Source organism: Neobacillus cucumis (assembly GCF_002860255.1).
GTDB lineage: Bacteria > Bacillota > Bacilli > Bacillales > Cytobacillaceae > Neobacillus > Neobacillus cucumis_A.
This window is the reverse complement of the sequence record NZ_PGVE01000041.1, coordinates 115,344-173,014: the sequence shown is the minus strand read 5'-3', so window position 1 is coordinate 173,014 and position 57,671 is coordinate 115,344. Positions and strand designations below refer to the sequence as shown.

Annotated in this window: 51 protein-coding genes and 2 riboswitches (1 of these 53 only partly in view); of the genes, 15 read left to right on the top strand and 36 right to left on the bottom strand. The window is 37.8% G+C overall.

Features of this window, described 5'->3' with window-relative positions; genetic code table 11:
• The first annotated feature begins 45 nt into the window (after positions 1-45).
• From CVD27_RS10645 to atzF, 5 genes are all read left to right on the top strand, one after another.
• Complete coding sequence (locus tag CVD27_RS10645; protein ID WP_101647887.1) at positions 46-1,416, top strand: APC family permease; 1,371 nt, start codon at positions 46-48, stop codon at positions 1,414-1,416.
• Between the two features lie 73 nt (positions 1,417-1,489).
• A riboswitch (guanidine-I (ykkC/yxkD leader) is annotated at positions 1,490-1,591 on the top strand.
• A 53-nt stretch (positions 1,592-1,644) separates the two neighbouring features.
• A complete protein-coding gene (locus CVD27_RS10640; RefSeq protein ID WP_101647886.1) occupies positions 1,645-2,382 on the top strand; it encodes an urea amidolyase associated protein UAAP1 in 738 nt (245 codons plus the stop codon).
• Entirely contained in the window at positions 2,382-3,032 is a 651-nt protein-coding gene (locus tag CVD27_RS10635) for an urea amidolyase associated protein UAAP2 (RefSeq protein WP_101647885.1), read from the top strand. The genes CVD27_RS10640 and CVD27_RS10635 overlap by 1 nt, the downstream gene beginning before the upstream one ends.
• A gap of 21 nt (positions 3,033-3,053) precedes the next feature.
• On the top strand, positions 3,054-6,713 hold the full coding sequence (gene uca, locus CVD27_RS10630; RefSeq protein ID WP_101647884.1) for an urea carboxylase: 3,660 nt from the start codon (positions 3,054-3,056) through the stop codon (positions 6,711-6,713).
• Positions 6,673-8,412 (top strand): allophanate hydrolase, encoded by a 1,740-nt coding sequence (gene atzF, locus CVD27_RS10625; RefSeq protein WP_101647883.1) that lies wholly within the window; start codon positions 6,673-6,675, stop codon positions 8,410-8,412. Before uca ends, atzF begins: the two co-directional genes overlap by 41 nt.
• A 46-nt stretch (positions 8,413-8,458) precedes the next feature.
• On the opposite strand, the gene pabB is transcribed toward atzF, so the two are convergent.
• Positions 8,459-10,216, bottom strand: a complete 1,758-nt coding sequence (pabB, locus tag CVD27_RS10620) for an aminodeoxychorismate synthase component I (RefSeq protein ID WP_101647882.1) — start codon at positions 10,214-10,216, stop codon at positions 8,459-8,461.
• A 243-nt stretch (positions 10,217-10,459) separates the two neighbouring features.
• Between pabB and CVD27_RS10615 the strand changes: the two genes are divergently transcribed.
• Positions 10,460-11,629, top strand: a complete 1,170-nt coding sequence (locus CVD27_RS10615) for an MFS transporter (protein ID WP_219621298.1) — start codon at positions 10,460-10,462, stop codon at positions 11,627-11,629.
• Between the two features lie 93 nt (positions 11,630-11,722).
• On the opposite strand, the gene CVD27_RS10610 is transcribed toward CVD27_RS10615, so the two are convergent.
• The 6 genes from CVD27_RS10610 to CVD27_RS10585 all read right to left on the bottom strand — a co-directional run bounded on the left by CVD27_RS10610 (position 11,723) and on the right by CVD27_RS10585 (position 21,110).
• Positions 11,723-13,045 carry a CitMHS family transporter gene (locus tag CVD27_RS10610; protein ID WP_374703065.1) on the bottom strand — a complete coding sequence of 441 codons (1,323 nt, stop codon included), beginning with the start codon at positions 13,043-13,045 and terminating at the stop codon, positions 11,723-11,725.
• Between the two features lie 131 nt (positions 13,046-13,176).
• Positions 13,177-13,863, bottom strand: coding sequence for a response regulator (locus CVD27_RS10605; RefSeq protein WP_101647880.1), 687 nt, complete (start codon positions 13,861-13,863; stop codon positions 13,177-13,179).
• Complete coding sequence (locus CVD27_RS10600) at positions 13,856-15,364, bottom strand: ATP-binding protein (protein WP_257984324.1); 1,509 nt, start codon at positions 15,362-15,364, stop codon at positions 13,856-13,858. The genes CVD27_RS10605 and CVD27_RS10600 overlap by 8 nt, the downstream gene beginning before the upstream one ends.
• Before the next feature lie 231 nt (positions 15,365-15,595).
• Positions 15,596-17,968, bottom strand: coding sequence for a polyprenyl synthetase family protein (locus tag CVD27_RS10595; protein WP_180960223.1), 2,373 nt, complete (start codon positions 17,966-17,968; stop codon positions 15,596-15,598).
• A 260-nt stretch (positions 17,969-18,228) separates the two neighbouring features.
• Positions 18,229-20,271 carry an immune inhibitor A domain-containing protein gene (locus tag CVD27_RS10590; protein WP_180960222.1) on the bottom strand — a complete coding sequence of 681 codons (2,043 nt, stop codon included), beginning with the start codon at positions 20,269-20,271 and terminating at the stop codon, positions 18,229-18,231.
• Positions 20,272-20,747: 476 nt separating this feature from the next.
• Positions 20,748-21,110: a hypothetical protein gene (locus CVD27_RS10585; RefSeq protein WP_101647876.1), complete on the bottom strand. Its 363-nt coding sequence runs from the start codon at positions 21,108-21,110 to the stop codon at positions 20,748-20,750.
• Between the two features lie 179 nt (positions 21,111-21,289).
• Between CVD27_RS10585 and CVD27_RS10580 the strand changes: the two genes are divergently transcribed.
• From CVD27_RS10580 to CVD27_RS10570, 3 genes are read left to right on the top strand one after another with little or no spacing between them, the layout of a single operon-like run.
• Entirely contained in the window at positions 21,290-21,730 is a 441-nt protein-coding gene (locus CVD27_RS10580) for a MarR family winged helix-turn-helix transcriptional regulator (protein WP_101647875.1), read from the top strand.
• A 5-nt stretch (positions 21,731-21,735) separates the two neighbouring features.
• A complete protein-coding gene (locus CVD27_RS10575) occupies positions 21,736-22,389 on the top strand; it encodes an HlyD family efflux transporter periplasmic adaptor subunit (RefSeq protein ID WP_101647874.1) in 654 nt (217 codons plus the stop codon).
• An 8-nt stretch (positions 22,390-22,397) separates the two neighbouring features.
• On the top strand, positions 22,398-24,221 hold the full coding sequence (locus CVD27_RS10570) for a DHA2 family efflux MFS transporter permease subunit (RefSeq protein ID WP_101647873.1): 1,824 nt from the start codon (positions 22,398-22,400) through the stop codon (positions 24,219-24,221).
• A 101-nt stretch (positions 24,222-24,322) separates the two neighbouring features.
• On the opposite strand, the gene CVD27_RS10565 is transcribed toward CVD27_RS10570, so the two are convergent.
• Together CVD27_RS10565 and CVD27_RS10560 are read right to left on the bottom strand one after the other, a co-directional pair.
• Entirely contained in the window at positions 24,323-25,087 is a 765-nt protein-coding gene (locus CVD27_RS10565) for a L,D-transpeptidase family protein (RefSeq protein ID WP_257984323.1), read from the bottom strand.
• A gap of 166 nt (positions 25,088-25,253) precedes the next feature.
• The gene (locus tag CVD27_RS10560; protein WP_101647871.1) at positions 25,254-26,618 is read right to left on the bottom strand and encodes an amino acid permease; all 1,365 of its coding nucleotides are present in this window, start codon (positions 26,616-26,618) and stop codon (positions 25,254-25,256) included.
• Positions 26,619-26,784: 166 nt separating this feature from the next.
• A riboswitch (glycine riboswitch) is annotated at positions 26,785-26,862 on the bottom strand.
• Positions 26,863-27,112: 250 nt separating this feature from the next.
• On the opposite strand from CVD27_RS10560, the gene CVD27_RS10555 reads away from it, so the two are divergent.
• The gene (locus CVD27_RS10555; RefSeq protein WP_101647870.1) at positions 27,113-28,474 is read left to right on the top strand and encodes a metallophosphoesterase; all 1,362 of its coding nucleotides are present in this window, start codon (positions 27,113-27,115) and stop codon (positions 28,472-28,474) included.
• Between the two features lie 63 nt (positions 28,475-28,537).
• On the opposite strand, the gene CVD27_RS10550 is transcribed toward CVD27_RS10555, so the two are convergent.
• The 6 genes from CVD27_RS10550 to CVD27_RS10525 all read right to left on the bottom strand — a co-directional run bounded on the left by CVD27_RS10550 (position 28,538) and on the right by CVD27_RS10525 (position 33,802).
• Entirely contained in the window at positions 28,538-30,247 is a 1,710-nt protein-coding gene (locus CVD27_RS10550; RefSeq protein WP_101647869.1) for an AAA family ATPase, read from the bottom strand.
• 242 nt (positions 30,248-30,489) lie between these two features.
• The gene (locus CVD27_RS10545; RefSeq protein WP_101647868.1) at positions 30,490-30,780 is read right to left on the bottom strand and encodes a hypothetical protein; all 291 of its coding nucleotides are present in this window, start codon (positions 30,778-30,780) and stop codon (positions 30,490-30,492) included.
• Positions 30,781-30,954: 174 nt separating this feature from the next.
• Positions 30,955-31,626 (bottom strand): GNAT family acetyltransferase, encoded by a 672-nt coding sequence (locus CVD27_RS10540; RefSeq protein WP_101647867.1) that lies wholly within the window; start codon positions 31,624-31,626, stop codon positions 30,955-30,957.
• A gap of 18 nt (positions 31,627-31,644) precedes the next feature.
• Positions 31,645-32,313: a GNAT family N-acetyltransferase gene (locus tag CVD27_RS10535; protein ID WP_101647866.1), complete on the bottom strand. Its 669-nt coding sequence runs from the start codon at positions 32,311-32,313 to the stop codon at positions 31,645-31,647.
• A gap of 16 nt (positions 32,314-32,329) precedes the next feature.
• Positions 32,330-33,208, bottom strand: coding sequence for a carbon-nitrogen hydrolase family protein (locus CVD27_RS10530; protein WP_101647865.1), 879 nt, complete (start codon positions 33,206-33,208; stop codon positions 32,330-32,332).
• 228 nt (positions 33,209-33,436) lie between these two features.
• Positions 33,437-33,802 (bottom strand): winged helix-turn-helix transcriptional regulator, encoded by a 366-nt coding sequence (locus CVD27_RS10525; RefSeq protein WP_101647864.1) that lies wholly within the window; start codon positions 33,800-33,802, stop codon positions 33,437-33,439.
• A gap of 229 nt (positions 33,803-34,031) precedes the next feature.
• On the opposite strand from CVD27_RS10525, the gene hxlA reads away from it, so the two are divergent.
• Both hxlA and hxlB read left to right on the top strand, forming a co-directional pair.
• The gene (gene hxlA / locus CVD27_RS10520) at positions 34,032-34,673 is read left to right on the top strand and encodes a 3-hexulose-6-phosphate synthase (protein ID WP_101647863.1); all 642 of its coding nucleotides are present in this window, start codon (positions 34,032-34,034) and stop codon (positions 34,671-34,673) included.
• Between the two features lie 12 nt (positions 34,674-34,685).
• Positions 34,686-35,243, top strand: coding sequence for a 6-phospho-3-hexuloisomerase (hxlB, locus tag CVD27_RS10515; protein ID WP_101647862.1), 558 nt, complete (start codon positions 34,686-34,688; stop codon positions 35,241-35,243).
• A 59-nt stretch (positions 35,244-35,302) separates the two neighbouring features.
• On the opposite strand, the gene CVD27_RS10510 is transcribed toward hxlB, so the two are convergent.
• Positions 35,303-35,566 (bottom strand): hypothetical protein, encoded by a 264-nt coding sequence (locus CVD27_RS10510; protein WP_101647861.1) that lies wholly within the window; start codon positions 35,564-35,566, stop codon positions 35,303-35,305.
• 227 nt (positions 35,567-35,793) lie between these two features.
• On the opposite strand from CVD27_RS10510, the gene CVD27_RS10505 reads away from it, so the two are divergent.
• Together CVD27_RS10505 and CVD27_RS10500 are read left to right on the top strand one after the other, a co-directional pair.
• The gene (locus tag CVD27_RS10505; protein ID WP_101647860.1) at positions 35,794-36,816 is read left to right on the top strand and encodes a sugar phosphate isomerase/epimerase family protein; all 1,023 of its coding nucleotides are present in this window, start codon (positions 35,794-35,796) and stop codon (positions 36,814-36,816) included.
• Between the two features lies 1 nt (position 36,817).
• On the top strand, positions 36,818-37,210 hold the full coding sequence (locus CVD27_RS10500) for a C-glycoside deglycosidase beta subunit domain-containing protein (protein ID WP_101647859.1): 393 nt from the start codon (positions 36,818-36,820) through the stop codon (positions 37,208-37,210).
• 368 nt (positions 37,211-37,578) lie between these two features.
• On the opposite strand, the gene CVD27_RS10495 is transcribed toward CVD27_RS10500, so the two are convergent.
• From CVD27_RS10495 to CVD27_RS10475, 8 genes are all read right to left on the bottom strand, one after another.
• Positions 37,579-38,811, bottom strand: a complete 1,233-nt coding sequence (locus CVD27_RS10495; RefSeq protein ID WP_257984322.1) for an MFS transporter — start codon at positions 38,809-38,811, stop codon at positions 37,579-37,581.
• A gap of 204 nt (positions 38,812-39,015) precedes the next feature.
• Positions 39,016-40,683, bottom strand: a complete 1,668-nt coding sequence (locus CVD27_RS10490; RefSeq protein WP_101647858.1) for a glycoside hydrolase family 43 protein — start codon at positions 40,681-40,683, stop codon at positions 39,016-39,018.
• A 102-nt stretch (positions 40,684-40,785) separates the two neighbouring features.
• Positions 40,786-41,124 carry a C-glycoside deglycosidase beta subunit domain-containing protein gene (locus tag CVD27_RS10485; protein ID WP_219621297.1) on the bottom strand — a complete coding sequence of 113 codons (339 nt, stop codon included), beginning with the start codon at positions 41,122-41,124 and terminating at the stop codon, positions 40,786-40,788.
• A gap of 18 nt (positions 41,125-41,142) precedes the next feature.
• Positions 41,143-41,730, bottom strand: coding sequence for a sugar phosphate isomerase/epimerase family protein (locus CVD27_RS10480; RefSeq protein WP_219621296.1), 588 nt, complete (start codon positions 41,728-41,730; stop codon positions 41,143-41,145).
• A gap of 95 nt (positions 41,731-41,825) precedes the next feature.
• The gene (locus CVD27_RS28485; protein ID WP_219621295.1) at positions 41,826-42,032 is read right to left on the bottom strand and encodes a hypothetical protein; all 207 of its coding nucleotides are present in this window, start codon (positions 42,030-42,032) and stop codon (positions 41,826-41,828) included.
• 46 nt (positions 42,033-42,078) lie between these two features.
• Positions 42,079-42,249 carry a hypothetical protein gene (locus tag CVD27_RS28015; protein ID WP_180960221.1) on the bottom strand — a complete coding sequence of 57 codons (171 nt, stop codon included), beginning with the start codon at positions 42,247-42,249 and terminating at the stop codon, positions 42,079-42,081.
• Between the two features lie 196 nt (positions 42,250-42,445).
• Positions 42,446-42,544 carry a helix-turn-helix domain-containing protein gene (locus CVD27_RS29065; RefSeq protein WP_142384085.1) on the bottom strand — a complete coding sequence of 33 codons (99 nt, stop codon included), beginning with the start codon at positions 42,542-42,544 and terminating at the stop codon, positions 42,446-42,448.
• Positions 42,540-42,899, bottom strand: coding sequence for an AraC family transcriptional regulator (locus CVD27_RS10475; RefSeq protein WP_101647857.1), 360 nt, complete (start codon positions 42,897-42,899; stop codon positions 42,540-42,542). The genes CVD27_RS29065 and CVD27_RS10475 overlap by 5 nt, the downstream gene beginning before the upstream one ends.
• A 40-nt stretch (positions 42,900-42,939) precedes the next feature.
• Here CVD27_RS10475 and CVD27_RS10470 point away from each other — a divergent pair, with 40 nt between their 5' ends.
• Positions 42,940-43,452, top strand: a complete 513-nt coding sequence (locus CVD27_RS10470) for a DUF5597 domain-containing protein (protein ID WP_101647856.1) — start codon at positions 42,940-42,942, stop codon at positions 43,450-43,452.
• Between the two features lie 65 nt (positions 43,453-43,517).
• Here CVD27_RS10470 and CVD27_RS10465 read toward each other — a convergent pair whose 3' ends face one another.
• From CVD27_RS10465 to CVD27_RS10410, 12 genes are all read right to left on the bottom strand, one after another.
• The gene (locus CVD27_RS10465; RefSeq protein WP_101647855.1) at positions 43,518-44,480 is read right to left on the bottom strand and encodes an ROK family glucokinase; all 963 of its coding nucleotides are present in this window, start codon (positions 44,478-44,480) and stop codon (positions 43,518-43,520) included.
• Between the two features lie 56 nt (positions 44,481-44,536).
• Positions 44,537-45,508, bottom strand: a complete 972-nt coding sequence (locus CVD27_RS10460; RefSeq protein ID WP_101647854.1) for a sugar phosphate isomerase/epimerase family protein — start codon at positions 45,506-45,508, stop codon at positions 44,537-44,539.
• Between the two features lie 20 nt (positions 45,509-45,528).
• Positions 45,529-45,969: a C-glycoside deglycosidase beta subunit domain-containing protein gene (locus CVD27_RS10455; protein WP_101647853.1), complete on the bottom strand. Its 441-nt coding sequence runs from the start codon at positions 45,967-45,969 to the stop codon at positions 45,529-45,531.
• A gap of 12 nt (positions 45,970-45,981) precedes the next feature.
• Positions 45,982-47,109, bottom strand: coding sequence for a Gfo/Idh/MocA family protein (locus tag CVD27_RS10450; RefSeq protein ID WP_180960220.1), 1,128 nt, complete (start codon positions 47,107-47,109; stop codon positions 45,982-45,984).
• A gap of 56 nt (positions 47,110-47,165) precedes the next feature.
• The gene (locus CVD27_RS10445; protein WP_101647851.1) at positions 47,166-48,071 is read right to left on the bottom strand and encodes a sugar phosphate isomerase/epimerase family protein; all 906 of its coding nucleotides are present in this window, start codon (positions 48,069-48,071) and stop codon (positions 47,166-47,168) included.
• Positions 48,072-48,338: 267 nt separating this feature from the next.
• Positions 48,339-48,767, bottom strand: coding sequence for a DUF3502 domain-containing protein (locus tag CVD27_RS10440; RefSeq protein ID WP_101647850.1), 429 nt, complete (start codon positions 48,765-48,767; stop codon positions 48,339-48,341).
• A gap of 180 nt (positions 48,768-48,947) precedes the next feature.
• Positions 48,948-49,880: an AraC family transcriptional regulator gene (locus CVD27_RS10435; RefSeq protein WP_101647849.1), complete on the bottom strand. Its 933-nt coding sequence runs from the start codon at positions 49,878-49,880 to the stop codon at positions 48,948-48,950.
• Between the two features lie 78 nt (positions 49,881-49,958).
• Positions 49,959-52,640 carry a glycosyl hydrolase gene (locus tag CVD27_RS10430; RefSeq protein ID WP_101647848.1) on the bottom strand — a complete coding sequence of 894 codons (2,682 nt, stop codon included), beginning with the start codon at positions 52,638-52,640 and terminating at the stop codon, positions 49,959-49,961.
• 73 nt (positions 52,641-52,713) lie between these two features.
• Positions 52,714-54,114: an MFS transporter gene (locus CVD27_RS10425; protein WP_101647847.1), complete on the bottom strand. Its 1,401-nt coding sequence runs from the start codon at positions 54,112-54,114 to the stop codon at positions 52,714-52,716.
• Between the two features lie 517 nt (positions 54,115-54,631).
• Positions 54,632-55,579, bottom strand: a complete 948-nt coding sequence (locus CVD27_RS10420; RefSeq protein ID WP_101647846.1) for an ABC transporter permease — start codon at positions 55,577-55,579, stop codon at positions 54,632-54,634.
• Entirely contained in the window at positions 55,576-57,084 is a 1,509-nt protein-coding gene (locus CVD27_RS10415; protein WP_101647845.1) for a sugar ABC transporter ATP-binding protein, read from the bottom strand. Before CVD27_RS10415 ends, CVD27_RS10420 begins: the two co-directional genes overlap by 4 nt.
• A 64-nt stretch (positions 57,085-57,148) precedes the next feature.
• Positions 57,149-57,671 carry the 3' portion of a substrate-binding domain-containing protein gene (locus CVD27_RS10410; protein ID WP_101647844.1) on the bottom strand. 458 nt of this gene lie beyond the right edge of the window, so the window shows 523 of its 981 coding nt (coding positions 459-981); the start codon falls outside the window, past its right edge; it ends in the stop codon at positions 57,149-57,151.

Genomic DNA, 57,671 nt, shown 5'->3' with positions numbered 1-57,671 from the left:
GGCTTTTTCTTTGCCAGAAAAAACACGGAAAAGGATGGATGAAGAATGAATGAAAAACCAACACTTGTAAAATCACTGAAACTACAACAAGTTGTTTTTATGGGCCTCGCTTGGATGACACCAATGATCTATTTCACGGTTTATGGTGTCGCTTTTGAGGCGGCCGGAGGAATGCTTGCAGCTGCCTATGTAACTGCTTTTATTGCTATCTTCTTTACTGCCTATAGCTATAGTCAAATGGTAAAGGCCTATCCGATTTCAGGTTCTGCTTATATTTATACAAAAAAAGCGGTCCACCCTATTGCTGGTTATCTTGTTGGCTGGGCCCTTTTATTAGATTATATTTTCTCACCCATTATTGCGATCCTCACTTTTGGGATATTCATGAATACTGAGTTTCCTTCTATTCCAGTTTTTGTTTGGATTATTCTGATGAACGTCGTTCTAGCAATCGTCAACATCATCGGTATTAAATCAGCAGCACGAGTTAGCGGTCTCTCTGTCCTATTTCAAATTGCCTTCATCATAATCTTTTGTATTTTAGTTGCTAAGGATATACTAACTGGCCAAGCAGACTCTAACTCTATTTTCTCGTTGACACCATTTTTCAACGATCATCTTTCTGTAAGTGGAGTTTTATCAGGAGCTGCTCTTATCTGCTTCTGTTTCCTAGGTTTTGATGCAGTAACAACAATGGCTGAAGAGACCATTAAAGCAAAAAAAACAATACCAAAAGCAATCTACCTTATAGTTATCATTGCAGTAGTAATGTATGTTTCTATTTCCTATTTATCGCAAATCGCTTTTCCAAATTTTACTTTTACCAATCCGGATAATGCTGCATATAGCCTTGTACAGCTTGTCGGCGGTAACTTACTAAGTTCTCTTTTTATCATGGTACTTATCTTGGCGACTTTTACACAGGGTGTCTCATCTGTCACAAGTGTAAGCCGTTTCCTTTTTGCCCTAGGACGTGAATCCATATTGCCAAAAAAATTATTTACTACGATTCATCCAAAATATAAAACACCTGTTTCAAACATATTATTCGTTTCGCTTATTTCCTTATCAGCGGTTTTTATAAACCTTGATTCTGCCGTCCTATTCGTAAGTTTTGGTGCATTAACCGCATTTACCTTTGTTAATCTTTCTGTCATCTTCCATTACTATATTAAGCAAAAAAAACGGTCACCGAAAGAAACGTTCATGTATCTGATCTTCCCTCTTATCGGTGCTGGATTCATTGGCTGGCTCCTAACCTTGCTTGATAAAACTACACTAATGATTGGAATGATTTGGGTTGTTATTGGCTTTGCTTACTTATTGATTAAATCAAAATGGGAAGGAGCACGAAACAGAAAATTTGCACTACCAGAAGTAAAACAAGAAAAAACCATGTCAGATAACCTAACATGATTGTAGTTCATTTTAACATTAAAACGATATACTAAAACCATCTTAAATAAAGGTTTCCACACCTGTTGGAAACAACAAAGCTGTCTAGGGTTCCGTTTAAATATTTTTTAAAGTCTGGTCCAAGAGAGAGCGTACAGTTAACCTGTATACACGGAAGGATAAAAGCCTGGGAGATTTACTCTCCCTACGGTTTTTATCCTTTTTTATTTATTTAAAGGAGGAAATGATATGAACACCGTATTACCTTTTATTTCAAAAATGATCCCAGCAGGCGGAAAGTGGTCAGGGCAATTAAGTCAGGGAAAGCAAATAACCTTTACTGCACTAGAAGAGGGTGCGAATGTATCCTTGCTTTTATACAATGCAAATGATTCAGCTGAACGTTACAATATGCCCGATACACTAAAAGCCCAGCATACGGCTCATCTCACGAAAGGGAATGTCCTTATGAGTGACAACGGCAGAGTACTTGCAAGCATCGTTGAAGATTCACTTGGCTGGCATGATACCATTTCTGGATATACCTCCAGAGCGCTTACCAATCAAAAATATGGAATCAGTACCTATCAAAACCAACGAAATGATTATTACAAAAGCGGGGAAGAAAACTTTTCGGTTGAGCTTTTCCGTAACGGCTTAACCACTAGAGACCTCTCACCTGTCGTAAATTTATTTTCTAAAGTTTTCTGTGACCTTGAAGGAAATTTACATTATGTCTCTAAACACAGCAAAAAGGGGGACACTGTCACATTGCGTACGGAAATGGATGTTATTTTGGTATTATCCAATACACCGAATCCTTTGAATCCTGACAAAGCTTGCCCATCTGTACCAGTGGAACTGACGATTACCGAAGCCGATCCAATCCAAGGAAATGATATCTGTCTAAATCATCGGCCAGAAAACCGACGTGCATTTGAAAATACATGGGAATACGTTTTACTTTCCAAAGGAGGAATTCGCTAATGGCTGTATTAAATCATGCAATCAGTAAGAGGGAAATTGAAAATAGCTTTTACAACAAAACCATTCCAGCCGGAGAAGGATGGATCTACACGCTCGAACAAGGCCAAGTCCTTCGTATTGTTGATTTAGAGGGAAACCAGGCTGCGGATACCCTATTTTACGATGCTGACCAGCCATCTGATCATTACAGTGCGGTTAATACTATTCAGCGTCAAGGGAATGTTTACTTATCAACTGGCTCCATTCTTGTATCTGAATCCGGAAAAGAGCTTGTGAAAATTGTAGCTGATACCTGCGGCCATCACGATACACTTGGTGGTGCCTGTTCTGCCCAAAGCAATACGGTCCGATATTCACACGAAACCCTGCCAATGCATAATTGCCGGGATACCTTTATGCTCCAGTTAGCTAAATACGACAGCCGCTTTACTAAGCGGGACTTGGCTCCAAATGTCAATTTCTTCATGAATGTCCCTCTAACACCAGAAGGCGGATTGACCTTTGAAGATGGAGTGTCAGCCCCAGGTTATTATGTGGAAATGCAGGCAATTAACAGAACGCTCGTCCTCATCAGTAACTGTCCGCAGCTTAATAATCCTTGCAACGCATATAACCCTACACCAATTCAAGTGTTGATCTGGGATAAATAACAACTAAAGGAGTGCTCATCCATGTTTAAAAAAATATTAATTGCCAACCGCGGTGCAATCGCCGTTCGAATCGAAAGAACATTGCGAAAGATGGGCATCCAATCTGTCGCATTATATACAAAGGCTGATCAAGACAGCCTGCATGTTGACTTTGCCGACCAAGCCATATTAATCGGGGAAGGTCCTGCTAAAGAAAGTTATTTAAACGCAGATCTTATTTTGCAGGCAGCGATTGACCATCAAGTAGATGCCATACACCCTGGCTATGGATTCCTTAGTGAAAATGCTGATTTCGCTCGGGCATGTCGTGAAAAAGGGATAACCTTTATTGGACCCACTCCAGAACAAATGGAATTATTTGGATTAAAACACTCAGCTCGTGAAATAGCGGTAAAAGCAAACGTTCCTCTTCTTCCAGGAACATCGCTGATCACTGAGATAAATACTGCCTTATTAGAAGCAGAACGAATTGGATACCCGGTTATGTTAAAAAGTACCGCAGGCGGCGGAGGAATTGGAATGCGAGTTTGTCAGGATTCTCTAACCCTCCGTGAGGCATTCGATTCTGTCTGCAGATTAGCCGAGACCAATTTTAATAACGGCGGTGTATTTTTAGAGAAATTCATCCAAAAAGCACGCCATGTTGAGGTTCAGATATTTGGAAATGCCTATGGTGAAGTTGCCGCTTTAGGTGAACGCGATTGCTCCATTCAACGCCGCAATCAAAAAGTGGTGGAGGAAAGTCCAGCGCCTTGCCTCCCTTCTTCTGTAAGAGAAGAAATTCTCGCTTCTGCAAAACGCTTAGCCGCGGAAGTTGGTTACCGCAGTGCAGGCACCGTCGAGTTTTTATATGACCCGGATGAGGAACGGTTTTACTTTCTTGAGGTGAATACACGCCTCCAAGTTGAGCACGGTGTTACCGAAGAAGTATTGAACATTGATTTGGTTGAATGGATGGTTCGTGAAGCAGCTGGTGAATTACGTTCAATAGATTCACTGTATTCAACACCTGAAGGACACAGTATCCAAGCTCGTATTTATGCTGAAGATTGCTTAAATGATTTCCGGCCAAGCGGAGGACAGCTTGACAAAGTTTCTTTTTCCGACAATGCCCGAATTGAAACCTGGGTCCGGGATGGATTGGTGGTAACCCCCCTCTATGATCCAATGCTTGCTAAGATCATTGTTCATGCTGAATCACGAGAAGAAGCACTTAAACAATTAAGTGAAGCACTTGAGCAAACCCGCCTTTATGGTGTTACTACGAATCTACAATATATACAGTCACTTTTAGAAGAGGATGATTGCCGAACAGGAAATGTTTATACACAAATGTTAAAGGAATTTTCCCCAGATGAATGTGCCATTGAAGTCCTTGATGGAGGGATTCAATCAACTGTTCAGGATTGGCCTGGCCGAGTGGGCCACTGGGACGTAGGTGTACCGCCATGCGGACCAATGGATCCATTCTCTTTTAGAATAGGAAATAAAATGCTTGGAAATGAGGATGATGCTGCTGGACTTGAATTGACACTTCGTGGCGGCTCCTACCGTTTTCGTAGTGAAATGACCATTGTTCTAACCGGTGCTGATATGAATCCTAAGCTCGATGAAATAAATGTCCCAATGTATAAGGTTATCAATGTCGAGCGTGGCCAGGTTCTCTCATTTGGTGAAGCTGTTTCAGGCATGAGAACCTATTTATTAATAGCAGGTGGATTGGATATGCCGCTTCATCTTGGAAGTGCCTCTACTTTTACACTTGGAGGATTTGGCGGTCATGGCGGCCGGGCGCTTCGGACCGGTGATGTATTACGGGTAAATAAAAATACAACTTCAATCACAAGAGAGCTTCCAGTCTTACAGCAGCCTTCTATTGAACGAAACTGGACAATTGGTGTCATTCCTGGCCCTCATTGTACCGAAGAATTTTTATTACCAGACTATTTAGAGCAATTAACAAACACAAGCTGGGAAGTACATTTTAATAGTTCAAGGACAGGAGTCCGATTGATTGGACCTGCGCCGCTATGGGCACGACAGGACGGTGGGGAAGCTGGTCTTCATCCATCAAATATACATGATAATGCCTATGCGATTGGAACGTTGGATTTAACTGGTGATATGCCAATCTTACTTGGACCTGATGGCCCTAGTTTAGGTGGTTTTGTTTGTCCTGTTACTACGGCTTCAGCTGAATTTTGGAAAATTGGCCAGCTTCATGCCGGCGACAAAATCCTGTTCCGGCTGCTTACTCTTGAAGAAGCAGATGACCTGCGAAAACAACAGGAAGAGTTCCTTGAAATGGTCGGAGGCAATGAATATTTAGTTCCTGAAATCCCCTCTTTGCCTGAGGGGAATAGACAGTTTTCACCTGACTACCCTGTGTTAAAAAGAAATACAAAAGGAAACTTCCCAATGACCATTCGTGCAGCAGGTGATGCGAACGTTCTTATTGAATACGGTGATTTAGAGCTTGATCTTCTCCTCCGTTTCCAAGTACATGCCTTAATGGAATCGATCAAATTAGAAAAAGAAATACCAGTTCTTGATTTGACACCAGGCATACGTTCCCTGCAAGTTCATTTTGATTCAAACAAAATGCCTATACTTACAGTCTGCCAAATGATCGAAACCATTAATGAGAAACTGCCTCTTTTAGAGGAAATGGAAGTTCCATCACGCATTGTTCGTCTGCCCCTTTCATGGGACGATCCTGCAACACGACTTGCCATTGATCGATATCAACAGAATGTACGGCCGGATGCCCCCTGGTGTCCTAGCAATTTAGAATTTATCCGTCGTGTAAACGGACTAAAGGACATCGAAGAAGTAAAGCGAATTGTTTTTGAGGCAAACTATCTTGTGCTTGGTCTCGGGGATGTCTATTTAGGAGCGCCAGTTGCTACACCAGTTGATCCTCGTCACCGTTTAGTGACAACGAAGTACAATCCTGCACGAACGTGGACTCCAGAAAATGCGGTGGGAATTGGCGGAGCCTATATGTGCGTATATGGAATGGAAGGCCCTGGAGGATATCAATTTGTCGGCCGAACGGTCCAAGTATGGAATCGTCTTCGTGAAACAAAAAATTTCCAGGCAGACAAACCATGGCTCCTCCGTTTCTTTGACCAAATTCAGTTTTATCCTGTCAGTGCCGAAGAACTGTTGGAGATGCGTGAGGACTTTTTACGAGGACGCTTCGAAGTGAATATTACTGAAACAACTTTCAAACTTGGCGATTATTTAACCTTCCTCGATTCCATCAAAGAGAGTACCGAACGTTTCCAAGAAACCCAGCAAACCGCCTTCAGAGCGGAGCGTGAAAGCTGGCGCAAGAACGGCCTAGCTGAGTTTATTTCGGAGCATGAAGTGGCTGAAATGGTGGAAGAAGTTCTGCCAGAGGGTGCAGAAGGTGTACGCACCGCCCTTCCGGGAAGCATTTGGAAGGTCCTAGTGACATCAGGCGATGAAGTGAAAAAAGGCGATACATTAATAATTGAAGAAAGTATGAAAATGGAGTTTCCGCAATTAGCACCGTGCGACGGTTTTATTCATTCAGTCCATGTATCTCCTGGGGATGAAGTTCATGCTGGTCAGTTAATTGTTTCTATTACAAAGGAAATGCGAGGTGCATTAGATGAAAACCATCAACATACCCCAAACGCTGTCCATTCGTAAGCTGAAGTCAAACTATCAATCTAAGAGTTTGACACCAGAAGCTCTATGCATGGAAATAATAAAACGGTCAGAAGGAGATAAAGAGTTTAATATTTGGATAACCCCTCCTTCTATGGAGTTCATCCAACCCTATCTTGATCGATTGAATGATATGGACCCAGAGCAAACACCGCTCTGGGGAATCCCTTTTGCAATAAAAGACAATATTGATTTAGCAGATGTTCCTACCACTGCCGGCTGCGCGGAATTTTCATACACCCCTACTGAGCATGCAACAGCGGTGAAACGCTTGATTGAAGCGGGAGCCATTCCTATCGGTAAAACAAATCTCGATCAATTTGCAACCGGTCTTGTAGGTACACGCAGCCCTTATGGTGAAACGCAAAACGCCCTCTTCCCTGACCTTATCAGCGGCGGCTCCAGTTCAGGGTCTTCTGTTTCTGTAGCCCGTGGTCTCGCTGCTTTTTCTCTGGGCACAGATACTGCTGGATCCGGACGTGTACCAGCAGCATTAAATAGACTTGTAGGCTTTAAGCCAAGTCTTGGAGCTTGGCCGGTGAAGGGGGTAGTTCCTGCTTGCGCCAGCCTTGATTGCATAACAGTCTTTGCTAACAGCTTTGCAGAGGCAATGCTTGTAGATGAAGTTGTCCGGGGATTTGAGGAAAATGACCCATGGTCTCGTCAGGTCAAACGCAGAACAAACGCCCTTCCGGAAAAAATCCTTCTATTAAAAGATCAACCTGAATTTTTCGGACCGTTTGCAACTCAATACAAAAGAGCCTGGGAGGCTGCTGTTGATAGGATTAAGGGGCTTTCTATTCCGATTCAATACATTGATGGCAGCTACTTATCGGAGGCAGCTTCAATCCTGTATGATGGACCATGGGTAGCGGAACGCTGGGCGGATTTAGGTTCCTTCATTACTTCAAACGAACAAGCTGTTTTTCCTGTAACAGAAACAGTGCTGCGTAATGGAGCGAATCCCGATTACGATGCCGCATCGGTTTATAAAGCCATGCACAAACTGCAAGCTTTTAAACAGAAAGCACATCAACAACTAAACAATGCGGTATTAATTATGCCAACCTCTGGCGGTACCTGGACGCGTGAACAAGTGCGTGATAATCCAATTGAAACAAATAGTAAGATGGGACTTTATACGAATCATTGTAATCTTCTAGACCTGTGTGCCATTGCGGTACCTGGAGATGATGCTGCAGAAAATCTTCCTTTTGGTATTACGATGTTCTCAAGTCATGTGAATGAACACTTGATCTTTGGACTTTCTGCTTTATTTTTAAATGGTGTAAGATCCCCGGTAAACAAAACTACTACCCTAGTAGCAGTTTGCGGTCTTCACATGAGGGGCTACCCTCTGGAAAAACAAATGAAGGAACATGGAGCCACATTTATTCGAGAGGAGAAAACTGCTGCAAAATACAAAATGGTTAAGCTGCCTTCTCTTCCTGCAAAACCGGGATTAATCCGGACAAATGATTCGGGCGTGTCAATTGAGTTGGAGTTATGGGAAATGCCACTTTCACAGCTTGGATCTTTTGCCTCACTCATCCCTGCCCCTCTAGGACTTGGGAAGGTTGAACTCGAGAACGGTACCCAAGTAACGGGATTTGTTTGTGAAGCAGTTGCTGCAGAAGAAGCAGAAGATATCTCGTATACTGGCGGTTGGCGCTATTTATAATCAAGTGAAGTCCATGTAGACAATAATCTGCATGGACTTTTTTTAGTCATTCAGTTTCTGCTATTTCGACTTCTAACCATTTACGCACACTGTTAATAAACCAAATTTTTGAGCTTTGCCGTAAGTCCGCAAAAGTTAACACTTTTTCACGTATGATTCCTTCCTTTATTAACATCTCTCGGAAAGTACCAGCCAAAAGGCCGCTGTTTACTGGAGGTGTCCATAATTCTCCGTCTATTTCAATGACAAGGTTCCCGTTGGTAAATTCCGTTAACTCCTCCTCTTTATTCCATAGTAATACATCAAAAACACCGGAAGGCTTGTCCGTTTGAAAATCAGTATAAATTGCACGATGGGTTGTTTTATGATAAACAAACGGATTTTCAGTATCAATTGGTTTTCCAGCAAGCATAATCTTTAATGGAGTCTGCAATTCGTTTACTGGATTTGCATCAAGTGTTACTCCATTTTCCTTAGTAACTAAAAGCCTCACTTTGAACTTGCCGCTGCTGTTTGGGACTGCGAATTCTTCCAGTTTCTGTTGGATTGCCTCCATTTGAATAGGGAATCCAAAATATTTTGCTGATCTTTTTAACCGATCTAAATGTTCATTTAATAAGTAATACTTCCCATATTCCAAAAGAAGACTTTCTAAAAGCTCAAACTCTGGTCGGTCTTCCTCTAATAAACTTGCTTTTGCAAGAACCTCGTCATATTCCCCTTCAGAGGTAGAATCCCAAGTGATCCCACCCCCAACGCCGTAAGTAGCTATACCAGATGTCTGATCAATCAGGACTGTTCTAATTGGTACATTGAAAACCGCTTCTTTACTTGGGGTTATAAACCCGATTGCCCCACAATATACCTCACGAGGTTCTGGTTCCAATTCAGCAATCATTTTCATCGTACTTACCTTGGGTGCACCGGTTATGGAAGCACAAGGAAAGAGTGCTTTAAAAACGTCTACAAGCTCTCTATTTTCAGCAATTTTCGCTGTAATGGTTGAAGTCATTTGAAAGACCGTTGGATATTGTTCAATGTCATATAGCTTTGGAACCTGAACAGTCCCTAATTCCGCAATGACAGATAAATCATTCCGCAGCATATCGACGATCATGACATTTTCTGCCCGATTTTTTTCGGAAAGATAAAGCCAACGGGCATTAGCCTCATCCTCATCGATGGATTTACCCCGCTTAATAGTTCCTTTCATCGGTCGAGTAGTGATTTTATCACCTTCTATACGGAAGAACAATTCGGGTGAGGCCGACAATACACACTGTTCACCCGTATTGATATAAGCACAATAATCGGAAGACTGCGCTTTTTTCAACTTCTGAAAAAGAGCAAAATCATCCCCCTCAAACTGGCTATAGAGCCGGATGGTATAGTTTGTTTGGTATGTGTCACCCCTCTCAATCCCTTGCTTAATAGCTTGGATGGATTGAGTATATTCTTTTATACTAACGGAAGGCTCCCATTTTGTTAATGTATAGGACCCTTGACTGCTAATGAAATCGTGTTCCGGTTCAGAAAATATCCCAAACCATAATAATGGTATCTTACTGTCTGAGTTAGTAATAAATGCCGCATCAAAAGCTGCCGCACTTTCGTACGTTAAAAATCCAGCGGCATAGTAACCGTTATTTACTTCTTCCTCGACAAGTTTAAAACATGGCAATACTTCATTTATAGTAAAAGCTGCAATTACTTTAATTGGCTTTCTAAATATTTGAGGCTTAATTTCGCCCTCTGAATTAGCAAATTCAAAAACTAACCATGGCTCTTTATATTTTGTATCCATCGTGACGTCCCTTTAATAATTATTTTTTCATATTATAAATAGTGACAATAATTAATCTGAAAAGCAACCCTTTTCCTTTTATTTTATCTACTATTATAATAGGTTAAAGAACATTGAAAGAAAAATGAAGGAGCTAATAATATGATTAACGTTTATAACGGACATATGCTTTACAGCTAGGTTTATATTGTTCAATTAAATGGAGAATCATGGTTCCCATAATTAATTGTTGAGGTGAACTTCTTGGGGGATAAATCCACTCGCATTTATTTATTATTTCTTAGTTTATATGCCGTCTCTTATATGGGGAATGCCGTCTACGGTACTTTTATGCCTGTTTACTTAAAAAGTATCGGATTGAGTCAGACGTCTATTGCTACTCTATTAAGCTTTGGCCCATTGATAGCAATACTAGCGCAACCTTTATGGGGAACAATCGGAGACCGGGCAGAAAGTAAAAACAAAGTCCTTCAATTACTGGCTTTGGGAAGTGCTGTTTCCATATTGTTGCTGCCGATTTCGAATCAGTACCTATATTTATTACTGATCATTTGCCTGGTCACCTTTTTTCAAACATCGATCAATCCTCTTAGTGACGCCATCACATTAGAACATCTAGCCCGGACTAAATGGAATTTCGGTCCGATTCGACTGGCTGGCACTATCGGTTTTGCGATCATGTCTGTTGCTTTTGGGGTAGTGGCAAAAAAGAATATTAATAGTATTTCTATCGTTTATTCCATGGTCATGCTGCTTACTTTTTTCATATGCACCCAATTGCCTAAAATAAAAGGTCATCAATCTAATAAAAACAAAGTTTCTCTGCTAATATTATTAAAAAACCGAAAGCTCATGTTGTTTACAATATTAAATTTTATCGTTCAGATTACGCTCGGGTATTACTACGCTTTTTTCCCTATTTATTTTAATCAACTGGGAGCTGATAATAGTTTGCTTGGCTGGTCGATGCTTTTCTCCGCTATAAGCGAGGTGCCCTTTTTACTTTTTGGTCATAAAATTATTAAGAGATTTAGTATACCAGTTGTCCTAGTTGCCACTGCCTTTTTCGCTGGACTGCGTTGGCTGTTCTGTTATTTTGTCCATAATCCAATTCTTGTTCTTCCAATTCAATTGCTGCATGGATTAATTTTTATTGTGCTATCCGTAACTCTTGCTATCTATATTAATCAAGAAGTACCTAAAGAGCTTAAGGCCTCTGGTCAAACGATGAATGGCTTGCTTAGTTTAGGTTTAGCTAGAATTATAGGAGGCATGGCAGGCGGGATTGCCAGTGAATATGTCGGAATGCGGCAAGTATTTTTATATAATGCCATTGCTGCTTTTATTGCCTTTATCGTTTTTATTTTTATTTTCTTAAAAGAGTCAAGGTCCATGCAAAAAGCAACCGTCTAAAAAAATGCTAAAAGACTGCTTATTTATCTAAGCAGTCTTTATTGGAATAAGATGTTTGGTAAGTATAGGACTCCTGGATTTTTTACAAGATTATTAGATTGGAATAATTGACAATACTAGTGCAACTAAAATCATTACTGCTGTAGAACCGCAGGCCCATTTTAAAAAGGAGCGCTGTAAATCACCGAAATCTTCTCCCACCATTCCGACTAGTAAATAGGTTGAAGGTACTAAAGGGCTTAATAAATGGACAGGTAACCCTAATAATGATGCACGGCCTATCATTGCCGGATCAACCCCATATGAGCTTGCAGCTTTTGCAAGAAGCGGAAGTACTCCATAATAAAATGCATCATTTGACATAAAGAAGGTAAATGGAGCACTAATAATGCCAGTAATTAGAGCAAAATGAGATCCTAATTCCGTTGGTATATGCGTGATCATCGTATTTGCCATAGCATCCACCATTTTTGTACCTGATAGAATACCAGTAAAAATACCAGCAGCAAAAACCATGGATACAACAGATAAGGCATTATCTGCATAATGCATGATCCGTTCTTTTTGTTCTGCTATATTTGGGTAATTAATGGTAATAGCAATGGCAAATCCAATCATAAATAAAACGGTACTAGGCAGCCATTCCTGAATGAGTGCAACTAAAAGGACAATAGTAAGCAGATAATTTATAACAATTAATTTTGGGCGTTTAAGATAAGCATCCTCTGTTGTGGCTGCCATCAAGGCAAGAGTACTATAGTCAATTTCTAAAACACCAATTCTTTTTCTCTCTTTCCTGCCAAGGACATAGGACATAAACAATACAAACAATACACCACCAACCATACTTGGTATTACAGGAGTAAAGATATCTCCCATTTCAAGATGCAGTGCGGTCATGGCTCTAGCAGTAGGACCTCCCCATGGCAGGAGATTCATGACACCTGATGCAGATACTGCGATTCCAGCTAGGACTAATGGTTTCATACCAATTCGTTTATACAAAGGCAGCATGGCTGAAATCGTTATCATATATGTAGTGGTTCCATCACCATCAAGAGAGATTAATAGTGCAAGGACGGCTGTTCCGATGGCAATTTTTACAGGGTCCCCTTTAACAAGTTTTAAAATGGTTGAAATAATAGGATCAAAGACACCCGCATCGATCATGATTCCGAAAAAGAGAATGGCAAAAAGAATCATAATTCCAGTAGGTGCGACGCTTTTTATCCCTTCTAGCGCCATTGGGCCCAAATCTTTACCAAATCCCCCAATTAAGGCAAAGATAACTGGCACAACCATGAGTGCAATCATTGCAGACAGACGTTTGGTCATTATTAAAATCATAAAAATAAGAATCATTAAAAATCCTAAAATCGCAAGCATTTTTCCCACCCCTTTTGTTAGTAAATTTATAATAATCTAAATATTCATTTGTGGAAACGTTTACAAAATAAAGTTATTAAAGTACTTAAAACTCTATTTTGTACATTATGTTCACAGCAAAAGTAGTTTCTGAAATACAAAGGAAGGTGCCTTTGGCACCTTCACAAAATAGGATAATACTTTCTTTCAGGCCTCCCAACGATTCCATAAACCACTTCAGCTTTTGCTTCACTATTGGAGGTTAAATACTCCAAATAACGTCGAGCGGTAATCCGGGAAGCCCCAATTTCTTTCCCTACTTCCTCAGCAGAGAACCCTTGATTTTTATTCAGAAGCACGTTTTTCACCTTTCCAAGCGTTATCTCATCAATTCCTTTAGGCAGCGAGTTGCCTTTTCCTTCACTTTCAATGACATTTTTACCAAACAAAAGGTCAATATATTGCTGATTTACCTCCTGTTCAGAAGAAAGGAGTGAGTATTTTTTTATATACTCTAAAATCACTTCATCAAATCTTTCCCTGTTAACTGGCTTGATTAAATAACTCTCGACACCGTAACTTAATGCTTTTTCAAGGAAAAGCTTGTCCGTTGCAGCCGTAATCATAATAATACTGACTTTTGGAAAACGCTCTCTTATAATGGGCAGCAGATCGGAACCAAGCATGTCAGGCATATACACATCTAAAATCAATAAATCAATTTCTTCTTCCCTGAGCAAATTTAAAGTCTTGTTACCATTCAAGGCCTTACCCACTACATCTATCTCCTTAAATTTCATTAAAAATTTTTCATGGATGTCGGCCACTCGAAAATCATCTTCTGCAATTGCTGCTTTTATTTTATGCATTTTCAGCTCTCCTCTCATATTGCTTTGGAAGATACACGGTAAAGACCGTTCCACTTTCTTGGTTACTATGGACTTCAATCATCCCATTCATTTCGACCACAGCTTCCTCCGCATTTGATAAGCCAAATCCTCTTGGTTTATCACCGCTTTTTGAAGTAAACCCTCTTTCAAATAAATGCGGAATATCATTTTCATTTATTCCTTTTCCGTTATCTGAAACTTCAAAAATGATATCACTGCCAATATCAGTAGCAAAAAATTTTACAGTAGGATGATGACTCTCAGAAACAGCTTCAAAGGCATTATCTATTAGATTACCGAGTATAACGATGAGGCTAGAAAGTTTAATATGGGTCGGTAAAATGTCCAAATAGCTTTCAGAAAGAATCTCAAACTTGATCTTTTTTTCAGAAGCTTTCCCTAGTTTCCCCAAAAGAATGGCTTGAACTTTCGATTCTTTAATCTGGTTAAATAAAATACTATTTTGAACCTGTAGTACCTGTGTTTCCGCTTGGATCATTGCAAGTGCCTGTTCATATTCACCTAGTTGAAGGAGGCCAGATAAAACATACAACTTATTCGTGTATTCGTGTGTGTGGGCACGCAGGTCTTCCGAATAACTTTTTACTTCTGAAAGAGTGTTTACCATTTGCTCAATTTCGGTTTTATCACGAAAGGAAGCAACTACACCACTTATTCCCGTTTCGTCAGGAAGTGGCGTACAATTGACGATTACTGTTTTATCTTTCCAATTGATTTCTTTATCTACTAGTGGAATTCCTGAATTTAGAACTTCAAATAAATACGTCGACGGAAAAAGTCCATCGACTTTTAAATGACGTACAGAGCCTTTAATTTGCAAAAGCTTCTTTGCCGGTTGATTCATCATCGTGATAAATCCAGCTCTATTAATGGATAAAATCCCCTCTTTTACGCCATGAAGCACGGCATTCTTTTCTTTATATAACACAGCAATTTCATAGGGTTCAAGACCCATCGTATCTTTACGAATATTTCGTCCTAGCAGAATACTGCCAAAAAATGAAATAATTAGAGCAAAAATAGAAACTAGGATTACTTTTATGATATTTTTGGTGATTTGCTGATGGACATCTTCTAATAAAAATCCTACTGATACAACTCCGATTACTTCTCCCTTTTTGTTAAAAATTGGCGATTTACCTCTAATAGAAGGGCCTAGTGAACCGTTGGCTTTAGAGATATAGTATTTTCCTTTTTTTATGGCCTTTTGATTATCTCCACCCTTCATTTTTTTTCCAATCATAGATTGTAACGGATGAGAGTATCTTGTACCATCGATGTTTCCGACAACGACAAATTCAGCACCAGTTTCTTTCCGGACTTTTTCTGCTAATGGCTGGATTATTTTTGTGGGATTGCTAGATTGCACCCCATTGATAATGGTTGGCATAAATGATACCGTTTTCGAAATTTCAAGCGCCAATTTCCCCTTATTTTCCTCAATTTGCTTACTTTCCATATAACTATAAAAAGAGGACATTAAAAGGATTAACAATAATCCCAATAATAGTGCCAGCCCAAAGATTTTTGTCTGAAGTGATATATTTTTTGTTTTCAGGCAGCAAACCTCCCTATGAAACTATAATAAAAAACTTAGATTCATTATATCCTTAAATGATAGAGATTTCTTATTAAAAAACAAAAAAACTACCATAAAGATAGTTATTTTGTATTTATTCGACTTTCAAATTTAATGATCACGACTCACCATATAATTCATTAAATGTTTGAGAAAAGAGGTATTACGGGGGACCTCCTTCAATGCTTCTATGGCAAAACAGTAATGTTCCCACATCTCTTTTCTAGCGCCTTCTTGACCTAGGATTGATACAAAGGTCGAATTTTTGTTTTCTGAATCCTTATAAAGAGGTTTACCTATAATGGATGGATCTCCTTCAACATCAAGTAAATCATCCTTAATCTGGAAGGCAATCCCAGCATGATAAGCAAATTTTTTTAAGGCCTCCATTTCGGATTCGCTAACCTTAGCAAGCATGGCTGGCATAATGAGCGAGGCTTCAAAGGCAATTCCCGTTTTGTAAAAACACATCAAATTTAACTGTTCATGTGATAATTCTTTTCCTTTTGAATCCAAGTCCATTGCCTGGCCCATGCACATAACTTCTGTGACTTGAGCCGAGTATTGAATCAAACGAAGCACCGTTTTGGCATCGAACTCATCAAGATAGGTTTGCTCCTCAATCGCTCGCTGTGTCAAAAAAAGACCCGTTAATTCCGCTACGGCAATGTTATATTCTTTATGCACCGTAAGACGTCCCCTGCGTGTGGATGAATCATCTTGCGATGGCAGATCATCGTAAATTAAGGATGCGGTATGCATATATTCCAATGATTTCAATAGAGGGATGATGGCCGACTGATTTAATCCATATTCATTAACACTCATAACCCACGTGATGATTGGCCTTAATCTCTTTCCATCACCTTCAAGACTGTAATTTGCGGCTTTTATAATGATGTCTTTCAAAAGAGGAACATTTTCCGTATTTGAGATACGCAAAGTTTTGTTAATCTGAATCCGGACGGCTTTGATCGTTTCTAAAAAATCTTCCTGTTCCTTCCTTTCATTTTTCAGGCTAGTAATCATATGGTCACGGAGAAGCTTATCAAAGAAATCCACATCATCTGCTTTTTGTACCATTTTTTGTATCACCTGATTAAATTTAGGAATTCCTGAAGCAAATAAATTCATTACTTCATTATATTTTTCAGTTCCCAATCGTACTTTAAATCTTTTCAAACCGTTTATGGCACGATCGAGGATGACTTCGCGGGTCTTTTTGTCGGAATAATACACATTATGGATTAAATGAGAGATAACAGCCCAATATAATTCGAAGGGATTAATCAGATCCGGACGCTCGGTATGATATTTTAGATAATACGTATAAGGAGTGACCGCTCCCTCTTTTAAATCATCAAACATATCAGCAAAATCATCCGCCAATTGATTATAAATACCATAAAAGAATGTCCGATTATCAAAGCCTTCATCTTCAGGAGCGCTGATGACGGAACGAACAATTAATCTCGAAGAGGATGCCTTTAAGATAACAGGGATATAAAGCTCTTCATTAGTATAATTAGACTCGGTCAAGTCCTTTTCTCTATCCACTTCCTGAGAGTTAAAAAACACATAGGATTGCTCAAAAAAGGATTTTAATGTTTCTGGAAGCTGTTCACTTTTAATATATTCATAGGCATCTTTCAGCTCTGAATGAATAAATTGAATCAGGTTTTCGTTTTCCCCAGTCCATTTACCCAAGTCAGGTACTACCCCAGTAATAAGTGTGGTACGAATTAATTGGGAATACCGCTTCTTTTCTAAATCGGACAAGACGTTGGAATCGAGAAGATCGTCAATGAAAGGATAGGTTAGACCATATGAATAGCCAAGCCTGATAGCTTTGTCCAGCCGTTGCTTCCGCTCTTCTTGAGGTACTTTATTGTCCATGTCGTCAACCACGTGCATGATTACTCCGGCAATAATCTTTATTAGTTTTCGCTGGGCATGATCGGCATCCATCCCCTCTGGAACATTGACGGAAACCGTTTTAAGTTTATCCAATAGCCAGATTATTGTAGATTCAATACCTTCCCTCTGGGCCCACCGGTACAAACTTGCCATGCTAAACGACTCTGTCTCCTCTTTTTGGAAATCAGTCAGTTTTTTTCTCAAGTTGTCAACTGCACGGCGGATCCTTGATTGGGTGTCAAGAGAATCGAGTGCTTTGCCCAGATCTCTCATATATATATATGAAATACTGCGATCCAGGTAATTATCCAGTTTGCCTGTATAATCGAGCCATCGAATGTAATTGTAATAACCATGGGAATTATTTTTTTTCTTCTTACGTGAAAAGATAGATAAGATGGGATGATGATGAATATGGGTTTGTTTCCATGATTGAAAATCTTTAATTAGGACTGGAACGTAGGTCTTGTTCAAGACCTGGTGATATAGTGAGTGAAAATAGTGAGCAGCCCGCTGCTCTGCCAACTGATAACTGGTATCGGTTTTTTTGATTAATTCCTCATTCATCCTATACACTACCTCAACTTAGTGGTCTCTTACATTTTTAAAAATATATTTATGTATAATCCTGAACAAACATCATTATAACCAGAAAAAACTTTATATTTTTTTCAATCCCTATTAAATCTAAGAATTAATTATTATTATACTATGATTTAAATGGAACATTTATTAAATTCAGCAATGGCTATATAGCGAGAGAAAGAAAAACCCGACTAAACTTCTCCAATAGTCGGGTCTTTCTTATGGTTTGGTCTATGATTTTCTTACTTTGATTTCTTGCTTGTATTTTTCATGACCACGTCATAATTATAATCGACGCTTCCATTCTTACCTTCAGGAGCAGCGTACGTTGTCATCATCACTACTTTTTCAAACTCTGCACTGCGTAACATATTCTTTAAATCTAAGCGATCAGCTTCAGACATATTTACCAGGCTTGGGAATCGGATGACTTTTACATGGCTTTCGGTTCCGTTTGCAGCCCCCTTCTTATACCCAATAAATTGCACTTGATAATTAACATACTCTTTTGTTGCCTGTTCTAGACTCATAAAGCCAGATGTATCCTCCATCTTATCAATAAGATTCCCGTTTAATTGGAGATTTGACAAGTACCAGCCTGCCTCATTGAACCCCCAATCCGTCAGATAACGGAAACCAAGCAATATCTTTTGACCTTTATATTGGCTAAGGTCAAATGTCTCTGTTTTCCATCCATTTGAGCTGCCTGTAAACCCAGGTAAATTCTCCTTGATTTTTGGATAACCACCATTCACAAGATCACTACGGGTATCTGCATTGGAAAGGGAAGTCCATGTTTTCCCATTATCGGTTGAAACCTGTACCGCTCCAAAATCCCACTGCTCTTCAATGTCATATTTTGTATCAAAGGAGACAGCAGCTTGAGTAAGATTCGTCAAATCAAGTTCTTTGATAAGGAAATTGTCAGCTTGGTCCCCTTCATTACTCCAAAGAACCTTTCCTCTCGTTGGATCCTCAGCAGATGTCCATTTTGTTGATAAGAAATCTAAGCCTTTAAAGTACAAATGGTCTATTTTCTTATCAGGAATAATGGTTTTTAAGTCTGTACCCCAGGCTGGCACTATATTATCTTGTTTCACTGCTGAAATATTCGGCTTTAAATCTATTAAATTGTACTTAAACGTATTACTACCTAAATATTTTCCATCTACCATTACTGCTGTCATATAATCTTGATAAAGTGTGGCGAAATCCTCTTTCGCACCTATCTCTTTTAATGATTCATTAATTCCAGAAATACCTTGCCTTTGATTTTTGAATTCTGCTTGAATAAATGGCTCTCCAAATCTTTCATATAAGTAAAGTTGGAAAAGATAAGCAGTACCATAGTCTCCTAGTATTTGCAGATCACTTTGGTCCCCCCAAATTGTTAATGAATTCCGAAGATTATTCATAAAGAACTCTACATGTTTGGTGGAATGACCGTATCCTACCAGATACTGAGCAAAATCTGATAATCCTTCATTAACAAAATTTTCTTCAGCAGCGTCTGAATCACGGTGTAGCAGATGCTGAAATTCATGAGCAAATACCCCTTCATACAAATATGGATTTGCTGAATTAGGACCGGTTCTATTTACCCAGTCATAGGCATCGATGGTCATTACATTTCGGTCAGCAAAATCACTTATGCTAGGTGAGAAATAACCGGCTATGTAACTAGGATAATTAGGGTTATAGTAGCTAGCATCTTTAATATTGTCGATCAATATTACCGTTCTTCCACTTTTATCCTTATACCATCCATTATAACCATCCTCACCAGTTCTTTCTTTTGGCTTTCCAAAAAACGAAGTCTCTTTTTCATACATATTGTTATCAAATTGATTTAATAAGTAATTTACCTGTTCATCAGATATGGCAACTTTCCCGTTCCTAGGATCATTTGTAGGATAGCTTAAGTTATTAGCTACCCAGACCTCTCCATATTTACCAACTGCTCGTAGGGTAAAATCTGTTAAGGTATATTTTGCAGTATAATCATTATTTGTTAACCACTTTTTCACAATCCCTACATTCTCTTGAGTGAGGGTATTAGATGAACTGCTAGTTTGACTAGTCTCTGTGCTAGAACCTGAAAGGTCAATTTTATTCGCCTCTTTCGCCTCTTCAAGGGATTCAGATCGAAGTTTTGAACCGACATCTTGTATACTAGGATTCGCATTATATCCCTGCGTTTGCCCGCTAACGATGCTAGAAGGCAGAATAATACTACTGGCAAGTGCAGTAGTAGATAAAATAGCCCAGACCTTATTTTTTCTCAAAAGAATCATTCCTCTCTATTTCAAGAAATTCACAATGAGTAAAACTTTTAAGCTACCATATTTAGTTTGTTCATAGGGTGTAAGTTTTCAGATTTGAATCGTCTAAGAAAATTCGAAGTAATGTGCAGGTGAGATTTTTGACATAAAGAATTAATTTAAAATTCCTTAAATAAGGATAGATGGAGAAAATGAAAGGTAGATAACTAAGGTGACTTTGATAATGATTTAGCACAATAATTTTAGATCACGGCATCACCACCTTTAGTCTATTAATAATTTAATGACTACTAAAATTGTAACTTATGTAATTTAATGTAAAACACTTTATTAAGAACATTATATGATGAATGACATATCTGGTAAAGTGTATTTTTAGTTTATTCAGTAAAATAAGATAATATTGAACTAGCATACATAAATATATATTACCGAAAGCCTGTTCCTTTCAGGTTGGAACAGGCTCTTTTTTAAATATTCTAAGCATAAGTTTCCGTTCCGCTAACTAATTGAAGTAAGTCCTTTAATATATAAAGTCTTGACGTTAAAAGATAAAGCTCTTCGTAGTTTTTTCTAACGTATTCATCTATGATGTCCATTCCCTTTTTGAAACAGTCAACTAAGTAATAAGTATACTTTCCGTCCCATGAGTACTGATTGATTCTAAGAAGTTCGTCGGCGATAATCTGAAACTTAAACTCCTCAACAAACAATTTTACTTGATACAATTTATCAGAATGAAACCTAAAGTTGTTTTTTTGCTCGTGGTTTTTTTGTACATACCTGATAAAATCATTGATATTTTCAGCTAACATATTTGCCTTTTGCATCTCAATTTTCATTAACACTTCCCCTTTTGTATAAAAAAATCCCTTTAAGAAGAGTTTATGATTACATCCAGTAACCTGACACCACATCATTTAAGTTGACAAATTTTCCTGTCTACAATTATAATTTATTTCGCACACGAAATATTCTTATCGATAATATTAGATTGTAGAATGAAAGGGGGGCTAATAAAATGGATATTCTAAACAATGAAATTTTAGTTAGTTTTATCGAAATCAACAAAGCCTACAATAGACTTGTGAAATTTGATGCAGAAAGATTAGGCATCACCCCTGTACAATTAAAGGCTTTATACAAAATTAACTACAATCCTAATATCAGTTTAGGAGAACTCGCTGAAAAATTAAGACTGACTAACAGTACCGTTAGCGGGGTAATTGACCGCCTCGTCCATAGCGGCTTAGTTGAAAGAGTGGTACCACCAGGAGATAGAAGGAGTGTCTCTATTCGTTTAACAGATGAAGGAAGGAAAACATTAGATCAATTTAATTCTTCTGATTCTATGCTAATGAAGAAGATGAAAGAAGTCTTTGAACTACCTGAAGAGGAAATCTCGCACTTGCTGCGACTTCATAAACTGGTTTTAGAAAAGCTATCTATAGAGGAGGAATAATTTTAATGAGTACGAGACGTTTACTTTTAGTCAACATTATTATCTTAATTATCCTAGTAGGTGGAGGTTTTGCAGGTTACGCCTACTATAATAAAACTGTTAATTATTTAACAACGGATAATGCGCAAATCGCTGGACAACAAGTATCCATCGCTGCCCCTGCAAACGGAAAATTAACAGGTTGGAATGGTAAAGTTGGGGATCGTTTTTCTAAAGATGATACTATTGGTACAATTTTAACAACAGGAACTGATGGGCAGCCGACAGAAATGAAAGTCACTCTTCCAACAGACGGGACCGTTGTACAAAGCAGCGCTGTTCAAAATTCATTCGTAGCAGCTGGAACCCCGCTTGCTCAAGTATATGATTTAAATAATTTATGGGTAACAGCAAACATTGATGAAACAAAGATTGATGAAATTGCCGTAGGACAGGATGTTGACATTTTTGTAGATGCTTTCCCTAATTCAACCTTAAAAGGCAAAGTACAACAATTAGGACTTGCGACAGCAGGTACGTTTTCATTATTACCAAGCTCCAATAACACAGCAAACTACACAAAGGTTACACAAGTGGTTCCTGTCAAAGTATCAATTGATGACAATAAAGGTGTAGGAATTGTTCCTGGTATGAACGTGACCGTGCGAATTCATAAGTAGGTGATAAGATGTCAATATATATCACGGTTTATGCCCTTTTATGTATTTTGGTACTTCTGTTAATCAATTTTGGTGTAATGAAACAAAAAAAATCAAAAAAAGGTCAAGCAGAAGTAAAAAAATTAGAGACAGACAATATCTCTCATGCAGAAATGATTGATAAAAAGCAGATTGATCAAGATTTATCTAGTCAAGTAGAAGAAATGCTTGAAGATAATGCAATAGCCGAACCGGCTTTGGAGTATGTTCAAGCCGAAGTACAACCGAAGGAAGAAATCATTAAAGAATCGAAACAAGCAGAAAGAGAAACTGAAAAATCTTCAGGAACCGGAAAAATTCTTACAGCCTTAATGCTGGGCGCATTTGTCGCGATTCTTAACCAAACATTACTTAATGTAGCTATTCCACATATTATGAATGATTTAGGAGTTTCTGCAAGTACTGTACAATGGTTATCAACAGGTTATATGCTTGTTAACGGAATTCTAATTCCAGTTACAGCTTATTTAATTGAGAAATTTGGAACTAGGAAACTTTTTATTGCTGCGATTTTTCTATTTACCTTGGGTTCATTAGTATGTTCCCTATCATTAAACTTTACGATGCTGATGGTAGGACGTGTCATTCAAGCGAGCGGTGCGGGTATCATTATGCCCCTCTTGATGACTGTCTTTTTCGCCCTCTTCCCTCCTGAAAAACGCGGGAAGGCCATGGGGCTTATGGGCGTTGTTATGATCTTTGCTCCTGCAATCGGTCCAACCTTATCCGGGTGGCTGATTGGGCATTATTCATGGAGATTATTGTTTGATATTGTTATTCCAATTGGTATACTTGATTTGATATTTAGCTTCTTGTGGATGAAAGATGTAACTAAAACAACGAATCCTAAATTTGATTTCCCAGGTTTATTATTTTCTACATTAGGTTTTGGATTTTTGTTATATGGATTTAGTGAAGCAGGAAGTGATGGCTGGGACAGTTCAACTGTTGTCGTTTCCTTAACTGTCGGAGCTATTTTTATCCTGGCATTTATCTGGCGTGAACTTACTACTGATAAACCAATGTTAGATCTTAGAGTATTTAAATATGATATTTTCGCATTAACCACTATTATTAGTATGATTGTCAACATGGCCATGTTTGGTGCGATGATCTTACTCCCAATATACTTGCAAAATATTCGTGGCTTTACTGCCTTAGAATCAGGTTTACTGATGCTGCCAGGTGCCATTATAATGGGAATAATGTCACCGATCTCAGGTGCACTGTTTGATAAAATCGGTGCGAGATGGCTTGGAGTTATAGGTTTAACTATAACGGTGATTACTACTTGGCAATTTACGAAATTAAGTATGACAACTAGTTACACCCATCTCCTACTCCTATATGTATTTAGGATGTTTGGAATGTCATTCATTATGATGACGATCATGACGGAAGGTTTAAATCAATTACCTCGTCACCTTGGAGCACACGGTACTGCTGCCTCTAACACAGCAAGACAAATTGCCGGCAGTATTGGTACTGCCTTCCTTGTTACCGTTATGACAACAAGGTCAGGGGTACATTATGGTGAGTATACAAATACAATCACTAGCGGTAATTCCTTTATCGCGGGTCAATTTTCACAACTTACTCAAATGTTATCAGGTTTAACACACATGCCCACGGCTGCCGGGAAACAACTAACTACCTATGTAATCTATGGGCAAGTAATGAAACAAACAACGATAGATGGGATAAATGATGCCTTTATAGTTGCTACCATTATTGCATTCATAGCCTTAGTTTTAGTTTTCTTTGTAAAACGGGCGCAAATAAAGGAACAGTAAAATTCAGGAGACGTTTAAGGCTTACCATTACTTGGTAAGTCTTTTTTATATGGGTGTAAAAATATAGCTGCCCAGCATCGAGCAGCTTACATCTTAGATGGCTATTTTAGTCCTAGCGCTTTTTTAGTTATAGGACCAACGATCCCATCCACTTGTAAATGATTTGCTCTTTGGTAACTACGGACTGCACTATCCGTATTGGGTCCAAAGATGCCATCAATCCCTTTGGTGTTGAAGCCAATAGATGTCAACTTCTTTTGAAGGGTCACCACAGCTGGCCCACGGCTGCCTCTCTTGAGAATTTCCCCACTTGTCGTCACAGGGACAGAAGGAGTACTTTTCCCGCCTTTTAATCCGTTGGCCACAGCGATGGCATCAAAAGAGCTTTTTGAAGTGGTAATAACTACTGGAGTATTAACAGGGACCTGATTAAATAGCCATTCTACTTCATTATCATACATCCGAACACATCCACTGCTCACATACCCACCAATAGAGCTTGGGTTATTATTTCCATGAATCCCATAGGTCGTTCCCCAGGTTCCACGTGCATTCAAACCCATCCATCGATTACCTAGCGGGTTGCGAGGATCGCCACCTGGAATGTGACCTGTGTAGTATGGACGATTAACAATCTTGTTTACAATTTTGAACTTGCCTTCAGGAGTTAATGAACGGCTTCTCCCTGTCCCCACTTTAAATTGCCTTTTCAACTGACCGTTTTCATAGTAAGCTAGCCGGTTGATTGCTTTATTAATAATAATAAATTTGTTGACTGTCGCCGCTGAACTAGAAGGTACACCAAAACATAGGCTAAATAACAAAAGAAAAGCTACACTAAGAAAAATGAACCATTTTCTTTGCAATTTGATCCCCCCAACATCCATAAAAATTACTAATCCGTGTATTTTATGTTGGCAAGGCAATTCCACATTACAAATTTATGAGTCAAATTTCATGTTAGTTAAGTCTGTGTTAACTAAAAGAACGAACCCGTTCTTTTAGTTGCGGGTTCGTTCTTTGCTTTAACCATTAGGCGGATATTCTTATATTCTTATCCTTATTCCTTTTTAAAGAATACAAGGTAATTAATAGGATGAACCAGATTGGTGTCAATAATAAAGCTGTCCGAGTTGCTTCTGCAAATAGCATTACAACTAGAATACCAGCAAATAACGCTAGGACAGCATAATTAATAAATGGTGTAAATGGAGCTTTAAAAGTAGATTTTTTTCGTAAATCTGGCCTTGTTTTACGGTACCTTAAATGACAGACTAAGATAATGCCCCAAACCCAGATAAAACAGATCGCACTGATGGTTGTAACAATACCAAAAGCTTGTTCAGGAATCAGCTTACTTAAAAGGGCCCCGACTGATAAAACTAGTGCTGAAACTAATAAAGCATTACTTGGTACATAATTTTTATTTAATTTAGAAAATGGCGCAGGTCCTTGGCCTTTAGAGCTTAAGTTAAATAGAATTCGGCTAGTTGAAAACAAACCACTGTTGCATGCTGAGGCCGCTGATGTTAAAACGACGAAATTAATAATTCCAGCTGCAATCGGAATCCCTACTAAACTAAACGTTTTTACAAAAGGACTGTTATCAGCATTTAATTGTGTCCATGGATTTATACATAAAAGAATAAAAAGTGCCCCAACATAAAAAAATAGAATCCTTACTGGAATTTTATTAATGGCCGAAGGGATATTTTTTTGTGGATTAGATGTCTCTGCTGCAGAAACTCCCACCAGTTCAACACCCACATAGGCAAAAACGACCATTTGAAAGGAAAGTAAAAAGCCTGACACACCATGCGGAAAAAGACCGCCATATTCCCATATATTTTTTACAGAAACCCTACCTGCTTCTGTCTTGAAACCTATCACCAGTAAAATTACCCCAATTCCAATCAATGCAAGGATTGTAATAACTTTAATAATGGCAAACCAAAATTCTAACTCTCCAAAGAGCTTTACCGTTAATAAATTTAGCCCCAATAACAAGACTAAGCATATGATTGCAGGAACCCACTGCGGGATATCAAACCAATACTGAACATAAACTCCAACGGCAATAATATCGGCCATGGCTGTCATGATCCAACAGAACCAATACGTCCATCCAGTGACATAACCAGCCCAAGGTCCAATGTAATCTTCAGCAATATCTGTAAAGGACTTATAGCCTGCTTTTGATAACAAAAGTTCCCCTAATGCCCTCATAACAAAGAAACATGCAATTCCAACTATACAATAAGCAAACATAATAGATGGTCCTGCCAACTGAATGGCTTTTCCAGATCCTAAAAATAAACCCGTTCCAATCGTTCCACCAATAGCAATTAATTGCACATGCCGGTTTTTTAAATCCCTTTTTAATTCTTGTTGTGCCACTTTAAACTCCCCCTAATGGTAATTATTTTTCTTCCTATCCATGTGAACTGCTGAACAAGAAGTAAACCAATAAAAAAGAGATTGGAATTTTTCTCCAATCTCTAAAGGGCGTAAGAATATCAAATAATATCTATTACTCTATTTGTGGTAGAATAATAAATAATCTTCGTACTCTTCTGTCCTTTTGCCTGAGATTGTGAACCCTTCGGCGCCGCAAAGTTGCGGTCTCTCCAGAAGCTGCTCCTGCTATAGTGTGATCCATAGCAATCATAGCTTGCTAAATATTAAATTTTTTAAAATTTAAAGAATGATGCATTTAGCATTCATACTCAAAACCTAAACTATTGTTGAATAATTTATAATTTTAGTAGTGTTTATTAAATTTGTCAATAAAAAAATAATCTTTTAATATTATCTATAATCACAATAAAACATCGTTTGATTTCAAAACAAACGTTTCTTTCGTCTACTTTAAATGGAAGGAGATTTGAAAAGTGCTTATTTTCATTAGTGATTTACACCTTATGGACCATACAGCAGGCAGACACCAACTAGAAGCTGCCACTTTTAGGGATATCTTCAAGGAGCTCGGGTATCAAGCCCAAGAAGCTGTTAGTCCTTTTGAACCTCAGAATCAAGAGATTATAATTGTTTTGTTAGGCGATATTTTTGACCTGATACGCACAGAATCATGGTTTTTTCAGAAGAATACTGGCGAACAAATAGATTTAAAGGATCGCCCTTGGGGTAACCCATCGAAAAAAACAGAAGAAATTGCCAATGACATTTTAAACAATATTATCAAAGAGAATGAAGAAATATTTTCTATCCTTGCAGGAAAAGAGTGGAAAACTTTGGGTTTCCCTAAAAAACCTGAAATTATGTATCTTCAAGGGAATCATGATCGATTATGTAATGTCTATCCTTCATTAAGAGAAAAGGTCATTAACATATTAGATCTTAAGGACCAATTACCAAGTAATCCGTTTCCAAACTACTTAAAAGCTGAAGAATATGGAGTATATGCAAGACATGGCCACGAGTGGGACCCGTTTAATTTTGAAGGTGACTACCTTACTCCATCCAATTATTTTAAGACGCCTATTGGAGATGTTATTGCTTCAGAAATAGCCTCAAAGCTTCCAATTGAAGTTGGCAGAAGACTTCGGAACACTGAGCTTCCAGAAAAAGATGTTATTCAAATATGTAACAATTTCCGAAATTTATTCGATGTGAGACCGTTATCAGCCATTATTCCTTGGCTTTCTTTTCAAGTTCAAAGATACGAAAAATATGGAGAAAATGTTCAACAGGCAATCAATGCCGCTTTTCGTCAAATCGGAGATGAATTTATGGAGATTCCATTTGTTAAGGACTGGATTAAAAGAAATGATCAATTTTGGAACCCACTTGATCAAGCTGATTTAATTCAGATATTAGGAACCGTTCTAAAAAACTTTAATGTCGGTAATTCTGAAGGGAAGCTTAAATTGTTTGAAAAATTGAATCAACTGAAAGGCTTATGGTCGCAAGATCAATATCTGATAGGGGCAAAGAAAGATTTTGAAACATTATCAAGTCGATACTCTTATGTTCTGTACGGACATACTCATATACCTTTTCAGTACCCTATTGATGTACTAATGGAAAAAGGAAGTTCAAAACCAACTGAACAGGTTTATTTGAACACTGGTACATGGCGTCCAAGTTATTTTCAATCCTTAACAGGAAGAGGTTTTACAACCTGGAACCACCTTACATTCACCACTATTTATAAACCTGGTGAAATCATGGATGGTCAAGTGGTTCATACTCCAACATTTAATACATGGACTGGATACATGAAGAAAGTATAATTCCCTATCAAAAAATCTTTTAAAAAATGGATGGTGCCACACACCATCCATTTTTAACTCTATCTAAGATTGTTCTTCATTTTTGTCCTCAACAGGAGCAGCCAACAACTCTAAATTCTGAGATTCTAGAACTTCAGCACGGCTTTGGCCATACAAATCAAGATAAATTTCTTCTATTTCCTCCCCTGTAAGATCACCACGTTTTAAAAGCTCCTCTGCAATCTTATGGACAAAATCTGCGTTATCATTTACAAGTTTCTTTACTTTCGTCATTTCACTCTTTAGAAGTTCATTGATTTTAGTCCTTAGCGCTCTTAAGCCATCCGAACGAGAGCCAACGGCGAGCCAGCTGAATAACTCTTCACCCATACCGACAATCCCCAGATAAGCACCCGCAAGGTCAGTTGCCTGTCTTAAATCAGATGTAACACCATTTAACTTTTTATTTAAAAATTCTTCTTCAACTGCACGTGCCGCCAGACACACTTGGATTTCTGCTAATATTTCTTTATCCGTACGGTTATACCGTTCATGTGTTGGCTTAGTAGCAGCGAGACCAAGCGCGCCTCCCCTACGGATAATGGTCACTTTCCACACACGTTCATGCGGCTTTAAGAGGAATTGGGCCACCGCATGACCTGCTTCATGATAGGCAACATTTCGTTTTTCATCTTCACTCATAGATCGAAGCGGCTGTTTGAGGCCCCATTCGTATGTCTCCATCGCGGCACGAAAATCCTCATAACTTGCGACCTGGGCTCCACGTTGATGAGCGATTACAACAGCTTCATTTACTATGTGTTTAATTTGTGCCGGGGAGTATCCAATGGTATCAAGTGCTGCACGTTCAGGTGTAATGGAAGAGTCTTTTTTTACCTTTTCAAGGTAGTATTGAAAAACATCTATCCTTCCATCATAATCAGGAGAGTCGACCCATAGTTTCCGGTCAAAGCGTCCGGGACGAAGTAAAGCTGAATCAAGTACATCTGGAAGGTTGGTGGCACCTACAGTAAGAACGGCAGGACGGTCAGCCTTCTTCCGCCGAAGTCCAAGCGACCTGAGCAGCTTAGCGAACCAGCCATTGTCAATGTTTGGCGGATCCATTTGTAAAAGGAGCTCATTAAGTAAACCCGAACCTCCCATGCCCATCAATCCGCCCATCATGCCTCCTGCTCCGCCTCCAGCCTGCCGGCTCATGCCAATCGCGTCAATTTCGTCTATAAAAATAATACATGCACCATACACTTTTGCCAGTTTACGAGCTTTTTTATAAAGACCCATCACTTTTAAGTTTCCAACACCAAAGAACATATTTTGAAAGCTTGGTGCAGAGGCGTAAGCAAAGGGTACCTGTGCTTCATTTGCAATAACTTGCGCAAGATATGATTTCCCCGTGCCTGGAGGTCCACACAACAGTAACCCCCGAATAGCCTCACCTCCCATTTCTTTGAATTCTTTTACTCCTTTAAGAAGTGTAACGATCCTCTTTGCATTTTCAACAATCTCCGGGTTTCCCCGGTAATCTGTCCAGGTGGAGCCGGTTTCGCCAGGCAGGATCCAATAAGTTCTACCTCGAGCTAGGAACCAAAACAAAGCAACAAACTGGATAATCATAAACAGCATGGCAAAGAGCAGCTGCAGTAACAAACTGACAATACTTATAACTACTCCCCAAACTGTCGGACCACTTGTTAACAAAAAAATGCTAACAATAACGAGAGCTGCGATCCAGAGGATGACTTTACGCCATTTTACCCACCGATATTTCCTCATGGCTCCACATTCCTTTCTGAATATTAAGAAAACAAAACAAATAATTATTCTGCTAGATTATTTCAGGAATCACCAAATAATTAATCTAGAATACTGATATTTATTCTTATTTCTTGTTGGTCATACCTATTGATGAAGAGTTATTTTAATGATTAAATTACAGTTTTTTTACCAGAGGCTGTGCTTATCATTAGCTAATTTAAAAAACCCTCCAAAAAACATAGGAGGGTTTCTGACATGGATTATTTGAATTTCTTAATAATATCTAATAAATACTTAATAGCAACGGCGAGTCCGCCAACAAAAAAGAACGCAATTAGAATCCAGCCAGTAGGGTCAATTGGGAACATTGAAATGAGGAAGTTTAGTGGAATAACATAATAGAGTAAATCCTTCAAATAACCTAAAATAAAATCTGAAGTAAGAGTGCCTTTCCAGAATGACTTTATAAATCCTAATAAAAGATCAAGAATCATAAGTCCAAACACGGCCCACATTGTATAAAGCATCCAATCTGAAAGTGTAAATGTCATTTTTATCACCACCTTGATACATGATATGCTTGTAACAACGGCTGGTGAGAGTGTTAAAAAAGTTTTGTTCACAGAATATTCATAAAAAAGCACGTAAAAAAATGCACCTTTATCTTTAGTGCAATAAAAGAAGAGAATGCCCATTATAATGCATTCTCATTTCAAATTTTTATTTTAAAAATATATTAATCCTACTTTTTCTTTTGCTTCTAAGTTTTTAATCATGGTATTCCAAGTCTCTGGTTTATTAGGTAAAACCGTATAGTAACGTTTTAGAAATTTCACAATTAAGTCTGTTGGCAGCTCATTCATTTCTCCATCCATCGGAAGAAAACATAAATCAAGTCCGGTTACGGCTTCCCCATCATTGTTCCAGGACGGATGAACATATGGGAAATCCAGACGTTTGTAACCAAGGTGAGCCAACACCTCACGTCGAACATAAGGATTCATTGGCTTCACTCCGCCAAACTCATAATGTTCTACACGATATGGATCATAGATTTCAGCAAACATGCCCGATAATTTTTTTCCGTTAGCTAAAGCTAATTCCTGTAAATCTTCTAATCTTTTTTGGGCCAGGAAAGGACCGATTCCTAAGCCAGCACGACCGACAATGGTAAAATCAGTCATAGCTACATTAAAATCCTCATAATAACGATACTCTGTTGCTCCGACTACTTTTCCTTCATAAACAGCAACAAACACACGAATACCTGGATCTTCCAACGGTTCCTTCCAAAGATCAAACTCTAATACTTCCTCTGGAGGGAATACATCTTGCATTAACTGATGCATTTGTTTAAATAACGGATCTTTGATATTCGTAATTCTACTATATTCCATTTTATATCTCCTTTTTTATCATGATTTGAAAAATGGATTTTTCCATTCCATTAAAGTCCCATAATTACACGATTCTTCATCATCTAAATAATTTGCTACAACTTTGACAGGGGTACGGCCGCAATGAAGTAGAAAGGTAATGACAGGGTCCTTTAGCTCTCCGTTGACAACTGCCTCAATATATTGATTTGGAGACATAGCGCTTGCTTTTTTATAATATCCTGGCATCCTGCCTCCGCCAAGCAGTCTTTCCAACCCCAAGTGAACAACTACATCATACATAGAAAACATCAACCACTTGCCCAATCCTAATTTTCGATAGGTTGGCCTTACACCGATATCCACCACATATAATGTATTACCATTAGGGTTGTGGTTACGAATATAACCATTATCCGTTATCTCTTCCCATGAATGTTCCGGATGATTAGGATCAAAATCAATAAGTAGTCCTGTCATAGAACCAGCGATTTCCCCATTCACTTCTATACACAAAGCTCCTTGTGGAAAAAGAGTCACATGGTTTTTTAGCTGCTCTTCATTCCACCATAATTCGGAAGGAAATGGAGGAGGAAAACTTTCCTGTTGAATACGTATCAAGTAAGAAAAGTCTTTTTCTTCATAATTACGTATGACTACGGGAACAGGTTTTTCTTGGTCGAAAACAAAAAATTCTTTTCGATACATGATTGAACCCCCATCTCTAATTACGGACAGCTTTATCCGATTCCCAATCCGGGTAAAGATCTGTACGCCGGTCACGCCAGGTGGTAACAGAACCCTTTTCACGAACTTGATATAATAAGTTTAAATTAAGATCCGCTGTAACGATCATATCTTGGTTAATTTCCCCTTCAACCATAATCCCTTGAGGAGGAAACGGAATGTCATTAGGTGTGATGACTGCTGCCTGCCCAAAATTTGCACGCATGAAATCCACACTTGGTAATGAACCAACCGTACCAGTAGTGACAACATATACTTGATTTTCGATAGCTCTGGCATGACTTGTATATCGGACTCGATGAAAACCGTGACGGTCATCCGTGCATGATGGACAGAAAATGACATCTGCTCCCTTCGCTTTTGCCATTCGAACGATTTCCGGAAACTCAATGTCATAGCAAGTTAACATAGCTATTGTACCTTTATCGGTTTTAAAGACCTCCAGTGAATCCCCAGCACTCATATTCCACTCATTGACTTCCGTTGGGGTAATATGGAGTTTAGCCTGCTCTGCAACCCGGCCATCTGGGTAAAATAAATGGGCAACATTGTATAGTTGATCACTTTTTCTAATTACATGTGTCCCGCCAATAATGTGCATCTTATACGTTTTAGCTAATGAGATAAATAATGAACGGTATTGTTCGGTAAAATCAGGTAATTCTTGAATAGTCAATACTTCCCCATTAGCATTACCAATGGACATAAGCTGAGTAGTGAAAAATTCAGGAAAAATGATAAAATCCGTTCCAAATTCTTCTGCTGCTTTTATATAATGCTCCACTTGATCTGCAAAATCTTTAAATGAATGAATCGTGTGGAGATGGTATTGTACCGCTGATACTCTTAATTGCATAATATCCCCTCTTTTCTCCTAATTCTTTATTCCTATTATCTGCGAAATAGATATAACGAACAAGTACGCACTTTTTAATTACATAGTATTAAAAAGTATACTGTAAAGTAAGATAGACCTGCTGTAACTTCCTTTTCGAATAATACCAGCTAACGTATACAAAAAAAAGAGACAATGTTTAACATCACATTGCCTCTGTGTATTTATTATGTTTTTTGCATAATTTCATTATTTAGCTGACTCTTCTCTAATTAATGGATTTAACCCAATCGTCTCCATGTAATCTTTTCCCCAATCGTACATTGCCTCTAAGATTGGCATTAAACTTCTCCCATGTTCTGTAAGCGAATATTCAACTTTCGGAGGAACCACTGGGTAAACTTCACGGTGTACAATCAGATCTTCTTCTAGTTCACGCAATTGGTTCACAAGCATCCTTTGGGTGATCCCTGGCATAAGTGCCTTCAATTCACCAAACCGCTTTGTACCTTCTTTCCCAAGATGCCACAATATGAGCATTTTCCATTTACCGCCTATTACGGAAAGGGTTAATTCTTTTTCACAATTAAACATCTTGTCCTGCATTCGTGACATTTCACTTCACCTCAAAGGCTATTATAACTCATAGTATACTTTTTAGCACTATGTACTTTAAAAGTACGTAGTTTTAAAAAGATGTTCTACATTATATACTTACAACTAATCAGAGGAATGACTGAACGAGATATTATCGTATATGGAAATATTACTAACAAAATACAAGAACCCTTTGGAGATATTATTACTGTTCGGTCATTCAAATAAACTTTTAGGAGTGAATATAATGGAATTACAATTAGCTTTAGATTTAGTCAACATTCCAGAAGCTATTGAGCTGGTAAAAGAAGTAGAAGAGCATATAGATATCATTGAAATCGGTACTCCGGTTGTTATCAATGAAGGTCTTCACGCAGTAAAGGCAGTTAAAGAAGCATTTCCAAACCTAAAAGTTTTAGCCGATTTAAAAATCATGGATGCTGCAGGATACGAAGTGATGAAAGCTTCCGAGGCGGGTGCAGATATTATTACGATACTTGGAACCGCAGAGGATATGTCCATAAAAGGTGCTGTGGAAGAAGCGAAAAAACAAGGAAAAAAAGTTCTTGTGGATATGATTGCTGTAAAAGACCTTGCTGGACGTGCGAAAGAATTGGACTCAATGGGCGTTGATTACATTTGTGTGCATACTGGTTACGATCTTCAGGCAGTTGGAAAAAACTCTTTTGAAGATTTACAAACCATCAAAGGCGTTGTAAAAAATGCTAAAACGGCTATCGCAGGCGGGATCAAATTAGAGACCTTACCAGAAGTCATTAAAGTAAATCCTGACCTAATCATTGTTGGTGGCGGTATTACTGGACAAGCAGATAAAAAAGCTGCAGCTGCCAAAATGCAGCAAATGATTAAAGACCAAATGGTACACTAGGATAAAATCAAAATGCAGACGACTGATTATTTAGCTGAAATCTTAGATGAGCTTAATCGTTCATTTAACATAATTCAAGATAAAGAAGCGGAAAAACTCGTAAATGGAATACTGGAATCGAAAAAGGTCTTTGTCGCCGGTGCAGGCAGATCGGGATTTATGGCAAAATCCTTTGCGATGAGGATGATGCATATGGGAATCGATTCCTATGTAATTGGAGAAACAGTAACTCCCAACTTTGAAAAAGAGGATATATTAATTATCGGATCAGGCTCCGGGGAAACAAAAAGCTTAGTCTCTATTGCAGAAAAAGCTAAAAGTATAGGCGGTAAAATAGCCTCTGTAACAATCTTTCCTGATTCTACTATCGGCCAATTAGCAGATATCACAATTAAAATGCCTGGATCTCCGAAAGATCAATCTGAGGGTGATTATAAATCAATCCAGCCCATGGGATCATTATTTGAACAAACCCTATTACTTTTTTATGATGCCATCATCATGAGGTTCATGGAAAAAAAAGGTTTGGATAACGATAAGATGTATGGCAGACATGCCAATTTAGAATAAAGTCTAGTATCAAAAGGAAGACCACAATCTTGACTTACAACGATTGTGGTCTTTTTTTATTAGTGATACATAGACATTACTTTCTCTAAATCACCAATTAACTGATTAATTTCACTTTGTGATAAGCGCACGGGCAATTGATCATAAAGTGTAATAAATTGCCCGTCTTCCTCATTCTGATGTTTTATTAAATATTGATAAATTTGATTTAATTGGTTTTGTTTAAGGACTGATTCTAAGTCAAAATTTTTTACTCTTTGCAAGGAAAATTCATTCATTGTTGAATCAAATTCCCCTGCAATAATATTCCCTTCCAAGAACATAATTCCACACCTCTTACAGTCAGTTTATTTTAGTTTACCGTAATAGAGGTTAAAAATAACACTAACATTTTTAATCCATTTGGGGTAAAGGAAATGTATATAAAAAATCAGATGAAAATCTATAACTCTTTAGATAAATATAAAAAGGGAACATAGAGAATATCCGGTTATGATAAATCTGTAAGCGACATCAAAATAACAGATAAAAGATGAAGGGAGTTAATTCTATGAGCAAGATAAAAACATGCGTAAGTTTATATAGTTTACAAGATGAATATTTAAATAAACGTATGAGCTTAGAGGATATTTTTAAATTTTTAGCAGACAACACCGTTGAAGGAATTGAATTTTTACCCGATCAGATGATGCCTAATGCCCCCCATCCTTCCGAAGAAACACTAGCAGAATGGGATCGACTTGTAAGTTCTTATAATATGAGACCAGTAATTGCCGATGTTTTCTTGAATACAAACCTTTACAAGAATAGAGAATTAACGCCAAAAGAATGTGTAGATCTATTAATTGATGAAATTAAGCTTGCAAATCGTTTAGGGATTCGATTAATTCGATTAGTATCGATGGTACCAGCTTTTGTCATTGAGCCTTTATTACCATATGCTGAGAAATATAATGTAACCTTGGCGCTGGAAATACATGCAGGTTTGAGCTTTGATGTACCAAAAACGCAAGAATTTATTAAAGAAATGAAGCGATTGAATTCTCCTTATGTAGGGCTTGTCATTGACGCAGGCATATTCTGCAAAAGGCTGCCAAGAGTCATGGCAAATTATTGTCAACAACATTTAGGTACAAACCAAGAAGTGATAAATTATGTTAACAACATATTTGCTCAAGGGACCGACCCAAGAAAAGTTATTATAGAACACAATGGCTTTCCAGATGATCTAAAAAAATTATTAAAATCAGATGCTGATCACTTTTTTGCTCATTTCGCAGATGGCTATGAAAACGAGCCATACAGCATTTTAGATGAATATATGCCATATATTAAACATTTCCACTTTAAATTATTTGAAATGATAGAGAGTGGCGAAGAGTATTCAATCGATTATAAAGGCCTTCTTAAATACCTTCACGAAAAAGGTTATGATGGCTATGTCTCAACAGAATATGAAGGAAACCGCTGGGTACTTCCGGGAAATCCAATGGAGGAAAAAGAACAGGTATTAGCCCATCAAGCACTAATTCGTAGTGTGATTAAGGAATTAGAAGAACAGGAGGTATATTAAGATGTTTGATAATAATGTGTTTCTTGAAAATACATGTCAAAATATTGAAGAAGCAAGTAAAATTACTGGATTTGAATTAAAAACCAACATCACCTACTATCGAGGCATTCCGCTTTCGATGGTAAATGACATTGGTGTGGAAGTTGACGGCGAAAAGGTTGCTCGTGAGGATATTCTATGTTCAGTGGATGAAGTAGATTGGTTTACCTTAGATGAAATGGAAACCGTAACGTCATATAAATGGGAATATGGCGAGCCATTAACCGTTCGAGTTCGTCAGGATGGCGGATTATCCAAAGGGACCCATGAAGTCGCATTAGATGTTGTTGTTCGGACTGCCTATATACCTGTGCCTTTAGCAGGAAGAAAAGTTCGAACTGTCGAGATAGCATAATAGAACATCTGATTACAATACCTAATTACAAAAACCCCCCCATGCTTTTACAAAGTATGGGGGGATTTTTATTTTGGCTCCGTTATTATTCCATGTTGATTTTCGTGTAGGTATGAGAATTTATAGGCGGAGAATTTCCGGCTAATGTATATGAAGAAGCTTAAGAAGCAGATATAATCGGAGATATTCCGATTAACTGCTCTAAATAAGACAAAATCCAAAGATTTGGATAATATAAACGGAAAAACTTCCTTTATTTTCAAGGAAATATGGGTATTTCCTAATTTTAACGGAATTTTACCGTTTATTTTTCAAACACAGTGAAATCAACCTTCAGTTTTAACTGAGCCTATATTTTTCTATGAAGATTATTTGGGCCCGTTAAATGAAGGGAAAAACTCATTTTTCCTTCTAGCCCTTAGGTTCCAAGCTGCACACATGAAAATACTGCCGATTAAAATAAATGCTCCAAAAACAAATGGAATGTTGTAGGAAACATCATAGAATATCCCTGCTAAAGAAGGTCCGATAATATTACCTAAACTGCTATAGGCATTATTCATGCCTGCCGCAAAACCTTGTTCATTTTCTGCCATTTTCGATAACATGGTATTAATCGCTGGACGTAGAATCGAAGTAAACAAGAAAAATAATATATTCATTAATAACATATAAATAAAGTTCCCAGAAAACAAGACGAGAATCATCGAAACGGCCGATAGTAAAAAACACGCATTAATTACTTTAATCTCGTCGAAACGGCGAAGCAGCCAATCTACCAAAACAGCCTGAATGATAACCCCAACAAGTGCACCAACCGTCAGAATAATCGAGATATCTTTAGGGGTATATTGATATTTTTCACTTACATATAACCCATAGATTGCTTCAAAATTGGCTAATCCAAATGTCATCGTGAAAACTAGTAATAACAAGACAAAGTAAGGCACTTTAAAAGACCGTTTGATTTCATGAATCATTCCATCTTTTTCGGATTTTGTATTTCTAAAGGCTAGTTGTTGTTCTTTTGACAACGACTCCGGTAAGAACAAAAAGGAAACGATCATCGCAATTCCTGCTGCAATGGCAGATGCATAAAACGGTACTCGCAGCCCATATTCTGCTAGGAATCCACCAATCCCTGGCCCAATAACAAAGCCCAGCGAAATGGCTGCACCCAGTAATCCCATCCCCTTCCCGCGATTTTCGATTGTTGTAACATCGGCCACGTAGGCCATATTCGCAGGTACTAGAATACCGATTCCAATTCCTCCAATTAAGCGTGATAGATAGAGGAGCCATAGATCTGAGGCAACACTAAACATCAGCTGTGAAAGCATGATAATTCCTAAGCCAGCGATAGTAATGATTTTTCTCCCATATTTATCTGATAACTTCCCACCAAGCGGAGAAAAAAGAAATTGTGTCAGCCCTGTTGCTGCTACAAGGTATCCTTGATCTTTTCCGCTGGCCCCTAGTTCTAAGATAAATTTAGGGAGAATAGGGATCGCTAACCCTACCCCAAGCAATGCGAGAAACATATTCACCATCAAAATAAATAATGGCATATTCATCTTTCTAAAAAACGTAAACCTTTGCATCAAATTTCTCCTATTCTTAAAATTAAAACCTTGTTTAATTTAATCTTACACCTCCTGACCCCTTATTTAATTTCTCTTTTTTAATCTTTTTGCGAAGCAATTATTAACCAAACTTATTAAGTATTTTCGTAAAAAAAGAAAGAGATTAAAAATCACATGATGATTTTTAACCCCTTTCATTTCTATCATTTATTATCCATTATTTCACACATGAGCCACAACACGGCCATCACGGCTTGCTTCGGTTTTGATATACTCAAACCACTCGAACTCCGCACTATTTTTACTTTCTTTCCCATTGGAACTGGCAAACATGCAAAGCATGGTCCCGACCATACCGCCTACTGATTCAGGATTTAATTTCCCTCCACCGGCATTAGCGTAAAGTAATTGTAGATTCTCTTTATCTGTTCCATAATAAAAGTTATGCGCTTGTCCGTCTCCAGTAATGCTAAAAATCATTTCTCGACTATCTACTTCTGTTTTTGCAAGCTCTATTTCTGTGGTCACACATTGAAAGTTTGTTTGATGCGGGTATCCAATTATCTCACTTGTACATTGGATCAGCCTCAAAATTTGCTTTCCATTTTCCATCGTCCGCTCCAGCCGGAATTGATGATTACACGCCTGCATGATCGCAAGACCAACTGTCTCATTTTCTTCTAATGCTAAAAAGTTCATTCTTGTAGACATACGGAAATTCACATGCTGCTGCCTGCGTCCAATAAACGCAAGGGTTGGTACATTTTTATCCACTTGAGTCGCTGTTATGTCGATTTTACGGACTTCCTGGCTGATTGAACGAGGAAGCAGTTTCATTGTCAGCTTACTGTCTGAGAGAGAGTAAAAATTTTCATAAGGAGTCCCAAAGAATACCCAATCCATTGCAAGTTTGTCTCCTTCGAAATCATCCCTCGTTGGAACTACTCGTTCTGTAGCCGCAGGCAGATCTGGCGCTGGATAACTCCATTCGACTTTACCTGTTCCAGGACTGATAACAGGCCAGCCCTCTTCCCATACGACTGGTGCCATAAAGGTTTCTCGTCCGAGATTCTTATGATACCCTTCAATTAAACGAGAGCCAAGTATGACGGCATACCACTCGCCGTTTTTCAGTTCAACCAAATCCGCGTGGCCCACATTACAAATCGGGTAATGTTTCCCTAGATGACGATGAGTTAAAATTGGGTTACCCGCATAGCCCTCAAAATCATTAAAAATCGTTCTACTGCGGGCTACCGTTACGGCATGGAAATGCTCCGTACCTCCCTCAGCAATCACTAAATAATAATAGCCATCTTTTTTGTAAAGATGCGGAGCTTCTGGTGAAGCGCAATTTTTTAAGGCTCCTCCCCAAATTGTCCTTGCCTCACCAACAAGACACATCCGGTCTAAATCAATTTCACTAACCCAGATCGCCTGAGACCTTGTACCATCTGTATTTGCATCCTCTCTTGTACCTGTAAGGTATGTTTTTCCATCATCATCAAAAAATAAAGATGAATCAATCCCAGGGCAACCCTCGAGCCAATAAGGATCTGACCACGGACCACGAGGATCTTTAGCCGTCACAATAAAATTCCACTTATCGCTAACATTCGTCGTAATCATGTAATAGGTACCGTTGTTATATCTTAATGTCGGTGCCATGATTCCCGCTGTCATATGATCTGCCGTCACATGAAGCTGGGATTTTCGATCAAGTATATGACCAATTTGCTCCCAATTGACTAAGTCTGTAGAGTGAAAGATTGGAACGCCTGGAAATAGCGAAAAACTCGAGGTAATCATATAAAAATCATCTTCCACTCTGCAGATAGAAGGGTCGGGATAGAATCCTGGAAGGATTGGATTCATTAACTGTTTAGTCATTCGATATCACTCCTACTAATGTATAAAGACTTAAACCAGAATTAACTTCCTCTTATGTGTTCCAGCACCAAGGACGGTATCTAAAACAGGTGGAAAATAAGATCAGCTGTACGTATAGCTCACTTCAATATCGTGGCTCCCGGATTCTAGTCCGCCTTCTTTAGCCACTGTAAGCGTTGCTGGCTCTAAAATGCCCCAATGAACATCTCCAAGTGATGCCATTTCAGCTTGTGTGTAGGTTACACCATTGATTGTCCATGTGATCTGATCGCCCGTAAAAGTTTCTCCATTTAATGAAACGGTTGCAGGACGTAATTGGGAAAGCCAGAGGCCTCGATAATACAAAGATCTAATATTAACCTGGAAGCCAATGATTTTTCCATTACTCTCTACATTTTTAAAGCCTCTCGATTGGATACAAGGTTTTTCTAACATCGTCATGGTTATTCTCCCTCTCACTTATTCTCCCAAAATTCTTTTCATCATTACATGTTGTTTCCGAATTTGTTCAGAGGCATAGCCGGTCACGTCTTTGTTTGGACCTTCATACTCACTCACCATATAGCCATCCCAGTTATGATCTATTAATGTATTAATAACTTTTTCGTAAGGAATCGTCATCTCTTGAAAATCATCTGTCATTTTTACAAATTTAGCATGGCAGCAATAGACATAAGGTAATAATGGGATAATATCCTCTACTGGACTATGTTCAGATGGAGGCATGATAAAATCATCGGGACCCCATTCACTTGCAGGTAAGGCTTGAGTCTCAAATACACCGAAGTCGATGTTTAATCCAAAATACTTGGTTCCTTTCTCTTTAATAAACTCAACATAATCGTCTACCAATTTAGATTTCAAAAGTGTTGGTGCATGAATCTCCGGGCACATGCGGACATTGTATTCTTTTGCCAACGGAAGGGCCATTTTAATAAATTCTCTCCAGTTTTCAACAGGATTAAGATCATCATCGATTACACCTAATTTTGTCCGAAGAACCGTAAATCCAAGTATGTTTGCCAGTTTGAAATCACGTTCCAACATTTGTAACGATTATTCTGAAGTAAGATGCCTTCCCTCATACAAGCGAGAATCAACCCAATGTCCGTATTCTGCCGGTTCAATATTGTATTTTTCTATTAATCTATCCCAATTTTCCATTCTTTACTAGGATTTGGGTAGCCTTCAATATGTGAATTTGCTAATATTTCCAACCCTCTTGCACCAATATCATTCATTTCCGCAAACATATCTTCTAATGTCATGGTTACCCCAAATTCGCCCGCATAACTGTAAAGAGAAACTCCTCGTTTCGGTTTTCTAAAATTCCTAGCTTCATTATTCATTCCAGTTTACTCTCCTTTTACATACACTGTATCCGTTTACAAGTTTCTACCACATAAACACTTTCTTGACTTCTGATGGAACAGGCATTTCTCCATAAATCTGAGCTTTTCCAGGCACAGTTGTAACATTTTCTCTGTTTTCGATCACACAAATCCAATCCTTTTCTTTCCCGAAAGAACCGGCGAATAAACTCCAATAGGCACGTTTCCTTACCATCCAATCTCCATGGAACTCAGAGGCATTAGGCCAGCTTCCACTTTAACTATAAAGTTTATTTCTACTAATTACCTTTCCTTATTTATCTTAATAGATATAGATTTTATTTCATTTTTCGTCTCTTTCTTTAAAAATAAATAAAAAAGGATAAAAATCATAGTGTGATTCTTATCCTTACTAGATAGTTTCAAATATTCTAATGGAGTTCTCGAAATTTCGCGGGCGTCATACCTTCTTTTTTCTTAAATACTGCACCAAAATAACTAACGTCTTCATATCCGCACTTTCTACTAATATTCCTTTATTCTTTCATTTTTATTGAGAATAAGTAAAGTTTTTGCATAAGCAATACGGACATCTGTAATATAATCGAATATCGAAAAACCATTTACTTTTTTAAATAACTGACAAAGATATTCTTTTGATAGATGAACCTTTTCTGCTAAATCAGATAACACAATGGGCTCCACATAATGTTGATTTATATAGTCCATAATTAAATGTACTTTGTTATTCTGATTTTGAATAACTCTCTCATTTGGCAGCATTGTTGATTTTGGGAACTCCAGTAAAAATCCGCTATTTATACCTGAGGTTCGCAAAGATGCTGTTTCAGCTACATATGCTTTATATGCTATAGGAGGCTGCAACGCTATTTGTTATTCACCATTTGGCATTGAGGAACTTTTGATGAATCCAGAAGATATTGAAAAACCACCATTGGATGTAATGATGGCATTAAATATTGACCCATCCGCATTTGAAATTGAAGGCAGCGCAGCGTATCTAGCACAGAGCTATTCCATCATAGAAAATATTAAACCGATTTATTATAAATATAGAGGAACCAGTCATTTACAAAGTTTCGTAAAGAATAATGAACATGACTTTGGTACACTTCTGCATTTTGATGCTTATGATATTCTTGTATCTTATACGCCGAAAGCACCCAATAAGCCTATTTCAGGAGGAATGATTTTTGAACTTTCGGAAAATGAATCCGTCCTTATTGGAACGATGATTAAGGTTCAATTCCTTTCAAAACCTGGAAAAAATACACACGTTGAATTGTTACAATTCGAAGAAGGAGAATTTGTTAACGGAGAATGGAAAGCAGGACGAGTTTTAAACGGTGATGAAAAAATGATGATTCAATTAAAAGATATGCCTTCAGCTTATAGAATTCAAATATATGAATATTAAAATTTTATTTTAAAAGCCAATACATACAAGATATTATTATTTGTATGTATTGGCTTAATTGTTAATTATTTCCTAGATTGTTTCACTAATGATGCTGCTCCAATTACCCCAGCATCATTTCCTAACTGGGCAAGCTTCAGTTTCGTACTAGTTTTTACTGTAGGGAAGGCGAACTTTTGAAAATATTCTTCTACACCATTTAACAGCATGTCTCCAGCAGCTGACACTCCCCCGCCAATAACAATGGTTTCAGGGTTTAAGATGTTTCCAAGATTGCCGCAAGCTAGTCCCAAATAATAATAAAATTTATCGACAACAATTAAAGCTAATTTATCTTCTTTTTTAGCCTGATCAAAAACAGTCTTCGCCGTCACTTCTTGTCCATCATCAATTAACCACTTCAATTCAGATTCTCCAGCATATCTTTCTGAGAAATCTCTTGCTAACCGAACCACACCTGTTGCACTAGCAACGGTTTCCAAACAGCCTTGATTTCCACAAGTACACTGATATCCATCAGGTTCTACGATGATATGGCCAATTTCTCCACCAGCACCAACCTTACCGTGAATAAGATTGCCATCCGCGATAATACCGCCCCCTACACCTGTTCCAAGTGTAACAAAGACTACATCCGCACCATCTTCACCGGCACCCTTCCAGCCCTCGCCTAATGCCGCAACATTGGCATCATTATCAATATTAAAAGGAATGCCTGTTCCTCTTTCTATCTGTTCTTTTACTGGCTGCAAGGTACTCCAGTTTAAATTATAGGCTCCAATGACTGTCCCTTTTTCACGGTCAACGGTCCCAGGAGACCCCATTCCAATCCCTAAAATATCATCAGCTGAAAGCCCATACAAATTAAGGCGATGATTAATCGATTCAATAATATTTGGAACGATATTCTTTCCTTCATTTTGAATATCTGTTTCCAAACTCCACTTCTGTTGAATCTCTCCCTCTTCAGTCAAAATTGCAAATTTTACCGTCGTTCCGCCTAAATCAATACCAATTAGTTTTTTCATCTTTTCCCCGCCTTATAAAATAATACAGGTGAAATACCCACCTGTATTATTATAAACTATTTATCTAATAAATTCCGCTCCATTTGTAAATGACGTTTGGTCATTTCTAAAGCTCTTCCCGATAAGTGATCTTCATATTCTGATACAATATAACCATCAAAATCCGAGTTTTGAATAATCGGTAAGATTTTATCATATGGTATGCTGGCTTCCTCTAGATTCTCATCAATATAATGGAACTTACCATGGAAGTGAATCACGTGTGGCATGATTTTCTTCAGCCCTTCATAATCCGGATCATTGTAGAAAGTAACGAAACCATACATTCCTTGGAAGGCCCCCATTACTGCACCATTTGCACCAGCATCAAGTAATCGTTGTCTTGCTTGCATCATCGGCACACCATCATAACGTAATTGAGCTGCCATTTCTAATAATTCTAATGGTGCTCCATTCGCTAAGGCTTCATCCCAATGCGGTTTATTAGGACGAGTCGCAAAAGTACCAAAATCAATAACATATCCAAGATATGGTGATCCTGTTTTTTCAATTACCTCGGTGAATTTCTGGATATTTGGTGATGTTGGCGTTTCAGGATTATGAATTTCAATTCCGACCTTGATACCATAAGCCTCCGCATATGGGGCTAATTTAGCAAATACTGATGGTCCAATAAGATATTGGGCACGCATGATTTTACAACCCAATTGATTTGCTGTTTTTAAATCAATAATAGACGACTGAAGCAATTCTTCTTCTGTTAAATCACGATCAGATCTTAACCCACGGTCTGCATTAGCTCCGTAAGAGATAAATTCGATCCCATAGTGACTCGTCATGGCCCTAAATTCATTTAAAACTTTGTCACTTACATATGGGTAGGATGGCAGCATTTGGGTACCAACCAATTCAAATCCTTCGGCCCCAAATTCAGCTGCGGTACGAATGCAATCTTCTAATGTAAAATTGCCTTTTATATATTCATCAGTAAAGCTATACAGAGAAACACCTAATTTAATATTACTCAACTGATCTGACCTCCTTTCTCTTAATCTCTCACCTGTAATGTTTTGCTTCCGCAAGAATCTAAAACCGCATATTCACGTTCTGTTTGTCTTCCAGGAACGGCCATATATGGAATACGTAACATCATTTTCACATCGATATGATGTTCCCCTGCTGTTAAACCTCCAGGAGCAAATACACTAATCGTAGCTGGATCTATCAACTTCCAAAACTCCGAAATAAGACTTGGCAGTTGTCTTAAGGTAAACTCTTTCTCATTAAGCCCAAAGGTTATATTATCAGAATTCACTTCTTTACCATCAACGGTAACTACAAACTCTTCAATACAGGATAAGTAATGACCCCGATAGTTACTTAAACGAATTTGAAATTCATACCCTAGTTTTTTTCCATTCACATATGTGTTTTTTAAACTTTCATCGCAAACAACATCGACGAAAGGTAATTTCATACTAAATGCCACTCTACCCACCTCCTATTTGCTTGCGACTGGTTCCTGTTCAAAAACAATTTCTTTTCCAGTTTCAGCAGAACGATAGACAGCATCTAAAATTTTCGTCACAACAAATGCCTGCTCTGGTTTTACGAGTGGTTCTTTATCATATTTCACGGCTTCTAACCATTGTTTTGCTTCAAGCACTTCTGGTTTATTCGATCCGCCTTCAAAGAATGCAATCGCTCCACCTGCAGAGTTTCTCTCTTCTGTTAACAACCCATTGCGTGCAGTATTATAAATTAATTCATTGTTGCGGAAGCTCATACCGGAATCGATTTGTGCTCCTGCCTTTGTTCCACAAAGAGTTGTAGCCGCTTCTCTTGATTCTAGTACATTAAGTGCCCAAGAAGATTCAAGGAAAACCGTTGCTCCATTTTCCATTTTGATGTATCCAAATGCGGAATCTTCCACTTCATATGTTTCGGGATCCCATGGGCCAAACATATTTCCTTCAACCGCTTCAGGAAGATTACCTAATTTATTGAAAACAGAACCTGTCACGGAAACTGGTTTGTAATTGTCCATCATCCATAAAGTAATATCAAGTGCATGTGTACCGATATCAATTAGTGGACCTCCGCCTTGCTGTGATTTATCAGGAAATACTCCCCATGTTGGAACTGCGCGGCGGCGAAGGGCATGTGCTTTTGCAAAATAAATATCGCCAAGCTCATCTTTTTCACATGATTTATGAAGAGATTGTACCTCTGGACGGAAGCGGTTTTGATATCCAATGGTGAATTTCTTTCCGGATTTTTTCCAGGCATCCATCATTTTTTGTGCAGCTTCTGTGTTATGTGCCATTGGTTTTTCGCACATTACATGTTTACCTGCTTCAAATGCTGCAACAGTAATCGGGCTATGGCTTACGTTTGGGGTTAATACATGCACAAGATCGATTGTTTCGTCTTTTAATAGCTCTTTATAATCGACATAAATTTTTGCATCTTCAGTTCCATATTCTTTCGCCGCTTTTTCAGCACGGTCAATTTGAATATCACAGAATGCAACCATCTCAGCAATTTCTTTAAATTGTGATAATGCCGGAAAATGCTTTTGATTTGCAATACCACCGCAGCCAATAATACCAATTTTTAATTTACCCATAAATTTCATTCTCCTTTTCGTTATAAAATAATTAGTAGATTTATAAGTTTATCTATTTAAGCAAAAAACTGACTCAAATAGTTTTTACTAATATTAATTGAATCTTTTTTCGATTTAAGTGAATCTTCAAATGCCTTGTCCTCTACTTCAATGACCGCATATCCGCGGTAGCCAATGTCTGTTAAGGCTGATACATATTGACCCCATTTGACATCTCCAAGACCTGGTAATTTAGGCGAGATATATTCAAGTGGTGTTGCCATAATTCCTACATCGTTTAGGCGGTCTTTATATACCTTGATATCCTTGAAATGGATATGGAAGATCCGCTCTTGAAATTCATATATAGGTTTGATATAGTCCATTTGCTGCCAAACAAAATGTGATGGATCAAAATTCAGTCCAAAGTTTTGATTTGGGATTAATTCAAACACGCGGCGGAAGATGGCTGGTGTAGTCATTAAGTTTTGTCCGCCTGGCCACTCGTCTGTAGTGAATAACATTGGACAGTTTTCAATTGCAATCTTGACTCCTAGTTCTTCAGCGTATTCTACTACTGGCTTCCAAACCGTTGTCATCTTTTCCAAATTTTCTTCCACTGTTTGCTTTTGGTTTCGACCAATAAATGTGGTGACCATATTTATATCCAATTTGCGTGCTGCCTCAATACATTTTTTGATGTGTGCAGTGTAGTATTCGCTTTTCTCTGGATCTTCATCTAAAGCATTTGGATAGTAAGCAATAGCAGAAATCTTGATTCCTTTTGCTTCGGTATAATTCTTGACATAATCCACATCTAAGTGATCGACATCAAGATGGGTAACACCGGCATATTTACGGGCCGCTTTCCCTTTCGGCCATGCACAAAGCTCCACACATGAAAAACCATTTTCAGCTGCATAGTCAATCACTTCTTCAAAGGTGCATTCATTTAAGATTGCGCTGTTAAATCCAAGCTTCATCGTGTCATATCCTCCTATGTTTATAGTAAAATCAAAGAATTTAACTATTGATTTCGCTTACATTTATATCTTATCAAGTTATTTAATATATTCCCTTCCATTAATTAACCTGATGGAGTATAGATTTTCGTCCTTTTTCAACGATTCATCATTTTTGTATTGATAATAGATTAAAAATGATAGTGCTATTTTTAACCTTATCCAAATCACTGTCATAAACCAAAAAAGGCGCAATGTCATTGCACCTTTTTTGGTTTAATATACTGCTTATTTTTTGTTTTTTGCCCATTCATCTAATTGTTTCTGTTTTTCTGCAATGATCTTATCAATGCCAGCTGCCTTTAAACCTTTAATAAACTCAGGTAAACTCTTATTAGGATCTAAAACACCTGATTCAAGTCCTAGAGCATATTTACCTACGACATTGGTAACCGCTGTCACTTCCGTTTTAACTGATGAACTATCAAAATTAAATCCAAGTGCTTTAGATTTGACCGCGCTTTTATTAAACTCCTCTGTTTCGCTCCATAGGTTTGGATTATTCCCTTCGAACACATAAGACAGGAAAGAATTCCCCATTGCAAAACTCATATTTAAGTTGTAACCATTATTTCCTGTATTTCCCCCATCTGGATACTTGATAACATGGTCCGATCCTTTTACATAATGCTTTCCTTCAATCCCCCAGTCTAGCAAATTTGTTTCATCTACCGCTAATTATAATCAGGATATCTATGGAAAACGTTCAATTTGTTAAGAAAAATTATATTGATTTTTAATATTTTCAGAAAACACAAAAAATAATAGTTAAAAACCGCAAAGTTTATGTCTTTGCGGCTACCCTTACTAATCAAAAAAATAATAAATTTTATTAATTTATATGAAACCTTTTATATACGTATCCAACTCTTTAAGGTCGTCTTCTTCCGTATAATCGTAACTTTCAATTCCTTTTGGTTCATTTTTATAAGAGTGATTAAAAGTTGTTTGTTGATTCTTTCTAAATTGGTAAGGGGTTGTGTGAAAGGTATCTTTAAACAGTTTGTGAAACGTATTCAAACTTGGAAACCCAGACTCTATCGCTATCTGAATAACAGGCCAATTTGTCTCCAGCAGATACTGTACAGCCTGTTCCAGTCGAATACCATTTAAATACTTTACAAAAGGCTGTCCCATATGCTGTTGAAAATATCGCGATAAGTAGGGAACCGTCAATTGTTCGTTTTCCGCTATTTCGTTCAGGGTAATGGGATACATATAATTCTTTTGTATATAGCTTGTAATTCGTGTCAGTCGTTCAATATCTTTACTGCTGTTACGGTTGATTTGCTTATGACTCTTCACTCTAAATTTACTAACAAGATGGTATATGATATCTAATAACAGTGAATGAATTTTAATCTCATAACCTAATTCTTTCTCTCTTAAAGTTACCATAAGTTGGACCATTAACTGACGAATACCATCATACTTTCCTTGATCCTCCTGTTGAAAGGATTGGCAGTGAAAAGATTCCATTTCGATCTTAGGGTACCATTTATTTATAAACGTCAGAGGAATTTGAAGTAGCAGAACCCGATTATCTTCACTTGCTTCCACACCGTGAATCTCATTGCTATTAATCAGCAGCAAGTCATTTTCTTTTAAAGAGAACTCTTCTCTTCCCACAAATACTTGGATACTGCCTCTTAGAACAAACAAAAATTCAATCCGGTCATGCCAGTGCATGGCGACAAATCTTACACTTGTCATTAACATTAACATAGGAACCTCTTCGTTTATGACCACACTTTCATATGGATACTTCATAAGCGCCTCCCCTACCGTAAAAAAATTAGAACTTTTAAAAAGGTGCGGCCCTTTCAGGTACCACACCTTTTAGAATCGTTAGACACAAGACAAGGTAATTTTTCCAAACATGCCCGTTGGATCCATAGGATCGTGCCAAATAATAAATGGTGGTTCTGGCTGATTGAGCCGATCCCGATCTAATGTTGTGGCCACTTCCACACGAATGGTATTGGTCCCCTTTCTTAAATAGTTGCCCACCTCAAATTGATACGGCGGACAAATCTTCATCCCGATATATTCATCATTAATCCATACCTCTACTGCTTCAAAAATATATTCAATTGATAAATAGCCTTGTTCTGGTTGCTCTTCTAGATCAACTGTCTTTTCATATTTAATAATTCCAGTGAAAGCAGGGTTTTCCTTGGAAATAGGGATCAACTCTTTCATCAAATTTACTTCACCAAATTTCGGATATTCCTTGTTTTTTACCAACGAATAGTTCCATTCTGAAGACAGGTTCAAAACTTTTTCACATTCATTAAGCTTTATAGATAGAGGAGAATAAAATTCGGCCTCTCCTGCTGGATTTTCATCACTCTCAAATATCACACATGATTCATATGGCTTTAACTCCAAGTAAATAATGCTTTTCCCTTTTTCTCTGTTAACTTTTAGGTTCTCAAATTTATTTTCTAGACCATGATAGACGACAGCAGATTCTCCCATTGATAATTCAATCTCTCCGCTGAATGTCTCATGTGCTGATTCATTCTGAAACATATAAATATTATTTTCTTTAATATAATGATAGTAGGTTAAATCCTTAAATGGTTGCTTTAATTTAATATCATATATTCCTTCTGCCTGCAGTTCAGAGACCAATTCCTTTAACGGGATCACCTTACATTTTTCAACTGCTTTTAATAGTTCTGAAATCTCCTGCCCATCTACTGCATTAGAAATCCCTTCTGGTTTATTGTCAACAAAAATAATCTCCAAGCCAGCTGCATTTTTAATAAAAGCAGCCAGTTCTTTTGTTATATATTGACTATACGGTATAACTAGACATTTAAATTCTTCACCATTGATGATTAAATGCTTATTCTCTAACCTTCCATTATAGAGACCTAGATCAGTCAGGATATCAATCGAAACAAAGTCAAAATCGATTTGGTTTTCAATTAAGACTCTAGCAGGCTTTTGCATTTTCATCGAGTTTCCACTCCACTCACTCTCCCCCTGATATAAAACAGCTACAGGAGCAACATGTCTTCCGCCATTAAAAATATGACATAAGCGGTTGGCATAGTGCATGAGATGGGCAAAATGTTTAAATTGTGGATTATGACCACGAGCATAGAAATGCGGAGGACAATCAAAGTCAGGATATTCCCGCATAGAAAATGCATGTGGAACGAGATAATTAATTCCACGGACAACTAAGTGGTCCAAAATATACTTCATATCTCGAACGCCAAGCTTCCATCCGTAGGCACCAAATAATTCACACATCGTTCTCCCTTTTTTCTTCGGATCAAGATGACCATAGGAAGATCCTAGTTTTCCAAGTGTATAATGATAGAATTCTCCATCCCCCTTAAAGAGTCCGCGTCGTTCTAACCCCGCTCCGCCAAAAATGACTTGGCCGCCAATCACATCAATTCCAGACATATGCTGGCCTGACAATGCTCTAAAGAAATGACCTGCACCGCTTCCTAATCTGCTATGCTGATCATTATCTTCAATCACATGTCCGATATACTCGACATTGTGTGCTTCACACCATTTTCCTAATTGATTACTAAAGTTTTTTTCATATAAACGGGTAACAATATCCATGTACGTATATCTGGTATGAACGCATTGCTTCATTTCTTCTGAACTATTCCAAAGATAAGGTAAGAATACGCGCCAATTACCTTTAAGATCATCCATCAGCATATTCTTCACTTCTTCACTCCATGGCAATGGCATGTCTTTTCGTCCAATCGATTCATTAAAATCAAATCCATTAACATTACCAAATGCAGGTTCATCTGAGAAAAATCCGGCAAATGTCTTCCCAAACTCTTCTTTGTAATGTTGAAAATGTGGTTCATATACCGCTTCAAGCTGTGTGCTGACTGACTCTTCATCAATCATATTGATATATTTCGGATTGCCGCCGTCCGTTTTCGTTTCATAAACCACATAAACTCTCCATGGCCCTTCAGGTAAGGTGCAGGTTAAAAAATCACCTTCAACACGGTCCGTTAAATCGATTAGCTCTTCATGTATAATTCCATCCGTTACTAGTTTTGCTGCCACAACACTAATTAATTGATTCTTTTTCTGTTCCTCTTTGTCTATTGGTTTACCAATATCTAACCAAGAGGTTTTCGGTTTTAACATAGGAGTAATATGTATCTTCACTTCATTTTGCGCGCCTAATACATCAACTGTATTATAATTTATATACGTTTTCTTTCGGTTCGGATATTTCTTTTCGATCAACCCATTGGCATAACCTGTTGGAAAGTGAGCATCATCTAAAACCCAAACACGCATTCCTCTCTTCTTGGCTTCATCCATGACAATATCTAGGTCATGCCACCAGCCCGGACCTGCGAAATCCGGATGCGGCCGCGCTTCTACACAGATTCCTCTGATCCCGCATTCATAGATTCTAGCAATTTCTTCCCTAATCACTGGTTCTTCTTCTCCTCTCATCCAGAGAAACGGAAGAATATAATTTTCGGTTTGATGATTCATAAGATCCTGCACTGTCTTATTCATGATGAAACCCTCCTATTAAAATAGCTTATAAGCTACACATCATAGTGCAACTTATAAGCTCATAACATCATATTTACATAGTTAGCTCTTTTCGTCTTCTCAAAAGTTCACTCGTATTCTCCATCGCTGTTGCTTTAGAGAGTTTATAAAAGAATAACGGAACTGTTGCTAAAATATATATAATACCAGGTGCCAAATTTACTAACATGTTTATATCATGAACTACTTCCTGAGTCTGTGGTTTATTAGCCACATAGCCAATGGCACTTAGTACTGCTCCACTTGCAGCTCCTGCAACAGCAATTGAAATTTTAGTAGAAAGGCTTGTAAAAGAATAAATGGCACCATCAGCACGAAGACCAGATTTCACTTGATAATCATCTATGCAGTCCCCAACCATGCTGAAAATCATCGGACTTGCAACACCAGTTGGTAAGCTTGCGATGGTTGTCCATAAGATGACCATTGGAATATTGGTAGCAGGTATAAAAAATAATACAATTAACGCTGCCCCAGTAATGATAGAACCCAATATTAGAATTGTTTTCTTTTCAAAAAATTTTGCAATGAATGGAAGACAGAAAGCCCCAATAGCTCCACAAACAGATAGTATGGTAAATGAAACCGCAATCAAATCTGGACGTTTTATTACGTAAATACAGTAATATGTCAATGTGCCTATCCTTCCAAATACACCCAATAATACTACAAAAAGACTGATTAAAATTAATAGTAATTGTTTATTAGCTCCAACAGCCTTTAGCGATTCCTTAAGTGTTGGTCTTTCCTCTAGTGTAGGCTCAATCACTTCTTTACAATTCTTAAATGTCAAGATTAATAATGGAGCTGAAACCACTGATAATAGGATAGATGCATAGAAGAAACCATTTTGTTGATTTCCATGACCCAATACCGTTATTATTGGCATTACCGCAGCACCTGTGAGAATACCTGCTATCTGTCCAAAAAATCCTCGATATGAGTTTAAATTAGTTCGCTCATGAGTATCTCTTGTCATGACAGTTGCCAAAGCACCATAAGGAACGTTTACTACAGAGTGAACAGTACCTAATAATAAATAGGTGACTCCAGCATAAATAACTTTACCTGTTCCGGAAAAGTCCGGAGTGTAAAAAGTTAATATATTCAGAAGTGCAAGTGCAATTGAACCGTATAATATATATGGTCTAAAACGACCATGTTTACTTTTTGTTCTTTCCATGATTAACCCAAGAATCGGATCAACAAAACAATCCCAAACCCTTGCAACTAGTAAAATGACTGCTGCCGCACTTCCAGCTATGCCAAAAACATCTGTATAGAAAAACAGTAAATACGAAGCTGCTAAACTCCAAACCACGCTCGCAGAGAACTCTCCAAACCCATAGCTTAACTTCGTAAGAAAACTAAGATTGCCATTAAGTTGAGGCACTACCAAACTTTCTTTTGTTTGTGGAACTGCTCCATTTGCCATCTCTTATCCTCCTAGTTCAAAATACCTCAATAACAAATTGTGAAACATTCAGTAGCTACTGTTACAATTATAGTAACTCAACTTTTATGTAAACGCCTTCATATAATTAAACAGAGAACAGCAATATTTTAACCTATATAGCGAGTAACCAGGGGGGAATAGCAATAGATTAATAAAATATGTATAATTTTTAAACTATTTTTTATAAAATTCAGAAAAAAATTTAATAAAAAGCGATTTAACATACTTTTCATCTAGCTATTTTATCACATTTTCATCAGGAAAGATTAATTTTTTATAGGTCTGTCAACCTAGGTACTATTTACAAATAAAAAACAACCTGTTAAGAACAACAGGTTGCTGATCACATTTGGATGGAAGAAGCTGTGTTAATTGCTCCACCTTTTCTTCTACTGTCATTTTACCAATCAATTCATTAATTTTACTTTCTTCTCCTTATTAATCACTTTTTCCTCATTACTCACTTTTATCATCAATCTTCTTCCAATCTTCTACACTATCCATTTATTTTTTCTCTTTTTTGCAGTAATACGGCAATAATAATAATCATCCCTTTAACAAGACCTTGCAGATACGGTGAAACATTCATTAAATTAATGGCATTGTTTAACACACCTAAAATAAGCACACCAAAGAAAGTTCCCACAATACTGCCTTTTCCCCCAGACAGTCTCGTCCCACCAATAACAACGGCGGCAATAGAATCCAATTCATAGTTTAATCCCGAGCTTGAAGATGAAATAGAATTTAAACGTGAAGATTCAATAATAGCGGCAACTGCGACTAAACCAGAACAAAGCATGTAGGCCATTAATTTAATTCGGTCAACACGAATGGCAGACAAAATTGAAGCCTTTTCATTACTTCCTATGGAATATAAATAACGTCCGAATTTCATATGGTTTAAAAGAATGTACATCATAATCGTTAACAATATAAAGAGGTAAACAGGATAGGTAATCCCTAATAAATCCCCATTGGCGATATTGGTAAAACTAGAAATAGTCCCACTCACACTTCCACCATTTGCGAAATAAAGCGTTAGGGAGCGGGCCATTGCCATCACACCAAGGGTAACAATAAAAGGGGCAATCTTTCCCTTTGTGACCAATAAGCCATTTACTAAACCAATTAGCAAAGCACATATTATAGTAGAAATAATGCCAATGAAAAGGCTATGGGTGGAGTTTAGAACGGTTAGACCGCAAAATCCTGACAATGCAAGCGTAGCACCAACGGATAAGTCAAATCCACCAGACAAGATAACAATCGTCTGACCAAGAGCGATTATCCCAATAATGGCCGATTGCCTTAGAATATTTATTAAGTTATTTGCCTCTAGGAAATTCTCATTTACGATACTTGAGATAATAAAAATAATTAAAAAGGCGATTAAATAGCTATATTTGCCCCATATGGAAGAGAACCTTTGAGTTAGACTCATTTTTTGCTAACCTCCTTTATTTTGGCCCCCGTAGCATAGATCATAAGCGTTTCATCGGATGCTTCTTCCCTTTTTAATTCTGCAGTGATTTTTCCTTGAAACATGACATATATTCGATCACAAATTCTCCTAATCTCGCCGAAATCTGATGATAAAATAATAAAAGATTTGCCTTTCCTCGCATTTTCAACAATTAATTCATAAATATCATTTCTTGCTCCAATATCAACACCTTGTGTTGGATTATCTAAAATAATGACTTCCGTATCAGCTACGAGCCATTTAGCCAGAATAACCTTTTGCTGGTTCCCCCCACTTAAGTTCGCAATTGATGAATGAATATCTACAGCTTTAATATTTAGCTGTTGTTGATAAACCTGATAGGTTTGCTCCTCTTTTTTTTGATTGACAATTAGGGGTTCCGTAAATTTTTTTAAAGAAGATAGTGTCATATTTTGCAGTACACTTAAATCTTTAACAATCCCATTTTCTTTTCTATTTTTCGGAACAAACCCAATTCCATTTGAAACCGCACTTGTCGGATGCTTAACCTTTACTTTTTTACCTTTTACAATGATGTCTCCAAAATATCCAGTCCGGAAACCGAAAATTGTTTCAAATAGTTCTGTCCGGCCATCGCCGGATAGCCCCGTAAACCCAAGGATTTCTCCTTTTCTCAGAGAAAATTGAATATTATAAAATGAATGATGAGCAGATAGATTTTTTACTTCTAACAATATGTCACCTATTTCTCTAGTTACATATTGCTCCGTACTGCTAAGTTCCTTACCAATCATATATTTAGCTAATATCTCTTCCGTAACATCCCTTATATCACCTGAAGATGCTAGCTCTCCATCACGGAGGACAGTATAACGATCGCAAATTGATAAAACTTCTTTTAATTTATGAGATATGAAAATAATTGAATAGCCGGATTCTTTTAAATTCCTCATCACTTTAAACAGTTTAGTGATTTCCTTATCTGTTAAAGAGGTGGTTGGCTCGTCCATAATGATGATTTTGCTGTCCTGAAGAAGGGACCGGGCAATTTCTACAATTTGCTTCATCGAGACATCGAGTTCAAAAATAAGCTTTCTAGGATGTAAGTGAACATCAAGTAGATCTAATACCTTGCTTGTTTCTTGAACCATTTTCTTTTTTTCCAGAAATCCCAGTGCATTTGTCCTTTCTTTTCCTAAAAAAAGATTTTCATAGATCGTAAGATCACTTACCAGATTAAGTTCTTGATGAATAAAACCGATTCCAAATTGTTTAGAGGTATGAGGATTAGGGATGGACACTTTGTTTCCAAATAACTCGATAGATCCCTGATCGGGCTGAAGAATTCCCCCTAAAATATTCATTAAGGTACTTTTTCCTGCTCCGTTTTCCCCTAATAGCGCATGAATTTCACCTTTCCTAATTTCTAAATCGATTCCTTTTAATACCGGTACTCCATTAAAGGATTTTTTTATTCCAGACATTTTAAGCGCGATCTCCATTTAAATCCCTCCATGCGCGATAGGGCTGTCTCTAATAATTAGTGACAGCCCCTTTCTTAAAGTATTAATAGTTTGCATTCGGATCAAAATATTTATCTACATTGTCCTTTGTCACTTGTTCTGCTGGCAGGACTGTATCCTGTTTATCAGGAGCACTACCTTTGGCCATGTCAACTGCTTGATCAACGGCTGTTTTAATCATAAGCGGTGAGTAGGTGAAGGTTGCCAGTTCGATATCACTGGAATCTTTAATGGCCTGATAAAAGTCTTTAAAGCCGCCAGCACCTGTTACAATTTGAATGTCATCCCGTTTTGCTTCCTTAATAGCCTGCAATACTCCGATCGCCATTTCGTCATCAATTGTATACACGGCATCAATATGGGAATTAGCTTGTAGGACGTTTTGCATTACTTGGTAGGCTTTTTCTTTTTGGAAACTTCCGCTTTGATTAGCTACCACTTTGAGATCAGGATATTTCGATTTGATTTCATCCGTGAAACCGCCAACTCTTAGTGTATTAACAGAACTTGGGTCTGATGATATGATGGCTACCTTTCCTTTTCCATTAAGTTCTTCCCCTATAAAG

Excerpts from the sequence above, each read along its gene's own strand:
- CVD27_RS10645 (WP_101647887.1), top strand. The coding sequence starts at position 46 with ATGAATGAAAAACCAACACTTGTAAAATCACTGAAACTACAACAAGTT.
- CVD27_RS10640 (WP_101647886.1), top strand. The coding sequence starts at position 1,645 with ATGAACACCGTATTACCTTTTATTTCAAAAATGATCCCAGCAGGCGGA.
- CVD27_RS10635 (WP_101647885.1), top strand. The coding sequence starts at position 2,382 with ATGGCTGTATTAAATCATGCAATCAGTAAGAGGGAAATTGAAAATAGC.
- uca (WP_101647884.1), top strand. The coding sequence starts at position 3,054 with ATGTTTAAAAAAATATTAATTGCCAACCGCGGTGCAATCGCCGTTCGA.
- atzF (WP_101647883.1), top strand. The coding sequence starts at position 6,673 with ATGAAAACCATCAACATACCCCAAACGCTGTCCATTCGTAAGCTGAAG.
- pabB (WP_101647882.1), bottom strand. The coding sequence starts at position 10,216 with ATGGATACAAAATATAAAGAGCCATGGTTAGTTTTTGAATTTGCTAAT.
- CVD27_RS10605 (WP_101647880.1), bottom strand. The coding sequence starts at position 13,863 with ATGCATAAAATAAAAGCAGCAATTGCAGAAGATGATTTTCGAGTGGCC.
- CVD27_RS10600 (WP_257984324.1), bottom strand. The coding sequence starts at position 15,364 with ATGGAAAGTAAGCAAATTGAGGAAAATAAGGGGAAATTGGCGCTTGAA.
- CVD27_RS10595 (WP_180960223.1), bottom strand. The coding sequence starts at position 17,968 with ATGAATGAGGAATTAATCAAAAAAACCGATACCAGTTATCAGTTGGCA.
- CVD27_RS10585 (WP_101647876.1), bottom strand. The coding sequence starts at position 21,110 with ATGAAAATTGAGATGCAAAAGGCAAATATGTTAGCTGAAAATATCAAT.
- CVD27_RS10580 (WP_101647875.1), top strand. The coding sequence starts at position 21,290 with ATGGATATTCTAAACAATGAAATTTTAGTTAGTTTTATCGAAATCAAC.
- CVD27_RS10575 (WP_101647874.1), top strand. The coding sequence starts at position 21,736 with ATGAGTACGAGACGTTTACTTTTAGTCAACATTATTATCTTAATTATC.
- CVD27_RS10570 (WP_101647873.1), top strand. The coding sequence starts at position 22,398 with ATGTCAATATATATCACGGTTTATGCCCTTTTATGTATTTTGGTACTT.
- CVD27_RS10550 (WP_101647869.1), bottom strand. The coding sequence starts at position 30,247 with ATGAGGAAATATCGGTGGGTAAAATGGCGTAAAGTCATCCTCTGGATC.
- CVD27_RS10545 (WP_101647868.1), bottom strand. The coding sequence starts at position 30,780 with ATGACATTTACACTTTCAGATTGGATGCTTTATACAATGTGGGCCGTG.
- CVD27_RS10540 (WP_101647867.1), bottom strand. The coding sequence starts at position 31,626 with ATGGAATATAGTAGAATTACGAATATCAAAGATCCGTTATTTAAACAA.
- CVD27_RS10535 (WP_101647866.1), bottom strand. The coding sequence starts at position 32,313 with ATGTATCGAAAAGAATTTTTTGTTTTCGACCAAGAAAAACCTGTTCCC.
- CVD27_RS10530 (WP_101647865.1), bottom strand. The coding sequence starts at position 33,208 with ATGCAATTAAGAGTATCAGCGGTACAATACCATCTCCACACGATTCAT.
- CVD27_RS10525 (WP_101647864.1), bottom strand. The coding sequence starts at position 33,802 with ATGTCACGAATGCAGGACAAGATGTTTAATTGTGAAAAAGAATTAACC.
- hxlA (WP_101647863.1), top strand. The coding sequence starts at position 34,032 with ATGGAATTACAATTAGCTTTAGATTTAGTCAACATTCCAGAAGCTATT.
- hxlB (WP_101647862.1), top strand. The coding sequence starts at position 34,686 with ATGCAGACGACTGATTATTTAGCTGAAATCTTAGATGAGCTTAATCGT.
- CVD27_RS10510 (WP_101647861.1), bottom strand. The coding sequence starts at position 35,566 with ATGTTCTTGGAAGGGAATATTATTGCAGGGGAATTTGATTCAACAATG.
- CVD27_RS10505 (WP_101647860.1), top strand. The coding sequence starts at position 35,794 with ATGAGCAAGATAAAAACATGCGTAAGTTTATATAGTTTACAAGATGAA.
- CVD27_RS10500 (WP_101647859.1), top strand. The coding sequence starts at position 36,818 with ATGTTTGATAATAATGTGTTTCTTGAAAATACATGTCAAAATATTGAA.
- CVD27_RS10495 (WP_257984322.1), bottom strand. The coding sequence starts at position 38,811 with ATGCAAAGGTTTACGTTTTTTAGAAAGATGAATATGCCATTATTTATT.
- CVD27_RS10490 (WP_101647858.1), bottom strand. The coding sequence starts at position 40,683 with ATGACTAAACAGTTAATGAATCCAATCCTTCCAGGATTCTATCCCGAC.
- CVD27_RS10485 (WP_219621297.1), bottom strand. The coding sequence starts at position 41,124 with ATGACGATGTTAGAAAAACCTTGTATCCAATCGAGAGGCTTTAAAAAT.
- CVD27_RS10480 (WP_219621296.1), bottom strand. The coding sequence starts at position 41,730 with ATGTTGGAACGTGATTTCAAACTGGCAAACATACTTGGATTTACGGTT.
- CVD27_RS28485 (WP_219621295.1), bottom strand. The coding sequence starts at position 42,032 with ATGAATAATGAAGCTAGGAATTTTAGAAAACCGAAACGAGGAGTTTCT.
- CVD27_RS28015 (WP_180960221.1), bottom strand. The coding sequence starts at position 42,249 with ATGGTAAGGAAACGTGCCTATTGGAGTTTATTCGCCGGTTCTTTCGGG.
- CVD27_RS10470 (WP_101647856.1), top strand. The coding sequence starts at position 42,940 with ATGAATCCAGAAGATATTGAAAAACCACCATTGGATGTAATGATGGCA.
- CVD27_RS10465 (WP_101647855.1), bottom strand. The coding sequence starts at position 44,480 with ATGAAAAAACTAATTGGTATTGATTTAGGCGGAACGACGGTAAAATTT.
- CVD27_RS10450 (WP_180960220.1), bottom strand. The coding sequence starts at position 47,109 with ATGGGTAAATTAAAAATTGGTATTATTGGCTGCGGTGGTATTGCAAAT.
- CVD27_RS10445 (WP_101647851.1), bottom strand. The coding sequence starts at position 48,071 with ATGAAGCTTGGATTTAACAGCGCAATCTTAAATGAATGCACCTTTGAA.
- CVD27_RS10435 (WP_101647849.1), bottom strand. The coding sequence starts at position 49,880 with ATGAAGTATCCATATGAAAGTGTGGTCATAAACGAAGAGGTTCCTATG.
- CVD27_RS10430 (WP_101647848.1), bottom strand. The coding sequence starts at position 52,640 with ATGAATAAGACAGTGCAGGATCTTATGAATCATCAAACCGAAAATTAT.
- CVD27_RS10425 (WP_101647847.1), bottom strand. The coding sequence starts at position 54,114 with ATGGCAAATGGAGCAGTTCCACAAACAAAAGAAAGTTTGGTAGTGCCT.
- CVD27_RS10420 (WP_101647846.1), bottom strand. The coding sequence starts at position 55,579 with ATGAGTCTAACTCAAAGGTTCTCTTCCATATGGGGCAAATATAGCTAT.
- CVD27_RS10415 (WP_101647845.1), bottom strand. The coding sequence starts at position 57,084 with ATGGAGATCGCGCTTAAAATGTCTGGAATAAAAAAATCCTTTAATGGA.